Below are 57078 nucleotides of genomic sequence, written 5' to 3'. Positions count from 1 at the left end.
CGCGTCAGCGTGCACAACAAGGGCCCGGGGGACGCGGTCCTGCCCGTCCTGCGGGTGCGGCTGCCCCGCGACTTCCAGGTCGTCAACGTCGACGTCGCCGAGTGCGACCCCGGCCGCGGCTACAGCGAGATCGTGTGCCGGTCGAGGCGCGACGTCCTGCCCGGCGGCTCGGGCGGGATGACCATCACCGGCGTCGTCCGCACCGGCGCCCACGGGCCGCTGCGGGCCCAGGCGTCGCTGTCGTCCGAGGTGGTGGACGGCCACCAGGACGACAACACGGCCGACGTGGTGACTCGGGTGGACGACGGCGCCGACCTGGCCGTGCGGTTCCGCTCCTCGACCCGCTTCACCCGGCCGGGCCACTGGTTCGCCGTCCGGGCCGAGGTGCGCAACCGGGGGCCCCGGGTCGTGCGGGACGCCTTCGTGTACGTCCAGCCCCGCGAGGCCCGGCTCGTGTCGGCCTCGGGGGCGCGCTGCCGGGCGGCGCGGGCCATCGTCGGGTGTGCGATGCCGCCCATCAGGTCGGGGTCGAGCGGCCTGCTCAAGCTGGTCTTCCGGGTGCCGTCCCGCGCCTCGCACGCCGTCGCGACCATGGCCACGGTCTACTCCCGCCGCTTCGGCGACCGCCGTCCGGAGAACAACCAGGCGCGGATGCGCCTCGCCCTCCGCCGCGCCGCCGCGCCGTCCGCCGTGACCCCGCACCGGAGCTGACGGCGTCAGCGCCCGGCGTGCCCGGCCGGGCAGAACGGCGCGGCGCTGGCCGACAGGTGCTCGGGGACCGCGCGGGCGGTGCCGGGCTGGGTGGCGAACATCACCGCGGCGGCGGCCAGAGCGCTGCCCACGAGGATGACGGCGGCCAGGCCCGTCCGGGCGGCCATCGGGGGACGCGCTCTCATGACCTCACCTCATCGCCTGCCAGTGGTCGTCGGGGGGCGCGGCTCGCGGGGCCACGCCGCGTGAACCGGCTCAGCCGGTCGCGCGCCTCCGCCGACGGAACCACACGCATAGGGATGATCCCATCACAATCCGCGCTCGGATTCCGGCTTTTGGCATCCCGCCCAGGCGTCGGCCACGATCGTGTGCAGCGCCGTGTGGTCCGGCTTCCAGCCGAGCTCCCGCTTGATCTTCTCCGACGAGGCGACGAGGACGGCGGGGTCTCCGGGCCGGCGGGGGCCCACCTCCGCCGGGATGGGGTGCCCGGTGACCTCCCGGCAGACGTCGAGGACCTCCTTCACCGAGAAGCCGCTGCCGCTGCCGAGGTTGTAGATCCGGTGGACGCCCTCGGCGCACGCGTCCAGCGCGAGCAGGTGGGCCCTGGCCAGGTCGGCGACGTGGATGTAGTCGCGCACACAGGTGCCGTCCGGCGTCGGGTAGTCGGTGCCGAAAACGCTCACCGACTCCCGCTCGCCCAGGGCCACCTTGAGGACGTTCGGGATCAGGTGGGTCTCGACGGCGTGGCGCTCGCGGTAGCGGCCGTACGCGCCGGCGACGTTGAAGTAGCGCAGGCTCACGGCGGCCAGGCCGTACAGGCCGGCGAAGGCGGTCAGCGCCGTGTCGACGGCCAGTTTCGAGGCGCCGTACGGGTTGCCGGGACGGGTGGGGTCGGTCTCCTGGATCGGAGTGCGCTCAGGCTCGCCGTACGTGGCGGCGGTGGAGGAGAAGACGATCCGCCCGACGCCGGCCTGGCGCATCGACTCCAGCAGGGCGAGCGTGCCGCCGAGGTTGTGCGACCAGTAGAGCCCCGGCTTCTCGACCGACTCGCCCACCAGCGACCTGGCCGCGAAGTGCAGCACGGCGTCCACACCGTCCCGCAGCACCCCGCCGGCGTCGGTGATCGAACCCCGGACGAACCGGGCGCCCTCGGGGACCGCGTCCTCGTGCCCGGTGGACAGGTCGTCCAGCACCGTGACCTCGTGGCCCTCCTCGACGAGCTGGGCGGCGACGACACTGCCCACATAGCCGGCTCCACCAGTAACCAGCAGCTTCACTGTTCACTCCTGTTGGAATATGTTTGATATTGTCAGTATACCGCCCAGCTTACGCGCTTCCCTTGAGGAGCGGGTTAAATGCCAGCAGCATCGCAAGCTCGGCGGCCCGCGGGCGCACGCCACCGCACGCGACCGCGCCACGTGACCCGCGTACGCGGCGGTCCGGGGTTGCGACGCCCAGCCGACATGCTCCACCCACCCGGAACGGACTCGAGACGTGAGCAACGTCGCCGTGACCATCGCCCTGGTCCTGATATTCATCCTGATATGCGGCTTCTTCGCCGCCGCCGAGATGGCCATGGTGTCCCTGCGGGAGAGCCAGATCCGGCGGCTGAGCGGGGAGGGGCGCCGCGGCGCGCGGGTGCAGAAGCTCGCCCGCGACCCCAACCGGTTCCTTTCGTCCATCCAGGTCGGCGTCACCGTGGCCACCGTGCTGTCGGCCGCGCTCGGCGCGGACACGCTGGCCGGGCGGCTCGCCCCGCTCCTGCAGCGGTGGGGCCTCGACCCGGGCGCGGCCGGCGCCGTCGCGTTCGTGACCGTCACGCTGGCGATCTCGTACGTGACGCTGGTGCTCGGCGAGCTCGCGCCCAAGCGGCTCGGGCGGCAACGGGCGGAGAGCCTGTCGCTGATGGTCGCGCCGCTGCTCGACCGCATTGCGACGCTGTCACGGCCGGTGATCTGGCTGCTGTCGAAGTCGACCAACGGGATCGTGCGCCTGCTCGGCGGCAACCCGTCGGCCGACCGGGCCGCCATGACGACCGAGGAGCTGCGCGACATCGTGGTGGGGCACAAGGACCTCACCCAGGACGAGCGTGACGTGATCGCCGAGGTGTTCGCCGCCGGCAAGCGCCAGCTCAGGGAGGTGCTGCTGCCCCGGACCGAGGTCGAGTTCATGGCCGCGGACACCCCGCTCGCCGAGGCGGCCGTGCTGGCCGCGGCCATGCCGCACTCCCGCTTCCCCGTCTACCGCGACTCCTACGACGACATCATCGGCTTCGTGCACGTGCGCGACCTGCTCGACCCGGTCCTCACCGGCCGGGTGGAGCCGATCAGCGAGCTGGTCCCGATCCGGCCCGTCAAGCTCGTCCCGGCGAGCAAACGGGTGCTGGTCACGCTGGCCGAGATGCGCGACGAGGGCCACCACCTGGCGATCGTCGTCGACGAGTACGGCGGCACCTCCGGCATCGTCACCCTGGAGGACCTGGTCGAGGAGCTCATCGGCGACATCCGCGACGAGTACGACGACGACGGCGAGGCCGTCCGCCTGATCGCCGGCGAAATGGAGATCGAGGGCCTGGTGAACCTCGACGAGTTCGCCGCGCAGACCGGGGTCCGCCTGCCCGACGGGCCGTACGAGACGCTGGGCGGCTACGTAATGGCCGCTCTCGGGCACCTCCCCGAGCGGGGCGACACGGCCGAGGCGCCCGGCGTGAAGCTCACGGTGACGGAGATGGACGGCCGCCGGGTCGCCCGGGTCCGGGTCACCCGTACGGCCTCCGCTCCCGCCGAGGGCGACGCGCCGGAAGGCGGGGAGTGAGCCTGTCGCAGGCACGCGGGAACTCCTGACAGAATTACATGTCATGGATCGTCCTCGCGTTCTCTCCGGCATCCAGCCCACCGCCGACTCGTTCCACCTGGGGAACTACCTCGGCGCGGTGCGGCAGTACGTCGCGCTTCAGGAGACGCACGAGGCGTTCTACTTCATCGCCGACCTCCACGCGCTGACCGTGACCCCCAAGCCGGAGGAGCTGCGCCGGCGCACCCGCGTCGCGGCGGCCCAGCTGTTCGCCGCCGGCCTCGACCCGGAGCGGTCGGCCGTCTTCGCGCAGAGCCACGTCCGGGAGCACAGCGAGCTGGCCTGGATCCTCATCTGCCAGACCGGCATGGGCGAGGCCGGGCGGATGACGCAGTTCAAGGACAAGTCGGCCAGGTACGGCGAGAGCGCGGCGAGCGTCGGCCTGTTCACCTACCCGATCCTCCAGGCGGCCGACATCCTGATCTACCAGGCCGACCAGGTGCCGGTGGGCGTCGACCAGAAGCAGCACCTGGAGCTCAGCCGCGACCTCGCGCAGCGGTTCAACAACCGGTACGGCCAGACGTTCAAGGTGCCCAACCCGTACATCCTCAAGGAGGTCGAGAAGATCGGCGACCTCCAGGACCCGACGGCCAAGATGTCGAAGTCGTCGTCCAGCCCGCAGGGCATCATCGACGTGCTGGAGGAGCCCGGCGCGCTGCGCAAGAAGATCATGCGCGCGGTCACCGACACCGGCTCCGAGGTCGTCGCCGACGAGGAGAACAAGCCCGGCGTCACCAATCTCCTGCGCATCCACTCGGCGCTGTCGGGCGTGCCGATCCCCGAGCTCGAGGCCCGCTTCGCGGGGCAGGGCTACGGCACCTTCAAGAAGGAGGTCGCCGAGGCCGTGATCGAGACGTTCGCCCCGATCCGCGAGCGGACCGAGAAGCTGCTGGCCGACGAGGCCGAGCTCGACCGGCTGCTGGCCATGGGCGCCGACCGGGCCCGCCGGGTGGCCCGGCAGACGATGGCCCAGGTCCGCGACCGGATCGGCCTCCTCCACGGCGGCCCCGTCGGCTGACGCCCGGCACCGGGCCGTTTTCCCGCGGCTCGCGTGCGGTGGCCGGGCGGCCTCGGCGGCCTCATTCGAGATCGCCGTGTGCTCACACGGTGAACCCGCCGTCGGCGTTGACGACGGCTCCGGTGACGTACCGGCCGTCCTCGCCGGCCAGGAACGCGACCACAGCGGCGATCTCCGGCGGCGTGGCGTAGCGGCCCAGGGCGGTCAGCCCGCGGATCGCCTCGGCGCCGGGTCCGTCGGCGGGGTTGGCGTCGGTGTCGGTGGGCCCGGGATGGACCAGGTTGACCGTGATGCCGCGCGCCCCGAGCTCGCGGGCCAGTCCCTTGGTCATGCCCACCAGAGCGGTCTTGCTCAGCGCGTACAGCGTCATCCCGCCGAAGGGGACCCGCTCGGCCATGTTGCTGCCGATGCTGATGATCCGCCCGCCGTCGCCCATGTGGCGGACGGCGGCCCGCGACGCCAGGTACGGGGCGCGGACGTTGACGGCGAGGGTGCGGTCGAGCTCCGCCGCACCTAGGTCCGCCACCGGACCGACCATGAACGCGCCCGCGTTGTTGACCAGGATGTCCAGCCCGCCGAACACCTCGGCGACCTGGTCCACCACGGCCGTGACCGCCGCCGCGTCACCGCTGTCGGCGTGGACGGCCAGCGAGCGGCGCCCCATGTCCTTGATCTCGCAGGCGACCGCCGAAGCGCGGCCGGCGGCCTGCTCGTAGGTCAGCGCCACATCCGCCCCCTGCTCGGCCAGACGCCGGGCGATGGCCGCGCCGATACCCCTGCTGCCGCCTGTGACCAGTGCGACCTTGTCCTTCAGTTCGTTCATGCGTTCAGCATGGTCATTCGTGCACGCCGGGGTCTGGCGGTGGTCGGACGTGGCGCTCAGGAGGGGAGCCCCACACCGGCGGCGAGGCGGCCGAGGGTGTCGCGCAGGGCCGTCCGCTCGGATGCCGCCAGCGACGCGGTGATCTCGTCGTCGAGCTCGCCGGCGGCGGCGGCGCACCTGGCCAGGAGCGCGACGCCGTGCTCGGTCAGGGTCAGCGTCTGGCGCCGGCGGTCGCCGGGGTCGCGTACACGCTCGACGGCGCCCAGGTGCTCCAGATGATCCGCGAGGGCGACGACCAGGCTGGGTGCGACCCCGAGGCGGGCGGCCAGGTCCTGCTGGGAGGCGGCGGCCGTCCCGCCCTTGAGCGCGGCCATGAGGCCCACGTGTTTCGGCTTCAGGTCGTAGGTCTCGATTTTTGCCGCGAAGCGGTCCTGCATGACCGCGCCGAGCGTGCCCAGCCGGAAGGCGATCGTCTGCTTGACATCGTTCATGCCATGAATGATACGGTCATGATATTAATTCAGAGTATGAATGATTCGTAAGGAGAATCGATGGACACGGTACTCGTCGTCCTCAACGTCCTCGCCTCGCTCGGAGCGGCGGGGTCCAGCGTGGCGGGCGTCATCAGGCCGGGCCTCGGGCTCAGGCCCGACGAGGAGACCACGACCGGCGTGCGCTTCTACACCAGGGCGTACGCCGCGCGAGCGCTCCCGTTGGGGCTCGTCACCGCGTTCGTGCTCGTCCTGGGGCCCTCGGCCGCGGTGGTCCCCCTGCTCGTCGTCTCCGGGCTCGCCCAGGTGGGCGACTCGGCGCTCGGCGTCATGCGCCGCAACCCCGGCATGGCGCTCGGCGCGGGCGCCTTCGCCGTCATCCACCTGCTCGCCGCCGTCCTGTGGAGCTGACCATGGACCTGATCTGGTTCGCCGCGGAGATGGCCGTCTACGCCTGCGTCGGCTACTGGGGCTTCGCCCGCTCCACCTGGCCACGCCGCCTGGGTGCGGCGATCGGCGGGATCGCCCTGTTCGCCGCGGTCTGGGGCCTGTTCTGCGCACCCCTGGCCACCTATCCGCTGCACGGAGCCGCCAAGGTCGCGGTCGAGGCCGCCTGGTTCGCGGCCGGCGCGGCGGCTTTCGTCGCCGCCCGCCGTACCCGGGCAAGTGCGGCGGCGGCCGACGGTCCGGACCGCGATCGCCGAGCCCCCGGCACACGATCCGGCCGCCCGATGATCTGACTCCGGAGACCCACCACCTGCCGGTGGGCCGAGGAGCCCCGTCGCCGGACATCCTCCCTCCGATCAGGCGTTTCCGCGCGTCGATCAGCCCGTACGGGGTAGATGTGGGCAGTGGCGACGGAGTGGGTCGAGCGGGTCACGCGGCGGGTCGACGCCGTACGGGCATGGGGCCGCGTGCTGCTGGAGCGCGAGCGGATCCGCTTCCTGTGGTTCGACCACATCGTGCGGACCGTCCAGCGCTACCAGGTGCAGTCGGGCGACCGGCTGGCGGGCGCGTTCACCTACTTCGCGTTCCTGTCGTTCTTCCCCCTCGTGGCCCTGGCGTTCTGGCTGGTCATGACCGTCTACCCGGACGCGCTGAAGGTCATCACCGAGGCCGTCAACAGCCAGCTGCCCGGGCTGGCGCAGCAGCTCCACATCGACCAGCTCGCCGGCGTCCGGGTGCGGGCCGGGGTCATCGGCCTGCTGGGCCTGCTCTACGCCGGGCTCGGCGCGATGGACGCGCTGCGCGGGGCCCTGCGGACGATCTGGATGACCTGCGAGCCGCCCCTCAACTACTTCCTCGGCAAGCTGCGCGACCTCGTGGCGCTCGTCCTGATGGGCGTCACGATGCTGGCCTCGGTCGTCGTGGGCGGCTTCGCCACGGGGGCGACGAGCACGGTGGCGGAGTGGCTGGGCCTCGGGAACTCCCCGCTCGCCGGCGTCTCGGTCTGGCTCACCGGGATCGGGGCCGGCCTCGTCGCCGACCTGCTGCTGTTCCTCATCGTCCTCGGTTGGCTGGCCGAGTCCCACCAGGAGTTCCGGGTCGTGCTCAAGGGGGCCCTGCTGGGGGCGGTCGCCTTCGGCGCGCTCAAGCAGCTCGCCACGCTCATCCTCGCCGCGACCCTCCGCAACCCCGTCTACGGCACGTTCGCCGTGGTGGTCGGGCTGCTGGTGTGGATCAACCTGTCCTCCCGGGTGATCCTCTACGCCGCCGCGTGGACCGCCACCGCCACGCTCGGGCCGCCGCCCGAGCCGACGCCGGTGCCGTCCCCCGCGATCGCCGAGCCGTAGCCGCCCGCCTCCCGCCTCGGCTCAGGCGTCCGCGCGGCGCCTGCGGCGGACCACGCCGTACCCGACCACGGCGAGGCCGCCGGCCAGGCCGGCTCCCAGGACGAGGGTGGCCACGCGCGGCGCCGCGCCCTGCTTGCCGGCCGCGGCCGCTGGGGAAGGCGAGACCGAGGTCGCGGGCCGTGCGGCCAGCACGGACGACGAGGGGGTCGGCGAGGGGGCCGGGCCGACCAGCTGGCCCACGGGGGCCGCCTTCCCCCTCACGGCGAAGCCCCAGTCGAGCAGGTGCGCGACCTCCTCCCAGAAGCCGCCGGGGTGATGCATGACCACGACGATGATCGTGTGGCCGTCGCGCCTCGCCGCGCCCACGAAGCTGCCGAGGGCCTTCGACGTCCAGCCGTTCTTCACGCCGAGCATGCCCTTGTACGTGCCGAGCAGCTTGTTGTGGTTGGCCATCTCGTAGTAGGCGGGTGGCGACTTCGTCGGGGTGGGGGAGTCGCCGTCGTCGCGGCTCTGCCCGTCGTCGTCCTGCCCGTCGCGGTCGGCCTTCTTCTTTTTCTTGCCGTAGTCCTTGGGCGCGGGGAACTTCGCGACCTTGGTGCTGATGTACTCCCGGAAGGCGGGCAGCTTCAGCCCCGCCCGGGCGATCAGGGCCAGGTCGTAGGCCGAGCTGCGCTGGCCCGGTTCGTCAAGGCCGTGGGGCGTCTTGGCCACCGTGTCGTACGCCTGGAGGCTGCGGGCCTCCTCGTTCATGTCGTCGATCGTCCGGCGCATCCCGCCGTTGGCCTCCGCGAGGGCGACGGCGGCGTCGTTGCCGGAGACCATGAGCAGGGCGCGCATGAGGTCGTCGACCTTGTAGATCGGCTCGGGGACGATCCCCACCGCGCTGCCCTCGACGTTGCAGGCCTTCTCGCTCGGCTTGACCTTGAGGTCCTTGTCCAGCCTGGGGATCAGGGTCACGGCCGTGAGGGTCTTCAGGGTGCTCGCGGGGGCGTAGTGCCCGTGCGGGTCCTTGGCCGCGAGGACGGCCCCGGTGTCGGCGTCGGCGACCACGAACGCCGAGGCCTCGGTCTTGGGCGGCGCGGGCACCCCGTCCGGCGCGATGATCCCGTGCCCGCTGAGGCGGTCGCCGCCGATGGCGCCGTTGCCCTCCACCCGCCAGGGGACCGGAAGGCCGCGTGCCTGCGCGGCGGGCGGCGCGCCGAGCAGCGCGGTCGTGATGAGTCCCGATGTCATCAGAGCGGCGCCCAGGGCCCCGTGCTTCCTCCCCATAGGCCGCTCAGCCTAGCCGTGAGTCTTTACGCATGTGGTGACATTTCCCCCAAAGATCGCAGGAGCACGCGTCCCTACCTCGGCCGATACTGTGTACATGACGAGACGTGTATCAGGCTTTCTCCTGGCCCTCGCGGCTTTCATGATCTTTGAATGGATCAATCTCGGCTTCAACCTCGCCGACGGGCACCCCACGGCGTTCTACGTCGTCCACGGGGTGCTGATCGCCGTCAACATCATCCTCGCCCTGGTCCTCGCCGCCGTTGGCGTGCGCGGGTGGAAGGCGGGTAGGGCTTAGACAGGCACTGGTTTTCCGATGTGATGGAGGCACGTGGTGGCGATCGAGTTCAGGCCCTCGCGGGGCGCGACGCTGGGAGTCGAGTGGGAGCTCCAGCTGATCGACAGGCACACCCGCCTCCTCCGCCAGGACGCCAAGGACGTGCTCGCCGCGGTGCCCGATCTGAGCGAGAGCCAGCGGCCCAAGGCCATGCACGAGCTCATGCAGTCCCAGATCGAGATCGTGACCGACGTCTGCCACACCGTGGCCGAGGCCGTCCAGGACCTGAGGAAGAGCATCGGCAGGCTGCGTGAGGTCGTCGAGCCCCGCGGCATGTCCCTGGCCTGCACCGGCACGCACGCGATCAGCGACTGGCGGGACGCGGTCTACGCGCCCGTCCAGCGGTACACCGAGCTGGTCGAGGAGATGCAGTGGCTGGCGTGGCGGATCCAGACGTTCGGCGTGCACGTCCACGTCGGGGTGCGCGACCGGGACAAGGTCATCCCGATCGTGAACGCCCTCGCCGCCTACCTGCCGCACTTCCTCGCGCTGACGTCGTCGAGCCCTTACTGGGGCGGCCAGGACACCGGCCTCGCGTCGAGCCGGGCGATCGTGTTCGGCGCGCTGCCCACGGCCGGCCCACCGCACCTGCTGGCGGACTGGGGCGAGTTCGAGGAGTACATGGACACGCTGCTGCGGGCGGGCACCATCAAGAGCATCAAGGAGGTGTGGTGGGACATCCGGCCGCACCCCGACTTCGGCACGATCGAGGTCCGGATGTTCGACGGCATCCCGACGCCGCGCGAGGTCGGCATGGTCGCCGCGCTGTGCCAGAGCCTCGTCCAGCAGTTCGACCAGCAGATCGACAGAGGGTACAAGCTGCCCAATCCGGCGGCCTGGGTGGTGCGCGACAACAAGTGGCGCGCCACGCGGTACGGCCTCGACGCGGACGTCATCACCGACGACCATGGATCCACCGCGCCCGTGCGCGACGTATTGTATGAGCTTCAGCGCGAATTGGAACCCGTCGCCGAGCGGCTCGGTTGTGCCGAGGAGCTCGCCGTGGTGACCGAGGTGCTGGAGCAGGGGAGCTCATCCGAGCGCCAGCGGGCGATCCTCGCGGGCGGGGGGACTCTGCAGGACGTGGTCGACGCCACCGTGATCGAGCTCGCCGAGGACAGGTTCGTGACCTCGAACCCGAATCGAGAGGCCGGACGTTCGGGGGCCTGACCCCCCGAATTACCGTTTTGTCCGGGCATATAGGCCGACTTCTGACAACGTCCAGTCGCCGGTGTAAATACTGGGCAATCCGCCGCCTGGAAAGGTCGCGGCATGGAAAGATTGTGAACGAAGGGTCGGTGGTGGCGAGACGGCGCCCGCGCGACCCTTTTGATCTTTTGTCGTGACTGCTTTTCAGCTGACCATATTGACCATCCAGCGGACCGCGGCAGGACGGTCCGCTGGAGGAGGGAAACGACCGACCGTGGCCACCTCATCGAAGCTCGCACCGCCGGACGCGGCGTCCCCAGGGGGGAACGACCTGGCCGGGCAGCTGGCGGAATTCCTTCGCGAGCGGGGCGATGAGCTGATCGAGTTCCGGCGCGACGTGCACGCGCACCCGGAGATCGCCTTCAGCGAGCATCGAACCACCGAGAAGATCGCTGAGCGTCTGACGGACGCGGGCCTCACGCCGAGGCTGCTGTCGCGGGGCACGGGCATGTGGGTGGACCTCGGCCGGGACGACGGCCCCACGGTCGCCCTGCGGGCCGACATCGACGCGCTGCCGATGGAGGACGAGAAGGACGTCTCCTACCGGTCGACGAACCCGGGCGCCTGCCACGCCTGCGGTCACGACGTGCACACGGCCGTCGTCCTGGGGGCCGGGCTGTTCCTCGCCACCCAGGCCGACGCGGGCGCGCTGCCCGGCCGCGTCCGGCTGATCTTCCAGCCGGCCGAGGAGGTCGCCGGAGGCGCGCTGGAGGTCATGCGGGACGGCGGCCTGAACGGCGTCGACCGCATCTTCGCGCTGCACTGCGACCCGCGCATCGACGTCGGCCACGTGGGCCTGCGCACCGGCCCGATCACCGGCTCCTGCGACAGCCTGCGCATCCGGGTTGCCGGGCCCGGCGGCCACACGGCCCGCCCGCACCTCACGGTCGACCTCGTCTACGCCCTCAGCAAGATCATCACGGAGCTGCCGGCCGCCCTGTCGCGCCGCGTCGACCCCCGGTCCAGCCTGAGCCTCGTGTGGGGGCAGGTCTCCGCGGGCTCGGCGTTCAACACGATCCCCGACGTGGGCATGGCGCAGGGCACGGTCAGGTCGCTCGACGAGGAGGCCTGGCACCAGGCTCCCGACCTGGTCAAGTCGCTGCTCGACTCGGTCGCGGGCGCGTACGGCGTGGACGCCGAGCTCGACTACCGGCGCGGCACCCCGCCCACCGTGAACGAGGCCACCAGCATCCAGATGCTGCACGACGCCGTCACCCAGATCGTCGGCGAGGGGGCCGCCGTGCCCACCCCGCAGAGCCTCGGCGGCGAGGACTTCTCCTGGTACGTCGAGTCGGTCCCCGGCGCGCTCGCCCGCCTGGGCACCCGGGCGCCGGGCGCCATCGACGAGGTGGACATCCACCGGCCGGAGTTCGACGTGGACGAGCGGGCCATCGGCGTCGGCGTGAAGGTCATGGCCACCACCGCGCTCACCGCCCTCTGGGGCGGCGCGCGCTGACGCCGTCCCCGATCCCCCCGGCCGGACACGCGTGCCCCGCACCTCCCCGCTGCGCCCCGAGGACCCCGCGCGCCTCGGCGGCTACGTCCTGACCGGCCGCCTCGGGGCGGGCGGCCAGGGCGTCGTCTTCCTCGCCCACGGCCCCGGCGGGCCGCCGGTGGCGGTGAAGCTGCTGCACGCCCGGGTGGACGCCGAGGACCGGAGGTTCCACAGGGAGGTCGAGGCGGCACGGCGCGTCGCGCCGTTCTGCACCGCGAGGGTGCTCGACGCGGGCGTCCACGACGGCCGGGCGTACATCGTGAGCGAGTACGTGGACGGGGTCTCCCTGCAGGAGCACGTCGCCGAGCACGGCCCGCGCAGCGGAGGGGCCCTCGACCGGATCGCCGTCGGGACGGCGACCGCGCTGGCCGCGATCCACCGGGCCGGCGTGGTCCACCGCGACGTGAAGCCGGGCAACGTGCTGCTCGGGCCGGACGGGCCGAGGGTCGTCGACTTCGGCGTCTCCCGGCTGGCCGACGCCACGCCGACCGCCGGCGGACCGGTCGGGACGCCCGCCTACCTCGCTCCCGAGCAGCTCAGGGGGGAGCCCGCCGGGCCTCCGGCCGACGTGTTCAGCTGGGCGCTCACCGTCGCCTTCGCGGCGAGCGGACGGCACGCCTTCACCGCCGACGGCTACGCGGCCGTGCTCGCCAGGATCCTGTACGGCACGCCCGACATCGGTCCGCTCGACGGCCGGCTGCGGGAGATCGTGGTCGCGTGCCTGGCGAGGGAGCCCGGCGACCGCCCGTCGGCGGAGGGCGTGCTGAGCGACCTGCTCGACCACTCCGACCGGCCGCCGGCCCGCCCCGCCGTGAACCGGGGCGACGTCGCGACGGCGCCGACGTCGCCGGGTGACGGGGGCACGGGCGGCACGCGACTCCCCGCGTCCGGACAGGAGCGGCGCGGGACGAGGCGCCGATGGCCGGCGGCGCTCGTGGCGGGAGTCGCCGTCCTGACCGCCCTCGGAGCGGTCCTGTACGCCGTCACCCGGCCCGCGGCCTACGACGGGACGTGGAGCGGGGTGGCCCGCTACCCGTCGGCCGGCCGCGTCTTCCCGGTGGAGCTGCGCCTGTCCGAACCCCGGAGCATGAGGTGGGGCGCCGACCTGCACTGCCGCGGGCGGCTGCGGGAGATCGCGGAGACGGGCGGCCGCCTGGTGCTGGACCTCGGCCAGGTGACCGGCGCGTCCTGCTATCCCGGCCTGGTGACGCTCGTTTCGCAGGGGGATCGCCGGGCCACGATCGAGGTGTCGCGCGCGGGTGAGGACGCGGTGCGCTATTCGGGCACGATCACCCGTACGTCCTGACTGGAGCCCGCTAAATCGGTAAAACCGACAAACTTGGAAAAAGGTTGTATTCCTGACAAGTTCCGCCTTACTTGGCGTAAGTAACGTGGGGGCTCAAGCCATCTAAAGGAGTCCTCGTGCGGTCGATCGCGGTGCTGATGACGGGCGCGGTGCTGGCCGCGGCGACGGCCTGCGGAGGCGTGCACTCTCCCGGCGCCACTGTGCCGGGCGACCACCCCCGGGCGCTGCGCATCGGCCTCGCCTACGACATCGGCGGGCGGGGGGACAAGTCGTTCAACGACGCGGCGGCGGACGGGCTCGACGACGCCCGGCGCAGCCTCGGCCTCCTGCAGGTCCAGGAGGTGGCGGCGCAGCCGGGAGAGCCCGAGTCGGCCAAGGTGAACCGGCTGCGGCTGATGGCGAAGGCCGGGTACAGCCCGATCATCGCGGTCGGCTACGCCTACTCCGACGCCGTCAAGGATGTGGCGCCGAAGTTCCCCGGCACGAAGTTCGCCATCGTGGACGACAGCGTGGCCTCCGGTCCGAACGTGACCAACCTGCTGTTCGCGGAGGAGCAGGGCTCGTTCCTGGTTGGCGCGGCGGCGGCGATGAAGTCGAAGACCGGCGACGTCGGCTTCGTCGGCGGCGTGGAGTCCCCACTGATCAAGAAGTTCGAGGCGGGGTACACGCAGGGCGTGAAGTACGTGAATCCGCGGGCCAAGATCGAGATCGCCTACCTCACCAAGCCGCCGGACCTCACCGGGTTCGACAACGCGGCCAAGGCCCAGGACGCCGCACAGAAGATGTTCGCCGCGGGCGCCGACGTGGTCTACCAGGCCGCGGGCGCGTCCGGGGCCGGGGTCTTCAAGGCCGCGCAGTCGGCGAAGGGCTGGGCGATCGGCGTCGACTCCGACCAGGCCCGCACCGCGGACCCGAGCGTGCGCGGACTGATCCTCACCAGCATGGTGAAGCGGGTGGACGTGGCGGTCTACGACTACATCGCGAACCTGATGGACGGCACGGTCAAGAGCGGCCGGGCGGTGTACGACCTCAAGCTCGGCGGGGTCGACTATTCCACCACCGGCGGGCACATCGACGACATCCAGCCGAGACTCGAGCAGCTGAAGCAGGAGATCATCATCGGCAAGATCAGGGTTTCCGCAGGCTGAGTGCCTGGTCACGAGGTGGCGAGAGCTCCATAACGGACATGTTGCGGACTGGTGTGCGGGTTTGGTCTATGCAGGTCAAACAACTATCTTCCGTGCAGGGTTGCCGTGCGTTCCTGCGTGCGTGCGACGGAAGTTGGACGGCGGGGACACGGAAGGGGAGTTCACACCTTGCTCCGCAATCGAGTTAGCAAACTGGCTGCCGCCACTGCCGCGGGAGCCATGCTCATGGCCGCCGCCGCCTGTGGGGGCAGTGACTCCACGACAACGGCTTCGTCGGCCGGCGCCTCCTCGGCGCCCGCCGCAGCCAAGATCAAGGTCGGCCTGGCCTACGACATCGGCGGCCGGGGTGACGGCTCCTTCAACGACGCGGCGGCCGCCGGTCTGGACAAGGCCGTCTCGGAGCTGGGGGTGGACAAGAAGGAGCTCGAGGCCACCCAGGGCGAGACCGACGCCCAGAAGGAGGAGCGGCTCCGCCTGCTCGCGACCGGCGGGTACAACCCGGTCGTCGCGGTCGGCTTCGCCTACTCCGCCTCGGTGGCCAAGGTCGCCAAGGAGTTCCCCGACACCAAGTTCGCCATCGTCGACGACGACGCGGCCACGGGCGCGAACATCACCAACCTGCTGTTCGCCGAGGAGCAGGGATCCTTCCTGGTCGGCGTCGCGGCCGCGCTCAAGTCCACCAAGGGCAACATCGGCTTCGTCGGCGGCGTGGACGTCCCGCTGATCCACAAGTTCGAGGCCGGGTACGAGGCCGGCGCGAAGGCCGTGAAGCCGGACATCAAGATCCAGACCAAGTACCTCAGCCAGCCGCCGGACTTCAGCGGCTTCGGCGACCCGGCCAAGGGCAAGACCGCCGCCCAGGGCATGTACGACGCGGGCGCCGACGTGGTCTACCAGGCGGCGGGCGGCTCCGGCGGCGGCGTCTTCGAGGCCGCCAAGGCCGCGGGCGCCATGGCCATCGGCGTCGACTCCGACCAGGCGGCCCTCCCGGCGTACGACAAGGTCAAGGACGTCATCATCACGTCGATGCTGAAGAAGGTCGACGTCGCCGTCTTCGACTTCCTGAAGAACTACGCGTCCGGGACCGTCAAGGGCGGACCGACCCGCTACGACCTCAAGGCCGGCGGCGTGGACTACTCCACGACCGGCGGCAAGATCGACGACATCAAGTCGAAGATCGACGAGTACAAGCAGAAGATCATCAGCGGCGAGATCACCGTCCCCAGCACCTGACCTGCATCGCGTGGGGCCCGGTGGCACCGCCCCCGGGCCCCTTGGTCTACTGTCACTACCACTGTCTGTAACCAGGCACTCCGCAAGGAGGAGGCCGCCATTACCGCCGCGACCGTCACGGAACCCGCAGTAGAGCTCGACGGGATCACCAAGAGATTCCCGGGCGTCGTCGCCAATCGCGACATCCATCTCCGCGTCGCCAAGGGACAGATCCACGCCATCGTCGGCGAGAACGGCGCGGGCAAGTCCACGCTGATGAAGATCCTTTATGGGATGCAGCGCCCGGACGAGGGCGAGATCCGGATCAACGGGTCGCCCGCCGGGTTCCACACCCCCGCGGACGCCATCGCCGCCGGCATCGGCATGGTCCACCAGCACTTCATGCTGGCCGACAACCTGACCGTGCTGGAGAACGTGGTGCTCGGCAGCGAGCCCCGCCGCGGCGGGATCGCCCTCGACTTCGCCGCCGCCCGCAGCAGGATCAAGGAGATCTCGGACGCGTACGGCCTGGGCATCCAGCCCGACGTGGCTGTCGAGGACCTGGGCGTGGGCGACCGCCAGCGCGTGGAGATCCTCAAGGTCCTCTACCGCGGCGCCCGCATCCTGATCCTCGACGAGCCGACGGCCGTCCTCGTGCCCCACGAGGTCGACGAGCTGTTCGACAACCTGCGCGGCCTCGTCAGCCAGGGGCTGACGATCCTGTTCATCTCCCACAAGCTCGACGAGGTCCTCCGGGTGGCCGACGCGATCACGGTGATCCGCCGCGGCACCACCGTCGCGACGGTGGACCCGAAGGAGGTGACCGCCCGGCGGCTCGCCGAGCTCATGGTCGGCAGCGAGCTGCCCAGCCCCGAGACCCGGGAGTCGACCGTCACCGACGTGGTGGCGCTGTCGGTGCGCGACCTGACCGTGCGCACACCCGACGGCCGGGCCGTGGTCGACGGCGTGAGCTTCGACATCCACAAGGGCGAGGTGCTCGGCATCGCCGGCGTCGAGGGCAACGGCCAGGCGGAGCTGGTCGAGGCCATCATGGGCATGCGGCCCTCCACGGTCGCCTCGATGACGCTCGACGGCACGGACATCGCCTCGTGGTCCACCCTCCGGCGGCGCGCGGACGGCATCGGCTACATCCCGGAGGACCGGCACCGCCACGGGCTGCTGCTGGAGTCCCCGCTCTGGGAGAACCGGATCCTCGGCCACCAGACCCGCCGTCCGAACATCAAGGGCATCTGGATCGACCGCGCCGGCGCGCGGGCCGACACGCGGCGCATCGTCGAGGAGTACGACGTGCGCACGCCCGGCATCGACGTGGACGCCGCGGCGCTGTCCGGCGGCAACCAGCAGAAGCTGATCGTCGGCCGGGAGATGAGCGGCGACCCGGTGCTGCTGATCGCGAGCCACCCGACGCGCGGCGTCGACGTCGGCGCGCAGGCGGCCATCTGGGACCACCTGCGGACGGCGCGGGCGGCGGGCCTGGCCGTCCTGCTGATCTCCGCGGACCTCGACGAGCTGATCGGCCTGTCCGACTCGCTCAAGGTGATCCTGCGCGGCAGGATCGTGGCCGACGTGGACCCCGCGAACGTGACCCCCGAGCAGCTCGGCTCGGCCATGACGGGCGCCGGGGAGGGCGCATGACTGATCTCAGCCAACGGATGAGGGGCCGGGCCGGCTCCGGGCCGTCGGGGGAGGAGGCGGCATGAGCTCCTTCCTCGACCGCGTGCTCGGCCGGGTGAGGCTCGGCGGCTGGCTCGCCGTCGCCGCGCCGCTCATCGCCGTGGTCTTCGCGGTGCTCATCACCTCGGCCGTCCTGCTGGCCGCGGGGAAGGCGCCGGTGGAGGCGTTCACCACGCTCGCCGACTACGGCACCCAGCCGCGCACGATGGCCCTGATCCTCAACACGTCCATCGGGTACTACATCTCCGCCCTGGCCGTGGCCATCGGCTTCCGGATGAACCTGTTCAACATCGGCGTGGACGGCCAGTACCGCCTCGCGGCCGTCGTCGCGGCCGGGCTGGGCGGCGCGGCCGTGCTCCCCGGCGTGCTGAACATCATCCTCGTCGTCGTCTGCGCCATGGTCGTCGGAGCCCTGTGGGCGGCGATCGCCGGCGTGCTGAAGGTGAGGCGCGGCGTCAGCGAGGTGATCTCGACCATCATGCTGAACGCCATCGCCACCGGCATCGGCTCCTGGCTCGTGACCAACTACTTCGGCGTCCTGACCGGCAACGACCTCGGCACCCGGCCGATCCCCGACGACGCGCACGTGCCCGGGATCCCGCTCATCGCGGGGACGTCCCAGCTGGTCAACGGCTTCCTCGTGCTGGCGGTCGTCCTCGGGATCGCCTACTGGGTGGTGCTCAACCGGACGCGCTTCGGCTTCGACCTCCGGGCCACCGGCAAGTCCGAGACCGCGGCGGTGGCCAGCGGCATCAGCGTGAAGAAGATGGTCGTCGCCACGATGGTCATGTCGGGCGCGGTCGCCGGCCTGAGCGGCATGCCCGAGCTGCTCGGCCAGTCGTACAAGTACAGCAACAACTTCCCGACCGGGCTCGGCTTCACGGGCATCGCGATCGCGCTGCTCGGCCGCAACAACCCGGTCGGCATGGCCATCGGCGCGCTGCTGTGGGGCTTCCTGGACAGCTCGTCGGACGCCCTCCAGCTGCTCGACATCTCCAAGGAGATCGTCTCCATCATGCAGGGCGTGATCGTGCTCTCCGTGATCGTCGCGTACGAGTTGGTGCACCGGTACCGGGTCGTCGCCGAGCAGCGCCGGGTCAGCCGGCAGCTCGCGGCGCCCTCCGAACCCGAGGGAGCGGCGGCGTGAGCGCACGGTACGCACGGCCGGAAGGCGGGGAGCGGGCATGACGGCGACGGGCCTTTCCGTGGGCCGCCCGGTGGACGCCCCGCCGGCGCGCCGGTTCCGGCTGACGACGCCGGTGCTGCTGCTGGGGATCGCCGGGCTGGTCGTGCTGCTCTCGGTCGCCCGGGTGGTCACCGGGGCCAACGACATCACCTCGGCCGGCACGGTCAGCGCCGCGCTCGGCCTGGCCGTGCCCATCGGCCTCGCGGGCCTCGGCGGCCTGTGGTCGGAGCGGGCCGGCGTGGTCAACATCGGCCTCGAGGGCATGATGGTCCTCGGCACCTGGTTCGGGGCGTGGGGCGCCCTGCAGTTCCACAACCCGTGGGCCGGCGTGCTGGCGGGCGCGATCGGCGGGGCCCTGGGCGGCGCCGTCCACGCGGTCGCGACCGTGACGTTCGGCGTCGACCACATCATCTCCGGCGTCGCGATCAACATCGTGGGCCTCGGCTTCACCCAGTACCTGTCGAAGCTGGTCTTCGACGGCATGCCGGGCGGCGGCGCCAAGCAGTCGCCGCCGCTGCCGTCGCTGCCGACGCTGGGCATCCCGGGGATCGGCGACCCGCTGCGGTCGCTGGAGGCCCGGCACTGGTTCCTGCTGTCGGACGTGGCCGGGATCCTGCGGGGCGTCACCCAGAACGTCTCGTCGTTCACGATCCTGGCGATCTTGCTCGTGCCGCTGACGTTCTACCTGCTGTGGCGCACCGCCTTCGGGCTGCGCCTGCGGGCCTGCGGCGAGCGGCCGGTGGCCGCCGAGTCGCTGGGCGTCAACGTCTACCTGTACAAGTGGCTCGCCGTGCTCGTCTCCGGCTTCCTGGCCGGGCTCGGCGGGGCGTTCCTGTCGATCGTGGCCGCCGGGATCTACCGGGACGGGCAGACGGGCGGCCGCGGGTACATCGGCCTCGCCGCGATGATCTTCGGCAACTGGCGTCCCGGCATGCTCGCCGGCGGCGCCACCCTGTTCGGCTACACCGACGCCCTCCAACTGCGCCAGGGCGGCGCCTCGGTGCACGCGCTGCTGCTCGCCGTCGCCCTGCTGCTGGCCGCCGTCGCGGTCTACCAGCTCGTACGGCAGCGCAGGACCAGGGCGGCCCTGTTCACCGCGATCGGCGCGGTCGTCGTCTTCGTGGTGTTCGCCCTGACCCACACGGTCCCCGAGCAGTTCACCTCGTTCACCCCCCACCTGACCACGCTGCTGGTGCTGTCGCTGGCGTCCCAGCGGCTGCGCATGCCGGCGGCCGACGGCCTGCCGTACCGGAGGGGGCAGACGACATGACCGGACCCGCGAGCATCGACTGGGAGGCCCTGCGCGCCGAGGCGCGCGAGGCCATGGCCCACGCCTACGCGCCGTACTCGAAGTTCCCCGTGGGGGCCGCGGCCCTCGTGGACGACGGCCGGGTGGTCACCGGCTGCAACGTGGAGAACGCCTCGTACGGCGTGGGGCTGTGCGCCGAGTGCGGGCTGGTGTCGGCCCTGCACGCCGGCGGCGGCGGCCGCCTGGTGGCGTTCACCTGCGTGGACGGCCACGGGGAGCTGCTGATGCCGTGCGGGCGCTGCCGCCAGCTGCTCTTCGAGCACGGTGGCGGCGACCTGCTGGTGGAGACGCCCGATGGGCCGATGCGGATGGCGGACTTCCTGCCGTTCGCCTTCGGCCCGGACGACCTGTCGCGATAGGGGAGCGAGCATGGGGTTCGACGCGATCGAGATCATCAGCACCAAGCGCGACCGCGGGGAGCTGTCCACGGCCCAGATCGACTGGGTCGTGGACGCGTACACGCGGGGCGCGGTGGCCGACGAGCAGATGTCGGCGCTGCTGATGGCGATCCTGCTGAACGGCATGAACCGCCGGGAGATCGCGGACTGGACCCAGGCGATGATCCGTTCGGGCGAGCGGATGGACTGGTCGTCCCTCGACCGCCCGACCGCGGACAAGCACTCGACCGGCGGGGTCGGCGACAAGATCACGCTGCCGCTCGCCCCGCTGGTGGCGGCCTGCGGGGCGTACGTCCCGCAGCTGTCGGGCCGCGGCCTCGGCCACACCGGGGGCACGCTGGACAAGCTGGAGTCCATCCCCGGCTGGCGGGCCTCGCTGTCCAACGAGGAGATGCTCCAGGTCATCCGCGCGTCCGGGGCGGTCGTCTGCGCCGCGGGCGCCGGGCTCGCGCCGGCAGACAAGAAGCTCTACGCGCTGCGCGACGTGACCGGCACGGTCGAGTCGATCCCGCTGATCGCCTCCTCGATCATGTCCAAGAAGATCGCCGAGGGCACCGGGTCGCTCGTCCTCGACGTCAAGGTGGGCTCGGGCGCGTTCATGAAGAACGTGGCCGACGCCCGCGAGCTGGCCCGCACCATGGTCGCCCTCGGGACCGACGCCGGGGTCAGGACCGTCGCCCTGCTCACCGCCATGGACCGGCCGCTCGGGCGGGCGGTGGGCAACGGCCTGGAGGTCGAGGAGTCCGTCGAGGTCCTCGCCGGCGGCGGCCCCTCCGACGTGGTCGAGCTCACCGTAAGGCTCGCGAGGGAGATGCTGGAGGCCGCCGGGGTGGCGGGGGCGAAGGACCCCGAGGAGGCCCTGAAGGACGGCTCGGCCATGGACGCCTGGCGGCGCATGATCCGGGCCCAGGGCGGGGACCCTGACGCCCTCCTGCCGAAGGCGGCCGAGTTCGTCGAGGTCACCGCGCCGTCGTCCGGCGTGCTCGGCACGCTGGACGCCCTCAAGGTGGGCGTCGCCGCCTGGCGGCTCGGCGCCGGGCGCGCCCGCAAGGAGGACTCGGTGTCGGCGGGTGCGGGCATCACGCTGCACGCCAAGCCGGGCGACCGCGTCCGGGAGGGGCAGCCGCTGATGACGCTGCACGCCGACGAGACCGCCCGGTTCGAGCGCGCGCTCCAGGCCCTCGACGGCGCCTACGAGATCGGGGAGTCCGTCTCGGACGACCTGCTCCCGCTGGTCGTCGACCGCATCACCGCCTGACGGCCGGCCGCGTGCCTCGGTTCGTCGCCGGCGGCTCGGCCGCGTGCTCACGCGTTCATGTGACAGCAGGCCGCGCCTGAGCGTTGGGCGCCGGGCGCGTGACGGGCCGCCCAGCGGTCAGGCGGTGGCCGTGGTGCGGGAGGACTCGGCGGCGGTGGGCGCGGACTCCCCCAAGCAGGTCCCCGCGGCCGTGCCCTGCGCGGTGACCAGGTGCGGGAACAGGTGCGCGGCCAGGACGGCCCGGTGGGTCGGGGTGGCCTCGGCGTGACGCCTGCGGCCCTCGTCGGTGATGTGGACGAACACGCCGCGGCGGTCGGCCTCGCACAGCGCCCGGGCGACGAGTCCGTCGCGCTCCAGCCGCGCGATCAGCCGGGACAGGGCGCTCTGGCTGAGGTGGACCTGACCGGCGAGCTCCTGGACGCGCAGCTGGGTCCTGTCGTGGGACGAGCAGGTCGCCAGGTTCTCCGCGAGCCGCTCCAGCACCTCGAACTCGCTCACGCCGAGGCCGTGCTTGTCGCCCAGCTCCCGTTCCAGGGCGCAGGACACCTGGGCGTGGCGGGCGAGCAGCTCGCGCCAGGCCATCACCACGAAATCGGAGTCGGTCTCGTTCATGGGCACTCCCGACCGCCTTTCTTCGCGCGAGCCTACCATGCACGGTAATTATATGCAAACGCATTATTTGCTTGTGCATTGAATGCATGTGCATGTAAGTTCTCCGGCATGACCTCCTCCATACAAGACGCGCGCTGGGGGGCGCGCCTTTGGGGTGCCCTCACCGTCCTGTGCGCCGTGGTGTTCCTCGACGCCCTCGACGTGTCGATGGTCGGTGTCGCCCTTCCCTCCATCCAGGCCGACCTCGGCATGTCCACCTCGTCCCTGCAGTGGGTCGTGAGCGGCTATGTGCTCGGGTACGGCGGTCTGCTGCTGCTCGGGGGCCGGACCGCCGACCTGCTCGGCCGCCGCCGGGTGTTCCTCGCCGCGCTGGTGGTGTTCGCCGTCGCGTCGCTGCTCGGCGGCCTGATGACCGACGGCACGCTGCTGATCGCGGCCCGCTTCGTCAAGGGCATCAGCGCCGCGTTCACCGCTCCGGCGGCTCTGTCCATCATCACCACGACCTTCGCCGAGGGGCCCGCCCGCAACCGGGCCCTCAGCATCTTCACCGCCTGCGGCGCGAGCGGGTTCTCGCTCGGGCTCGTCCTGTCCGGGCTGCTGACCGAGATCGGCTGGCGCTGGACCTTCCTCATGCCGGTCCCGGTCGCCCTCATCGCGCTCGTCGCGGGCCTGCGCCTGCTGGCGCGGGGCGAGGAGCGCGGCGAGGGCGGGCACGACCTGTTCGGGGCCGTCGCCGTCACCGGCGCCATGCTGCTGCTCGTCTTCACGGTCGTCGAGGCGCCCAAGGTGAGCCCGGTGCGCACCGCGCTGTCGCTCGCCGGTTCTGCCGCCCTGCTCGGGCTGTTCGTGCTGATCGAGCGCCGGGTCCGGCACCCGCTCGTCCGCCTCGGGATCCTGCGGTCGGCGCCGCTGGCCCGGGCCAACATCGGGCTCGTCATCCTGTTCGGCTCGTACGTCGGCTTCCAGTTCGTGGCCATGCAGTACTTCCAGAACCTGCTCGGCTGGAGCGCCCTGCAGACGGCGTTAGCGTTCCTGCCGGCCGGGCTGCTGGTGGCGGTGACCTCGACGAAGATGGGCGGCCTCGCCGACCGCTTCGGCACCTCGCGGCTGATCGCCGTCGGGTCGGTCGCGCTGCTCGCGGGCTACGCCCTGTTCCTCCGGGTGGACCTCCACCCGAGCCTGCTGACGATGGTGCTGCCGGGCATGGTCCTACTGGGCATCGCGTTCGCCCTGTCGTTCCCCTCGCTGAACATCCAGGCCACGGCGGGCGTGCCCGACGAGGAGCAGGGACTCGCCTCCGGGCTGCTCAACACCTCGGGCCAGGTCGGCGGGGCCGTCGTGCTCGCGATCGTCACGGCCGTGCTGACCGCCGGCACGGGCGGGGACCCCATCGTGCGCTTCCGCGCCGCGATCATCGTGTCGGCGCTGTTCGCCCTGATCGGCCTCGGCGTCGCCCTCACCGGCGTCCGGCAGCGGCCGCGCGTGCCGGAGGCTGTCGAGGAACGGGTGCTCGAAGCGGCCTGACCACTCTCACTCCAGGGGCGTCCCGGTTCTCCGGGGCGCCCCTTCGCCGCGTTCGGGAGGGGTCAGGGCGCCGCGATCACGCCGGGGACCCAGGTGGCCGGGAGGCGGCCCGTCCCGCCCAGCGCGATCGGGCGGGCCGACCCGCTGCGCACGTCGACCGCCTGAAGGGTCATCCCGTCGTCCCCGTCCTCGCCGGCCGTCCGCGCGGCCTCCACGAGGACCTCGTGGTCGTCGGCCCAGCCGCGGACGCCGAGCAGACGCGTGCGGGACGCGAGCGCCGCCTCGACCCGGCCGCGCAGCCGTCCGGTGGCCACGTCCATGGTCACCAGCAGGCCGTGGTCGCCCTGACGCGGATGGGCGCGCTCGGACGCCAGGGCCAGCAGGCGGCCGTCGGGGGACGGCGCGGCCCCGGCGCCGAACAGGGCGGGGTCGACGCGGACGTGGCTCAGCACCCGTCCGTCCGGCCGGATCCGCACGAGCGTCGTGGTGCGGAGGCGGCCCGGCGCGTGGGGGTCGTCACGGGTGAGCGTGGCGGTGAGCGTGCCGTTCTCGGCCACGGCCAGCACCTCGACGCGCTGCGGCAGCACCCAGGTCCGGTTCCTGGTGAAGTCGTGCAGGCGGGGCTTCGGCGCGCGGGCCCCGGCGCCGAAGTCGACGGCGATCCACCGCCCCGCAGGGGAGATGACCAGGCCCGTGTCGTGCGGGATCCGCTCCATCCCGTCGGAGATCTCGCTCCACTCGGGGACCGAGTGCCGCCTGTCCATCACCACGAAGTCGGGCAGGTTCGTGCTGAAGTAGGCCATCCGGTTGCCGTCGGCGCTCACGGCGAACTGCAGCCGCCGTCCGGTCCCCTGGCCGAGGTCGACGTCGGGGACGCGCCACTGCTCGCCCCCGGTCGTGACCACGCGCCACTGCTCACAGACCGGGCCGCCGCCTGCCTCGTCGTTCGCCTCGTCGCCCTCCTCGACCTCGTCCTCGAAGCCGGTGCACGAGCCCCGGTACGCGTACCGGATCGGGTCGCGCACAACGGACGGCAGCGGGCCGGGCGTCCCGTCGGGCCCCTCGGCGGGAGACGCCTCCTTGGGCATCGTCGTCATGGGGCTGTGGACGGGGACGGCGGAGGCGTCCTGCGCCCTGCTCACCACGGCCGCCAGGCCGAACGCGAACGGCGTCACGACGAGGGCCGCCATCGTCACGACGACGCTCGTGGTGAAGGCCGTCCTGCGGGCCCGATGCCGGACCACGGAGTCGAGCACGCCGGCCACGAAGCCGTCCTCGGCGTCTCCATCCGCCGGGGTCACGGCGAGGGCGGGATCGAGGGCCGGAGCCTCGCGGGCGAGGCCGGCGTCGATCGGCGGTGCGCGGTGGGCGTCGAGCGGCGGTGCGTGGCGTGCGAAGGGTGGCGCCTCGCTGGCGAGGCCGGCCAGGGCGCGCCGCAGCCCCTCGTGCCAGGGGTCCTCCCCGGCGTCCTCCGGCCGCCACGCGTCGCCCGGGTGCCGCGGTCCGCCGTCGCCGCCGTGGCCGTCGCCGCCGTCGGGGCCGCCGTCCCGCCCGTTCCCGTACGGAGACCCGTCGGGGGACGCCCACGGGCCCAGCTCCGGCGGCGAGGAGGGGGACACCCACGGCGGCATTCCCGAACCGGACGCCGCGGCCGTCTCCCGCCGGGCGGGCTCGTCCGGGCCGGGGGTGGGCGGCGGGTCCGAGGACGCCGACGCCGTCTCCTCGTCCGCTTCGCGGGCTTCCTCCGGTTCCTCCGGGGCGTACCCGGCGAGGTGGGGGAGGCGGCGGCGCAGCTCCGCGAGGGCCGCGGCGGTCTCGGCGCCGGCGGTCGTGGGCTTCGTGCGGCACAGGTCGGCGGCCTGCCGTTCGCCGGCGCCCTCGTGGAAGCGGGCCACGACCAGCGCCCGCCCACGCGGCGGCAGCGCCGCCAGCGCGGCCACGAGACCGGCGCGATCGGCTGAGGACGAGTCAGCCGGGAACGAGCCGACCCGGGAAGAGCCGGCGGAGTCGGCCGGGGACGAGCCAGCCGGGGACGAGTCAGCCGGGAACGAGCCGACCCGGGAAGAGCCGGCCGAGTCGGCCGGGGAAGAGACGGGCTTGGAGGCGTCCGCGGACGGCATGCGCGGGGAGCGCGTCCGTCTGAGGCCGGCCGCGAAGAGCGCGGCACGGGCCTCGTGGGCGGGGAACGACCAGCGCACGGCGCTCCAGCGGTCCGCCACGGACGTCAGCGCCGCCTCCACCAGCCGACGGCTCGCGGACGCGTCGCCGGTCAGCAGGTAGGCCGTCCGCGCCAGCACCGGCGCCTGGTCCGCGGCGAAGGCGGCGAACCCCGGCAGCTTCCGCATCGCCGCGCCCCGTCCGGCCGAGGGGCGGCTCCGGCTCGGTCTGTCGATCACGGTCCACGTCCTGGTCGTCTGATCGTAAATACGCATTCGTCGCGCTCGTTGGCATTCGGGGCGCTCAGAGTAGCCGAACGTGTGAACCCACGACATGATCCCCGCATCTAACGGGCGGACAGCAACGCGAAAGAAGCCCGTCATGATCACCCGTCCCGCCCTCGCCCTCCTCCTGCTCGCCGCTCTCACCGCCTGTGGAGGCGGCGGCGCGGCGGGCTCGCCGGCGCCGTCCTCCGGGCCGGCCGTCCCGACCGCCGTGACCACCTCCACCGCTGCCGCCGCCACCGGAGGCCCGGACGCGAGCGCGCCGGCCTCTCCCGGCGGGCCGGGCGCTTCGAGCGAGCCTCCGCCGCCCACCTCGACCGAGCCGGTACGGGTCGAGCGCGGCCCCACGGACCCCCCGATCGTCACGGGCGTCCGGTACGCGGCCCACGACGGCTACGACCGGGTGGTCATCGAGCTGAAGGGGCAGATGACCGGCTACACGGCCGACTGGGTCGACAAGCTGCTGCAGGACGGGTCGGGGACGCCGGTGAGCGCCCGCGGCGGGGCCTATCTCCAGCTCACGCTGGTCCCGGCGAGCGCGCACGACCTGGAGGGGAGACGCACGTGGCCCGGCCCCCGCCAGGTGGCCGCGAACCTGCCCAACGTCACCCGCATCGTCAACAACGGCGACTTCGAGGGCGTCGTCAGCGTCGGACTCGTGCTCGACCACCGGGCGCCGTTCCGGGTGACCGAGCAGCGGGGGCCGACCCGCCTCGTGATCGACGTGGGACGCTGACAGACTGGGCGGCATGGTCAGGAGGATCGACGAGCCCACCCGCATCCCCGTGCCGGGTGGCAAGGTCATTGACGAGTTCGTCGGACGTGTGAACAGCGGGGACGACCGGATCTCCATCGCGCGGATGGTCGCGCCGCCCGGGTGGGAGGAGCCGGCGCAGACGCCGGAGTTCGCCGAGTACACGCTGGTGCTGTCGGGCTCGGTCGTGGTGGAGCACGCCGGGGGCACGACGGTCGTGGAGGCCGGGCAGGCGTTCGTGAGCGAGCCGGGAGAGAAGATCCGCTACAGCTCCGGGCCGTCCGGGGCCGAGTACGTGGCGGTGTGCCTGCCGGCGTTCTCGCCGGAGACCGCCAACAGGGACGAGTGAGAATCGGCAGGTCCGGCCCGGGGACGCCCCCGCGCCCGGCCATAGGATTGCGACATGAGCGACCGGAGCGAGGAGGGCGGATGAGCGAGCGGAGCGAGCGCATCGGCCGGCGCGGCGTCATCGGCGGACGCCGCCCCGAGCCGCGCGGGGAGGTGTCCGCATGAGCCGGCTGCCCTCTCTGGAGGAGATCCGCAAGGCTCCGAAGGTGCTGCTGCACGACCACCTGGACGGCGGGCTGCGCCCGGCGACGATCATCGATCTCGCCCGTGAGAACGGCCATGAGCTGCCGTCGTACGACCCGGACGGCCTCGGCGAGTGGTTCCGCGACGCGTCCGACTCGGGGTCGCTGGAGCGCTACCTGGAGACGTTCGCCCACACGGTCGGCGTGATGCAGACGCGCGAGGCCCTGGTGCGGGTCGCCGCCGAGTGCGCGGAGGACCTGGCGGACGACGGCGTCGTCTACGCCGAGGTCCGCTTCGCGCCGGAGCAGCACACGTCGGCCGGGCTCACCCTCGACCAGGTGGTGGAGGCCGTGCTGGAGGGCTTCCGTCAGGGCTCGGCGGGCCCGGACGGGGAGCCGAGGATCCGCGTCGGCACGCTGCTCACCGCCATGCGCCACCAGGCGCGGTCGATGGAGATCGCCGAGCTCTCCGTGCGCTACCGCGACCTCGGCGTGGTCGGCTTCGACATCGCCGGCGCGGAGGCGGGCTACCCGCCCACCCGGCACCTCGACGCGTTCGAGTACCTGCAGCGGGAGAACGCCCACTTCACGATCCACGCGGGCGAGGGATTCGGGCTGCCCTCGATCTGGCAGGCCATCCAATGGTGCGGGGCCGACCGGCTCGGCCACGGCGTGCGGATCATCGACGACATCGCGGTGTCCGGGGACGGGGAGGCCAAGCTCGGACGGCTGGCCGCCTACGTCCGCGACAAGCGGATCCCGCTGGAGATGTGCCCGACCTCCAACGTGCAGACGGGGGCGGCGCCGTCGATCGCCGGGCACCCGATCGGCCTGCTCCGCCGGCTCTACTTCCGGGTGACGGTCAACACCGACAACCGGCTCATGAGCAGGACGAGCCTGTCGGGGGAGTTCGCCGCGCTGGTGGAGGCGTTCGGCTACGACTGGGACGACCTGCAGTGGTTCACGGTCAACGCCATGAAGTCCGCGTTCATCCCGTTCGACGAGCGGCTGTCGCTGATCAACGGCCTGATCAAGCCCGGCTTCGCCCAGCTGAAGTGGCACGCGTGAGCAGGCAGACGTACCGGTCGAGGCTGGCCTGGCTCTTCGGCTGGGCCTGGCTGGTGTTCACCGCCTGGAATGTCTGGGACCTGGTCGCGCACGGCTCGATGCCGTCGGCGCTGATCGCGGGCTGCGTGCTCGGCGTGCTCACGGCGCTGGTGTTCCTCATGGCGCTGCGCCCGGCGATCGTGGCTGAGGACGGCGGGGTACGGGTGCGCAACGTGCTGCGCGACGCCTACATCCCCTGGAACGCCGTGGACGACGTGATCGTGGCGAGCACGATCGTCATCGAGTCGGGGCCCCTGGCCGTCCGCTGCTGGACCCCGCAGGCCACGGCCAGGGAACGGGCCAAGGCCGCGAGCCGGGCGAGCAGGGCCCTCTCCTCGTCCCGTACGTCGAAGGCGGAGCGGGCGGCGGCCGAGGCCGTCGGCGGGCGCACCCACGCCGACTGGGTGGCCCAGCAGCTCACGGAGATGAGCAGGACCCGGCGGGAGACCGCGGCGGGCGAGACGCGCGTCACCTGGTCGCCGTGGGCGGTGGCGGCCGTCGCCGCCGCAGTCGCGCTGGTCGTCGTGACGATCGTCCTCGCCTGATCCGCTCCACCTCGTGACGTCCCGGCCGGGGCGGCCGGGACGTGTGGCCTGATCGCCGGGACCCCGGGGGGTCCCGGCGCCGGGCTCACAGGCCGAGGGCGACGGCCAGGTCCTTCCTCAGGGCCTCCAGGTCCCGCGCGCCCTTCGCGCGGGCAGCGGCCACGTCGCCGCCGTCCACCGGGACGACGACCTCCAGGTAGCACTTGAGCTTGGGCTCGGTGCCGCTGGGCCGTACGACGATCCGGGCGTCTGCGGCGAGGCGGTAGCGCAGGCCCTCGGTGGGCGGGAGCCCGCCGGCGCCCTCCGACAGGTCCTCCACCGACTCCACGGCCCTGCCGGCCAGCTCGACCGGCGGGTGGGCGCGCAGGCGCTCCATCGCCTCGGCGATCAGCGACAGGTCCTCCACCCGGAACGAGAGCTGGCCGGTCGCGTGCAGGCCGTACCGGCGGGCCTGCTCGTCGAGCAGGTCGAGCAGTGTCAGGCCGTCCCGCTTGGCGGCGGCGGCCAGCCCGGCCACGGCCAGCGCGGCGCCGATGCCGTCCTTGTCGTGCACCGGCAGGCCGGCGTCCGAGCCGACGCTGTAGCCGAGCGCCTCCTCGTAGCCGAACACCAGGCCCGGCCCCGACTTCATGATCCACTTGAAGCCGGTGAGGGTCTCGGCGTGCCGCACGCCGTACGCCTCGGCGATCCTGCCGAGCAGCGACGACGACACGATCGAGGTGGCCACCAGCCGGTCGTCCCCGGTGGTGTGCCGCAGCACGTGCTCGGCCAGCAGGCCGCCCACCTCGTCGCCGGTCAGCATGCGGTAGCCCCCGCCCGGCAGCTGCGTGCCGGCCGCGCACCGGTCGGCGTCGGGGTCGTTGGCGACGACCAGGTCCGCGCCGATCGAGGCGGCGAGGTCGAGCGCGAGGTCCATGGCGCCCGGCTCCTCCGGGTTGGGGAACGCCACGGTCGGGAAGTCGGGATCGGGCTTCGTCTGCGCCCCGACCATGGCCGGAGCGGCGAAGCCGGCCCTGAGGAACGCCTGCGACAGCGTCGAGCCGCCGACGCCGTGCATGGGCGTGTAGGCGACCGACAGGTCCCGGGCGTCGCCGATCGGCAGGGACGTCACGGCCTCCAGGTACGGCTCGACGATGTCGCCGTGCCCGAGCGTCGTCCATCCCTCGCCGAGCGGGAGCTCGTCCACCCGGCCTACGGCGTCGATGGCGTGGGAGATCTCCTGGTCGAGCGGCGGCACGATCTGCGCGCCGTCGCCCCAGTAGACCTTGTAGCCGTTGTCCCTGGGCGGGTTGTGCGACGCGGTGACCATCACGCCCGCGTCGGCGCCGAGGTGCCGGACGGCGAAGGCCAGGACCGGGGTGGGCCATCTGGCGCCCATGACCGAGGCCCGCAGCCCCGCACCCGTGAGCACGGCGGCCGTGTCGGCGGCGAACACGTCCGAGTTGTGCCGGCCGTCGTAGCCGATCACGACGTGCTTCCCGGGACCGAGGACCCGGGCCAGCCCCGCGGCGGCCCGCATGACCGTGACGCGGTTCATCCGGTTGGGTCCGGCGCCCAGCTCGCCGCGCAGGCCCGCCGTGCCGAACTCGAGCTTGACCCCGAACCGGTCACCCAGCGCGGCCAGGTCCTCCCGCTCCAAGAGGTCGTCCAGCTCGGCCCGCGTCCGCGGGTCGGGATCCTGGTCCCGCCACTCACGGGCGAGCCGTACGAGGTCGGTGGGGGTCACGCGTTCTCCTTGCCGTTCTTCCTGGAGCCTGCCGGCTCTTCCCTAGAGCTTGTCGACGACCTTGGCGAGGAGCCCTCCCATGCGGGCGGCCGTCGCGCGGCCGACCTCCAGGACCTCCTCGTGGTTGAGCGGCTCGCCGACCAGGCCCGCGCCCGGGTTGGTCACCAGGGAGACGCCGAGGACCTCGGCGCCCGCCTCCCGGGCGGCGATCGCCTCCAGCACGGTCGACATGCCGACGAGGTCGCCGCCGAGCGTGCGCAGCATCCGGATCTCCGCCGGGGTCTCGTACGTCGGGCCGCGGAAGGCCACGTAGACGCCCTCGGCGAGGGACGGGTCGACCTCGCGGGCCAGCTCCCGCAGCCGGCGGCTGTAGACCTCGGTGAGGTCGACGAACGTCGCGCCGGTGATCGGGTTGCTCCCGGTCAGGTTGATGTGGTCGCTGATCAGGACGGGGTCGCCGACGTTCTGGGTCTCGGGGCGCAGCCCGCCCGCGGCGTTGGTGAGCACGACGGTGCGGGCGCCGGCCGCGACGGCCGTGCGGACCCCGTGCACCACCGGCTCGACCCCGCGGCCCTCGTAGAGGTGCGTGCGGCCGAGGAAGATCAGCGCGTTGAGCCCGGCGCCCGTCCGGACGGCGCGAATCGTGCCCGCGTGGCCCGCGACGGCGGGAGGGGAGAAGCCGGGCAGCTTGGTCACCGGGAACTCGGCGACCGTCTCGCCGATCGCGTCGGCGGCCGGCACCCAGCCGGAGCCCATGACGAGGGCGACGTCGAACGAGGCGGTGCCGGTGAGGTTCCTCAGCGTGGTCGCGGCCTCCGCCGCCAGCAGATACGGGTCGTTGGTCACTTCACGTAGCGTACAGAAGGGTACGAACCACGCCCGCCACACCGCCCGCGTGAATCGGCGGCGGAGACCCTCGGATGGAGGATCCCCGCCGCCGGGGGGCCGTTACGGCAGGGGCGCCGACGTGGCCGGCACGTTGTAGCCCCGCACCCGCAGGTACGGCGCCTGGCCGTGGAGGTCGGCGGTCAGGTAGGACGCGGTGATCCTCGTCGACTCGCCGGGCCACAGCGAGAGGTAGTTGCCGGAGTAGGTGACGGGCGCGACCTCGCCGCCGCCGTTCCCGGCCGTGACCTCCGGGCGCAGGAAGAACGCCAGGGTCGTCGCGCTCGTGTTGGTCAGCGTGATCGTGACGGTCTCCCGCCCCCCGCTCGCGGTACGGGCGGCCGCGGCGGTCACGCCGGAGTTGGACGGCAGGCTGTTCAGCCCGGTGAGGTTGGCGTAGGTCTTGGGCGTCGTCCGGTACCAGTTGCTCTTGTTGCCCAGCACGTCGGCCTGGGTGGAGTACCAGTACAGGTTGTCGCTCACGACCGCGCCCCCGGCGTCCTTCAGCTGGAGACGCAGGAAGTAGGTGGTCGACAGCCCCGTGAGCGCCGGGATGGTCAGGACCTGAGTGGAGGCGTTGGCGGGGGCGGTGACGGCCGCCTGCGTCGTGTACTTCTGCGCGAGGTCAGGGATGCTGTAGACCGACGCCGTCGCGGTCAGTCCGCCGCGGGCCGCGAGGCCGGAATTGACCACGAACACCTTCCTGGTGGCGTAGTCGTAGGCGATGTGCACCGGCTCGTTGGCCTTCTTGGCCCCGAAGTAGCCGCCGCCCGGCTTGAAGTAGTAGTCGTACAGGTTCCAGTGGACGGACGGCCAGGCGCTGTCGAGCATCCAGAAGATCGTGCCGAACGACTGGGTGTACTCGTGCGCGTTCCAGGCCTCGAAGAACGACCGCGTGTTCTCGTAGTTCTGCACCTCGGACTTCTTCGAGTACTCCGCGGCGCTCGCGACCGAGCCGTACCGGCTGGTCAGTCCTGTGGTGTACGGGGTGGTGTTGTCGAAGACGCTGCCCGGCGCGCCGGAGTGGTAGTTCCACGCGGTCCCGATCGGCCACTGGTCGGCCGGGGCGAGGAACTTCTGTAGGCTCTCCAGCGGCGGCGGCGCCTCGGTGCCCTCCTCGCCGGTGGTCCCGAACGCGCTGCCCGCCTTCGTGGTGTCCCACCACAGCACGGGCGGCTCCCAGACGTAGGGGCCGTCCATCTTCATGCCGGCGTTCGCGTTGGACCAGGTGGCGACGTTGTCGAGGGTCGGGTTCTGCCAGTGCAGCGCGGCGGCGACGTTCTTGTAGGCCGTGAGGTGCGCGGCGGTGGGCGGCTGGTCGCTGCCGTAGGTCCACAGGAAGGCGCTCGCGTGGGCGCGCATCGCCCGCATCTGGCTGTCGAGGGAGGCGGTGGCCACCTGCGCCTGCTCGGCGGACCAGCCGCTGTCGTCCTCCCAGGCGCTGCAGCAGACGAAGCCGGGCATGACCATGATGCCCGCCTTATCAGCCATGTCGTAGAGCTCCTCGTTGCCGAGGGTCCCCTCGAAGCGGATGGTGTTGAGGCCCATGTCCTTGACGTACTGGATGTGCGCCGCGTTGGTCGCGGTGTCCCAGCGCTGGAGCAGGTCCCACATGTAGCCGCCGCCGCGGAACAGGATGTTCTGGCCGTTGACCTTGTATCCGGCGAAGGACGTCCCGTTGACGGTCGTCCGGTAGTCGGTGAACTGGCGGACGCCGAAGTCGATCGACCTGGTGTCGGAGGTCGCGCCGCCGGTCGCCGCCGACATCGAGAGCCGGTACAGGTCCGGCGTGCCGAACTGGTACGGCCACCACAGGGCGGGGTTGGCGAGGTGGAGCTGCGGATACGCCGCCGGCGTGAAGACGATCTCCCGCCGCTCGCCGGCGTTGAGCGTGACGTCCTGGCTGAACGACACGGTCGGATAGCCGGCCTTGGTGATCGTGCCGCTGACGGTCGTGGTGACCGGGGCGTTCGTCGCGTTCACGGCGTCGGCGTAGACGGTCAGGTCGGCGGCGTTCGTCGCGGGCAGCGGCAGGACGGTCCTGACGTACGGGTCGCGCAGGGCGACCGGGCCCGTGGTGTCGAGCAGCGTCCGCCCCCACAGTCCGGCGTTCATGTCGGGCGCCTCGGGGTTCCAGTCGACCGTGCAGAAGGACAGGTCCTTGCAGCCGTGGGCCGGCGGCGTCACCAGTATGGCGAGGGCGTTGGCCGCTCCGGGTCTGATCAGGCTCGTGACGTCGTACTCGTGGGCCACCATGGTGCCGACCGCGTTGGCGTCGATCCGGGTCCCGTTCAGCCAGATCTGCGCGCGGTAGCTGATTCCCTTGAAACGGAGCCAGTACACCTGGCCCGGGGTGAGCGCGGACGCGGTGAACTCGCCGCGGAACCACCAGTTCTGCCCCGTCAGGTCGGGGACGGACTTGAGGTTCTGGCCGAAGTAGATGTTCTGGTAGACGCCGGCGGCGGTCAGCCCGGCGAGGACGGTCGAGGGCAGCGTCACCGGGGTCCAGCCCGCGGTGCCGTAGCCGACCTGGGAGATGGCGGCGCCGGTGTCGGCGAGGCCGGTCGCCGACCTCAGCGCGAATCCGGTGGTCAGCTCCGTCGAGCTGACCGTGGCCGCGGTCGCGCCGCGGGCGTCGACGACACCGGCGGCGAGGACGACGAGCAGGAGCGCGAGCAGACGGGACAGGATCGGGCGGGAACGCCTGCGGACAACGGGCATGGAACGGACTCCTCACTGCGGGCGCCGGCCTGGTGGGGTGGTTCAGGCGGGCGGGGGAGCGGCGGCCGCCGGCGGCACGGTGGTGTCAGGAGCCGGCGGGCCAGGTCAGCTGGGTGGAGTGGTAGTAGTTGACGCCCATGACGTGCCAGCGGGGCCCCTGGGCGGCGAGCCGCTGCTTGAACGCCGTCCAGTCGTGGCTGGCGGCGGACGACCAGCCCAGCTCCATCAGCGCGGGCAGCCGGGGGAAGGCCATGTACTCGATGTCCGGCAGGCTCGTGATGGTCTCGGTCCACAGGGGCGCCTCGACCCCGAGGACCGAGGAGGCGCCGACGCCGCTGAGGTAGGCCCCCGGATCCCAGCCGTAGGCGGTCTTGACGTCGATGTATCCGGCCCAGTTCTGGCCGAGGGTCGTCCGGGAGTTGTATTTCATGTCCAGGTAGGCGCGGTTGGCGGGGGACATCAGGACCTTCGTGCCGCGCTGCGCCGCGCCCGCCACGGCCGAGTTCCGCGTGGTGGTGCCCCAGAACTGCGCCACCGTCGAGGGCAGCGGAGTCGCGTTGACGACGTCGTGCCAGCCGATGACGGTCTTGCCGTGCGCCGCCACGATCTGCTGGACCCGGTTGACGAACGCCGCGTAGTCCGCCGGCTGGGTCGACTGGGCCTCGTCGCCGCCGATGTGCAGGTAGGGCCCCGGCGTCAGCGCGGCGATCTCGCCCAGCACCTCGTCGATGAAGGTGTAGGTGGTCTCCTTCGAGGTGCACAGGGTGCTGAAGCCGACGTCCGTGCCCGTGTAGAGCGGCGGGGCGACCCCGTCGCAGGTCAGCTCGGCGTACGAGGCGAGGGCGGCGTTGGTGTGGCCCGGCATGTCGATCTCGGGCACGACCGTGATGTAGCGCGACGCGGCGTAGGCCACGATCTCCCGGTAGTCGTCCTGCGTGTAGTAGCCGCCGGGGCCGCCGCCGACCGCGGTGCTCCCGCCATACGTCGCGAGCCTGGGCCGGCTGGTGATGGCGATGCGCCACCCCTGGTCGTCGGACAGGTGCAGGTGGAGGTAGTTGGCCTTGTACAGGGCGATCTCGTCGATGTAGCGCTTGACGGTCGCCACCGGGAAGAAGTGCCGGGCGACGTCGAGCATGGCCCCCCGGTAGCCGAACCTGGGCTGGTCGACGATGTGCCCGCCCGCGACCGGCCACGGCCCCGGCTGCGCCGTGCCGCTCTCGGCGGCGGCCGGCAGCAACTGGCGCAGCGTCTGGACCGCGGCGAACAGGCCGGCGGGCCGGGCGGCCCGCACCACGATCGACCCGGCCGTCACGTCCAATTGGTAGCCCTGGTCGCCGACGCCGCCGGGAGCCCCGGACAGCAGCAGTGAGATCCCGTCCGTGGGGGTGGTGCTGGTCGCGGCGCCGACCGGCAGGGGGAACCCGGTCGAGGGGCGCAGGAGTCCGGCCAGGTACGCGCCGACGGACGCGGCGGCGGCGGAGCCGGGCTCGGTGTGGATGGCCGTGGCGGAGGTGATCTGGTAGGCGACGCCCGACGCGGGCACCGCGGTGGCCGGTGCCGGGACGACCGCGCTGTAGGGGACCGGTGTGACGGCGGCCTCGGCCGGTCGCGGCGCCGCCACGCCGGTGGTGAGGACCGCCAGGCCGGTGGTCAGGGCGAGCACGAGGGCGGGGAGTCCGCGCCGCCTTCCAGGGACCTTCATCGACGCCTCCGGAGACGCTGGCGCCGCGGGCACGCCCGCCGCGCAGATCTTCGCCCCCGTCCTGTCCGTGACGATAAGTCGGCGTCAGACGTTAGTAAAGGTCCTTATTTTATTAACCGCGCGCCTGTACGCGGCCCGTGCCGGGGAGGGCCGTCAGTCGCCGAGCGACTTGCAGGGACGGGTGCGCAGGCCGGTGACGTAGTCGTCGGGCGCGCCCGCCTTCTCCGCGGCGTCGGCCAGGATGCCGAGATAGCGTGCCGAGGGGAGGCCGCCCTCGTAGGAGTCGAGGACGTAGGTCCAGGCCAGGACGTCCCCCTCCAGCGTGGCCACCCGCAGCCGTACCTTGCGGTAGATGCCGAGGTCGCTGCCCTGCCACCGGTCGAGGGAGGTCTCGTCCCATTCGGGCACGTCGTAGAGCACGACGAACACCTGCTCGGCGGAGTCCTCGACGATGGTCGCGAGGGCGCCCTCCCAGCCGACGTCCTCGCCGCCGAAGGTCAGCCGCCAGCCCTGGATCCAGCCGGTGCCCCGCATCGGGGAGTGGGGAGCCCACTCCGCCATCTGCTTGGGGTCCATGTTGCTGCCGTACGCCGCGTATACAGGCACGGCAACCAAGCCTAAACCAAGATCCCCCCACTTGGACGGCGCCGCGAGCCCGCCTCGCCGGAGGCGAGCCAGACAAAGGAGGGGATTCCGCGTAGTCGGGCGGTTACCGTCACCCTCATCGGAACGTGCGGTCAGTATGCGAGACAATGGGGCATGTGACGAGGATTGTGATCATCGGTGGCGGCCCCGGCGGATACGAGGCGGCGCTCGTCGCCGCGCAACTGGGGGCGCAGGTGACCGTGGTCGAGGAGGAGGGCCCGGGCGGCGCCTGTGTGCTCACCGACTGCGTGCCGTCCAAGACCTTGATCGCCACCTCCGTCCGTAAGCAGGCGCTGCTCGACGCGTCGTCGCTGGGCGTCCACTTCAGCGGCGGCCCCGATGGTGACGTGGGCGGGGTCACGGCCGAGATGCCCCTGGTGAACAAGCGCGTGAAGGAGCTGGCGCAGGCCCAGTCGGGGGACATCGCGGCCCGCCTGGCGGCCGAGGGCGTGGAGGTGATCCGGGCGACCGGGCGGCTGGTCGACCCGCAGGTCGTCCGTGCCGGCGACCGCACGATCCGCGCCGACGTCGTGATCGTCGCCACGGGCGCGCACCCGCGGGTGCTGCCCGGCGCCGAGCCGGACGGCGAGCGGATCCTGAGCTGGCGTCAGCTGTACGACCTGCAGGAGCTGCCCGAGCACCTGATCGTGGTGGGCTCCGGCGTCACGGGCGCCGAGTTCGCCGGGGCGTACCAGTCGCTGGGCTCCCAGGTGACCCTCGTCTCGTCGCGGGACCGGATGATGCCGAACGAGGACGCCGACGCCGCGGAGGTGCTGGAGGAGGTCTACCGGCGCCGCGGCATGAACGTCATGGGCCGCTCCCGGGCGGCGTCGGTCAAGCGGACCGAGGACGGCGTGGTCGTCACGCTGGAGGACGGCCGCACGGCCGAGGGCACCCACTGCCTCATGACGGTCGGCATGGTGCCGAACACCTCCGGGATGGGGCTGGAGGACAACGGCGTGCGGCTCGACCGCAACGGGTTCATCGAGGTCGACAAGGTGTCGCGGACCTCCGCGCCCGGCGTGTACGCCGCCGGCGACTGCACCGGGGTGCTGATGCTCGCGTCGGTCGCGGCCATGCAGGGCCGGATCGCGGTGTGGCACGCCCTCGGCGAGGCCGTCCAGCCGATCCGCCTGGCCACCGTCGCGTCGAACATCTTCACCGACCCCGAGATCGCGGCCGTCGGCGTGTCGCAGAAGCAGATCGAGGCCGGCGAGATCGAGGCCAACGTCGTCAAGCTGCCGCTGGCCACCAACGCCCGGGCCAAGATGCAGGGCTTCAACGACGGTTTCGTGAAGCTGTTCTGCCGTCCCAACACGGGCATTGTGCTCGGCGGCGTGGTGGTGGCCCCCCGGGCGTCGGAGCTGATCCTCGCCGTGTCGGTGGCCGTCCAGCACCGGCTGACGGTCGACCAGCTCGCGCACACGTTCGCCGTCTACCCGTCGCTGTCGGGCTCGATCACCGAGGCGGCCCGCCGCCTGATGTCACCGCTTACCGCCGGTATCTGACAGCCGCGCCCGGACGTGCTCCAGGGCCCTGCGGCCCTGCGCCACGGCCGTCGCCGCGCCCTGCAGCTCGTACGGCGTCTGGGCCACGTCGAGGACCCGCCGCGCGGCCTCGTAGGCGTCGAGGGCCGCCTGCCACTCGCTGACCGGGCCGCTCACCTGGTTGATCTTCATGTCGAAGTCGAGGGACTCGATCTCCTCGCCGAAGCGGATCACGTCCTCCTCGGCGGCGTGCCGGGCGACCGCCATGGCCGCGACGAACCGCTCCTTGCGCCGGTGGGACACGCCCCACACCAGCAGCGTGAGGCTGAGCCCGAGCCCGCTGAGGATCACCAGGACCAGCGCGGCCGGGAACGGCCGAGAGGGGGCGTCCCCGGAGGCCGTCGCCCCGCCGTCGTCGTCGCCGGTGGCGGGGCCGGTGATCGCGGTCTCGGGGATGTCCTTGCCCTCGCCCCGGGTGCCGGTGAGGTTGAGGTGCTGCGCCTGGGTGAAGTCCGCCCGGTCGACCGTGGCCCCGTGGAGGTCGGCCCCGTCGAGATCGGCCTGCGTCAGCTCGGCGTCGGACAGGTCCACGTCCTTCAGCACGGCGTTCTCGAGCTCCGCCTGGCCGAGCTTGGCGTCGCTCATCTTGGCCCGGGTGAAGTCGGCTGTACGGCCCTTGATCTGGCCCAGGGTCGCCTTCCGGAGGTCGGCGTCGATGAGCTTGGCGTCGACGAAGTTCGCCTGGGTCAGCACGGCCCGGGTGAGCACGGCCTCGGTGAGGTCGGCGTGCGGGAACTGCGCCTGGCTGGCCTGGGCGTCCGTGAGGACGGCCCCGCGCAGGTCCGCGTGCTTGGCCTCCATCTGGCCGAGGTCGGCGTCGGACAGGTCGGCGCCCCTCAGGTCGGCGTAGTCGAGGTGCGCCTGCGAGAGGTCGGCCTCCTTGAGCGAGGCGTCGCGCAGGATGGCGCCGGTGAGGTCCTTCTGGATGAGGTCGACCTCGTCGAACTTCGCCCCGGTGAGGTCGGCGCACCGCAGGTCGGTGGGGAGCGTGGCGCCGCCGGTGAAGTCCTTGCCGCGCAGCCGTGGTCCGCTGCCGGGCTTGCACGGGCCGGTCGCCGCGCTCGACGCGACGGCGACCGCGCCCGTAGGGGCGGCGGTGCTCGCGTGGGCGGCGCCCGCGGGGACGAGCGTGAAAAGGGCAGCGGCGATTAGGGGGGCGATACGACGCACGGGGGGCCTCCTGAGGGAACGCCCCGAGTTTCTCACGGGATCTTGAATCCCACTTGCAAGCCGCCAACGTGCCCCGGGCCGTGACACTCGCCCCGAAACGCCGACGACCCCGCGCCGATTGCGCGCGGGGTCGTCCAGGCCGTCGTCAGGTCACCGGCAGGCGGTCACCTCGGTGCGGGGCGCGTCACCAGTCGCCGCCACCGAAGTCGCCGCCACCGAAGTCGCCTCCGCCCCAGTCACCGCCGCCACCCCAGTCGCCGCCTCCGCCGCCGAAGTCGCCACCGCCGCCGAAGTCGCCTCCACCGCCGAAGTCGCCTCCGCCGTCCTGCAGGCCCTCCTGGTAGCCGGACTCGTACCCGGCGCCGTAGCCGCCCCAGCCGCCGCCCCAGCCACCGCCGAAGGCGCCGCCGAGCATGGTGCCGACCAGCATGCCGGTCAGCAGGTCGCCCCCGAAGCCGCCGTAGTAGCCGTACGCGTAGGGCTGGTACATCGGGCCGGCGTCCCAGTAGGGCCGGCGGTGGCCGTTGACCACGACCTCGCGCATCTGCGGGTCGAAGCCGCGCTCGACGGCCTCGGCGTCCGCGGCGCAGGCCGGCACGTCGCGGACCGCGCCGCCGGGCGGAGCCCAGCGCACGGTGCGGACGGACGGGCCGTGCTGCGGGTTGAAGAAGCACGGCGGGAGCCGTTCGGGCAGCGGCTGGTTGTTCACGCGCGCCTTGACGCAGGCGAGCGCGTAGCGGCCGTCCTCCAGCGTGGCGGTCACCGTGCGGAGCTCATCGGGCCGCTTCACGGCGGCGAGCTCGTTCTTGGCCCGCTCGTAGGAGTCGAGCGCGCGCTGCCAGTCGCTGGTCGTGCCGTCCGACTGCGGCAGCATCTTGACGTCCGTGTCCAGCGCGGTGATCTCCTCGCCGAACTTGGTGACGTCCTCCTCGACCGTCTGCTTGACGGCGGCCAGCTCGGCCGCCTCCCGCTCCTCACGCTTCCGCCTGCTGCGGCGGGAGAAAATCCACAAACCGGCACCTCCGACGACAGCGATGCCCAGGATCCCGACGAGCACACCGGCTCCGCCGTTGGACTCCTTCTGGCTCCCGGTGGCGAGGGCGCCCTTGCGGTCCCCGGCCGCGTACTTGTCGACCCGGCTGACGAAGTCCTGCATGCCGCCGACAACGTCACGCGGGTTGTTCCCCACGGACAGCTCGGCCAGCCGCCCGGCGACGTTCTTCGGCAGTGCGCTCGATCCGGCGAACAGGTTCGTGCCGTCCAGCACGGCGACGGTCGCGGACGACCGCCCGGCCCGCGCGAGCGACTGGCCCAGGCTGGTGATGTAGCCGCCCGCCTGCTGGTTCGAGGTGATCGTCCCGTCCGGGAGCGCCACCGCGTAGATCTTGGTGTCGCCTCCCTTGATCGCCTCGCGGATGTCGTTCTGCTGCGAAGACGACAGGGGAGCGCCGCTCTGGACGAAGAGCGGGTCGCCGCTCCTCCAGGACGCCAGGACCGTGGCCGGGTCCGGAGGGGCGGCCGCGAGTGCGGCGGGCGACAGCGAGATCAGCGCGACAAGGCCGACGAGCAGCGCCGCCACGGCGGCCCCCACGCGGCCCAGCGGTTTCTTCATGGTCACGGCTTCAAGCCTCCTTCGCCCTACAGGACGAACGGCAGGGCGTGATGGTTCCTCAAGGAAAACCTATCCGTTCGGCTCCGCCGGGGCCGTGGGCCCGGCCTCGCCCGCGGCGGCCCTGATCTCGTCCAACAGGACGGCGAGGTCGTCCGTCGTGGTCTCCCGGTTGAGGAAGCACGCCCGGAGGGCCTCCACGCCGCCGATCCGGGTGCCCGTGAGGAAGGCCCGGCCGCGACGCCGTACCAGCCCGGGGAGGGCCCGGTTGAGGACGTCCAGGCCGTCGTCCCGACCGGAGGCGGGACGGTACCGGAAGGCGGTGACGGACGTGGTGACGGGGGCGAGCCGCTCGAAGTCGCCGGCGGCGTCGACCATGGCCGCGAGCGTCCGGGCGAGCCGCGAGCAGTGCTCGACGAGATCGGCGATCCCCTCCCGGCCGAGGTGGGAGATCGTCGCCCAGGCGCGCAGCGCGCGGAAGGGCCGGGTCTGCTCGGGGCCGTACTCGGCCAGCCATCCCAGGCCGTCGGCGTCGTCGTCGCGCAGGTAGGCCGGGACGAGGCTGAACGCGTCGCGGGCCGGGCCGGGATCGCGGAACAGGACGCAGCCGCAGTCGACCGGCACTCCGAGCCACTTGTGCGGGTCGAGGGCCAGGGAGTCGGCCCGCTCCATCCCCGCGTAGCGGGATGCGGCGCCGGGGGCGAGGACGCCGAGGGCGCCGTACGCGCCGTCCACGTGGAACCACATGCCGTGCTCGGCCGCCACGTCGGCGACGTCGCCGAGCGGGTCGACCGCGCCGGTGTTGACGGTGCCCGCGCTCGCGGCGACGCACAGCGGCAGCGCGCCCGCCTCGATGTCCCGCGCGACGGCCTCCCGGAGGGCGGCGACGTCCATCCGGAACCCGGCGTCCACTGGGACCACCCGCAGGCTCCGCCTGCCCAAACCGAGCAGTTCGACGGCCTTGCGCAGGCAGCCGTGGCCCTCGGCGGACATGTAGACGGTCATCGGGCGCCGCCCGTACAGCCCGTCCTCCCGCACGTCCCACCCGTCCAGGCGGGCCGCGCGCTGCCGGGCCGCGGCGAGGGCCACGATGGTCGCCATGGACGCGCCGCTGGTGAGCAGCCCGCCGCCGGGCGGGTGCGGGTAGCCGGTCAGGGCGGCCAGCCAGCGGACCACGGTGCGTTCCAGCAGGACGCCGGCGTGCTCCCCGCCGGCGCAGCTCGGGTTGAGCGCGGCGGCCGGCGCGGCCACGACGACGCCCGCCGGCGACGGTGCGGAGTTCACCCAGCCGAAGAACCGCGGGTGCCCGTTGCCCATCGGGTACGGCAGGACGCGGGTGCGCACGTCGTCGAGGATCGCGTCGAGCGGGCGCCCGGCCGCGGGAAGCTCCTGGCCGACCAGCCACTCCCGGTCGGCGTCCGCCACCGGCCGCCACACGGGCCCGTCCCTGACGTCCGCCAGATGGCCGGTCGCGAGGTCGGCGGCCGCCCGCCCCGCCGGACCGAGGTCGCCCTGCGCCGCCGTACCGGCCGTGCTCGGGTCGCCGTGGGAGGACGGGCCGCCAGGGCCCGGCGCGGAGCGGGCCACCCCGGCGTCCCTAGGCGTCCTTGATCTCGCAGATCACGGCCCCTGCCGTCACCGTCTGGCCGACGGAGGCCGCCAGGCCCGTCACCGTCCCGGCCTTGTGGGCGGTGAGCGGCTGCTCCATCTTCATGGCCTCAAGGACGACGATCGTGTCCCCGGCCGCCACCGCGTCGCCGTCGGACGCCACGACCTTCACGATCGTGCCCTGCATCGGGCTGACCAGCGAGTCGCCGCCGGCGGCCGCCTTCTTGGCGCCGTTCGCGCCGCTGCGGCGGGGCGCCTTCCTGGCGGTCTCGGCACGTCCGCCGCCGCCACCGCCGAACCCGGAGGGCAGCACGACCTCCAGCCGCTTGCCGCCGACCTCGACCGTGATCCGCTCGCGCTCGGCGGGCTCGGCCGCCTCCACCGCCGCGTCGTACGGCGGGATGTCGTTGACGAACTCGGTCTCGATCCAACGGGTGTGCACGGAGAACGGCTCGCCCGTGAAGGCCGGGTCGCGCACGACGGCCCGATGGAACGGCAGGACGGTCGGCATGCCGCCGATCTCGAACTCGGCGAGCGCCCGCCGCGACCGCTCCAGCGCCTGCCGGCGGGTGGCGCCCGTGACGATCAGCTTGGCCACGAGCGAGTCGAACGCCTGCGGGACGCTCATCCCGGCCTCGTAGCCCGAGTCGAGGCGGACGCCGGGGCCGGAGGGGGTGCGCAGCGAGGTGAGCGTGCCGGGGGCGGGCAGGAAGTTGCGTCCCGCGTCCTCGGCGTTGATGCGGAACTCGATGGAGTGGCCGCGCAGCACCGGGTCGTCATACCCGAGCGGCTCGCCGTCGGCGACCCGGAACATCTCGCGGACGAGGTCGACGCCGGCCACCTCCTCGGTGACCGGGTGCTCCACCTGGAGCCGGGTGTTGACCTCCAGGAAGGAGATCGTGCCGTCCTGGCCGACGAGGAACTCGCACGTGCCGGCCCCGACGTACCCGGCCTCGCGCAGGATCGCCTTCGACGAGGAGTAGAGCAGGTCGCGCTGCTCCTCGGTGAGGAACGGCGCGGGGGCCTCCTCGACGAGCTTCTGGTGCCGCCGCTGGAGGGAGCAGTCGCGGGTGCTGACCACGACGACGTTGCCGTGCCGGTCGGCCAGGCACTGGGTCTCGACGTGGCGGGGACGGTCGAGGTACCGCTCGACGAAGCACTCGCCGCGCCCGAAGGCGGTCACCGCCTCGCGCACCGCCGACTCGTAGAGGTCGGGGATCTCCTCGCGGGTGCGGGCGACCTTGAGGCCGCGGCCGCCGCCGCCGAACGCCGCCTTGATCGCGATCGGCAGGCCGTGCTCGTCGGCGAAGGCGACGACCTCGTCCACCCCGGAGACCGGGTCTGGCGTGCCGGCCACCAGCGGGGCGCCCACACGCTGGGCGATGTGCCGCGCCTGGACCTTGTCGCCGAGCGCGGTGATGGCCGACGGGGGCGGGCCGATCCAGGTCAGCCCGGCGTCCTCGACGGCCTGGGCGAAGTCGGCGTTCTCGGCCAGGAAGCCGTACCCCGGGTGGACCGCGTCCGCCCCGGTCTCGCGGGCGATCGCGATCAGCTTCTCGACGTTGAGGTAGGTGTCGGCCGGGCTCTGGCCGCCGAGGGCGTGCGCCTCGTCGGCCACCCGCACGTGCAGGGCGTCCAGATCCTGGTCCGCGTACACCGCGACGCTGGTCAGCCCCGCGTCCGTGCAGGCGCGCGCGATCCGTACGGCGATCTCGCCGCGGTTGGCGATCAGGACCTTCTGCACCGGCGTGGTTCCTTCCTCTGGCCTTTCCCTGGCGCTCGCGAGCCTTCCTGGAGTGTAAGCGGGATCGACTCCCAGGAGATGACCACCCCCGGCATTGGGCAACTTCGGAGATTTCCGGAAAAGCCGCGCATAAGGATCTACGTCGATATTGTGAGCATGGTTGACCCTGAGACAAGAGGGACGAAAGGGGAATAGGATGGGTGACAAGGTCGGCGGAATCCTGCCCGACATGGACAAGATGGCCCAGACCTTTCGCACGCAGTCCGACGCGGTGATCTCGGTCCAGAAGGCTCTGGACGCCGAGGCCAAGAAGATCCCGGCCTCCTGGTCCGGCCCCAACGCTCAGAAGTTCCTCGACGCGTGGGAGGGCTACAAGAAGACCTTCGAGAACGTCCAGCAGACGCTCATCGAGGCTCAGGACGGGATCAAGAAGAACCGCGAGGCGATCGCCGCCGCGACCGGTTCCTGATCCGTGGCACGACGAGGGGGCCCGGCCGGTGCGGCCGCGGCCCCCTTCTGATTCCCCGCCGGCGTCCCCGCCCCCCGAGCGCCCCGCATCGCCCACGCCGGGGACAGCCCGCGTCCGGGCCCCGGCGCGTTCTCGAGGGTCAGCCTTCGGGGCGGGCGACCTGGACCTGTTCCCAGGCGCCGCCGATCACGAGCAGGCCGCGCCCGGCCGGGCCCGTCCCGCTCGCCAGGCTGCGCGGCAGCCGCACGCCCAGCAGGTCGCCCTGGCCGGGAGAGCTGGGCCGCAGCAGCAGGCCGTTGCGTGACTTCTTCATCGCCACGACCGGCCCCCGGTACATCGAGTCGAGGTCGTCGGCGCTGCCCGCGCCGATGACCAGCGACCCCGTGTCGCGCAGCTCGCCGACGTAGTCGGTGATCCACTCCGCCAGCTCGCTGTCGCCGCCGAGCAGCTCCAGGTCGTCGATCATCAGCACGTGCCGGCCGCCGGCTCTCGCGGCCTCCTTGACCTCGTCGACCGGGGAGTCCGCGGTGAACGAGCCGCGCACCCCCGGCCGTCCGGCGAAGTCCCGCAGCGGGCTGCGCCGGGGCGTGATGAGCACGGCCTCGTACGACCGGTCGAGCAGCGAGGCCAGCATCGTGCACAGGGCCGTGCTGCGCCCGGTCTTCGGCGGCCCGGCCACCACGATGCCCGGCCCGTGCTCCTCGGCCCGGAAGTACCGGACGCCGAGCGTGTCGCCGCCCACCCCGAACACCACGGCGTCGGCGGGCAGCGGGTCCTCCACCAGGGCCAGGGTCTCGGCCAGGCCGACCACCGGCGGCAGCGCGTCCACCCGGAACGGCCGCGCGGCGCGCGGGAGGTCGCCCGCGCGGGCCCGTGCCGTACGGGCGATCTCGTGCAGGGCGGCGACCTGGGCGGTGCCGGCCGGGTCGGCGGCGAGCAGGGCGACCTGCACCTCGCGGATCCCGGTGGACGCGCGGAAGCCGCGCCCCGGCGGGAAGTGCTCCGGCACGTCCTTGGCCTTGATCCCCACGTAGGAGTAGTCGATGGGGTCGGTGAGCTTGAGCACGAGCCGGTCGTCGAACTGGGTGGAGATCCGGCCGACCAGCGTCGACCGGTCGCCGGTCATGACGACCTTGACCCCGGCGCCCGCGCCCTCCTGGAGGATCTGCAGCCACTTGTCGATCAGCGTGCCGTTGTCGTACGACTCGAAGGCGGCCATGAAGCCCTCCCACCGGTCGAACAGCACCAGCACGTACGGCAGGGGATCGCCTGCGGCCGCCCGCTGCTCGGAGACGTCCGCGAAGCCCTGGGCGGCGAGCAGCTGCTGCCTGCGGGCGATCTCCTCCAGCAGGCGGTCGGTGAGGCGGGCCAGCCGGTCGGGCGAGTCGCGGCCGACGACCGCGCCCGTGTGCGGCAGCCCGACGAGCGGGAGCAGCGCGTTGTTGCCGCAGTCGACGGCGTACAGGTGCACGTCGCGCGGGTCGGTGTGGCGGCCGACGGCGCCCGCCACGGCACGCAGCACGGTGGACCGGCCGGTGCGGCTCGCGCCGCTGACCACGAGATGGCCTCCGGCGGCCAGGTCGTAGCACTCGGCGGCCCGCCGCTGGAGCGAGGGGATGTCGGCCAGGCCGAACGGCAGCCGGGTCCAGTCCTCGGGCTCCAGCTGGTCGAGCGTCAGCGCGTCCGGCAGCGGCGGCAGCCACGGGCTGCGCTGCTGCGCCACGCCCTCGGCCCGCGCGGCGTCGGCGACGGCCTCCACGAGAACGGCGAGGTCGGTGACCATCGTGGACTCCTCGCCGTCCTCGTCGCCGCGAGCCGGCAGGGGGAGGCCGAGCCGCGGCCAGGCCAGCGGCACGACCTCGACGGGCTCGGCGCGGGCGGGACCGGTGCCGGGCCGCCTGCCCCCGATGCGCGCCGACTGGACGGCGTGCAGCGACGACGCCCCCGACCTGACGTAGCAGCGGCCGGGCGTCGACTTGGAGATCGACGCGGCGCCGGGGGAGTTGATCACGTCGCTCGACTCGCCGCCGCTGGTCACCCGGAGCGCGATGCGCAGGTTGGTGTTGGCCGCGATGTCGGGGGTGACCACGCCGGCCGGACGCTGGGTGGCGAGGATGAGGTGCACGCCGAGGGACCGGCCGCGCCGCGCGATGTCCACCAGGCCCACGACGAAGTCGGGAAGCTCCTGGACCATCGCCGCGAACTCGTCGATCACCAGCACGAGCCGCGGCATCGGCTCCAGGTCGAGACCGCTGTCACGCAGGTCGTTGTAGTCCTCGACGTCCTTGGCGTCGGCGCGCAGCAGCAGGTGCTCGCGCCGCTTCAGCTCGGCCGCCAGGGACTCCAGCGCCCGCTCGGTGAGGTGGCCGTCCAGGTCGCTGACCATGCCGACCGTGTGGGGCAGCTTCGCGCAGTCCTTGAACGCGCTGCCGCCCTTGTAGTCGATCAGCACGAACGTCATCTCGTCCGGCCGGTTGGCCACCGCGAGCGAGGCGATCAGCGTCTGGAGCAGCTCGGACTTGCCCGCGCCGGTGGTGCCCGCCACGAGCCCGTGCGGGCCGTCGAGCCGCAGGTCGACGAGGTACGGCCCGTCGGCGCCGATCCCGATGGGCACGCGGGTCGTGCGCCCCCGCCGCCAGAACGCCCGGATCTGGTCGGGCCGGGGGTCCGGCATGCCGAGCAGGTCGAGCAGCCGGGCCGACGAGGGGATGGCGGAGTCGGCGTCCTCCCTGCTCACGTCTCTGACGGCGGCCATCGCGCGGGCCGTCCTGTCGCACCAGCCGAGCGTCACCTGGTCGCCGATGACGTCGCCGAGAGGGTCGAGCCCGGCGCCCCGGAGCCGCACCACCCAGGGCCGCTCGTAGTCGCAGACCGCGACCGCCGCGCACTCCTCGGGGAGCAGGCGCTGGTCGTCGTCCACGCAGATCGCGTACACCCCGGCGGTCGGGCCGAGCTGGAGCACCTGCGGCATGCCGGCCAGGCCGCGCAGCACCCGCGCGCCGTCGAGGACGACCAGGACGTTGTACGGCAGGTCGCTCGCGTACCCCTGCGGCGCGTCGCCGAAGGAGGAGTCGCGGCGGACGGCCCGGCGCTCGTTGATCCTGTTGACCAGCTCGGTCACCCGGCGGGCGGCCGACTCGGGGTCGGCGCCGACGAGGGCGACGCAGTCCTCGCCGTCGTGCGGCGCGCAGTGCGGGAGCCAGCGGACCCAGCTCCAGCTGCTCGCGGCCTCCGGGTCGGCCGACAGCACGACGATCGCGAGGTCTCGCGGGCTGTGCAGGGCCGCCGCCTGCGCCACCAGCCAGCGGGCCAGCGCCCGGGAGGCGGGGCGCGCGCCGGTCACGCCCATCACGCCGAGGCGGGGCAGCGGCACGGTCACGGGCACGGCGTGGGAGACGGGGATCGCGGGCAGCTCGCCCGGCGAGCCGCCGAGGCCGCGTTCGGGGACCAGTTCGATGTTGGCGGGCTGGTCTGCCAGGCCGATCCGCAGGTGGAGGGTGTCGGCGTCGTGGATGCGGCGCTCCCACAGCCGGCGGCGCGGGCCGGTCGCGGTGAGCAGCACGTCGGCCGGGTCGGGGAACTCGGCCCGCCGCTCGTCCTGGTCGACCCGGGTCAGCCGGTCGAGCTCGGCGGAGAACGCCGCCTTGCGCTCCCGGTACTCCTTGAGCGCCTGCCGGTGCCGTTTCTTGCCGTACCGGCGGTCGCTGTACCACTGCCCGACCATCGACAGCGGCGTGAGCAGGGCCATCAGGAGGAAGAGCGCCTGCTTGAACACGATGGCCATGACGACGCCGCCCACCGCGAAGATCATGGTGGACAGCAGCTGAAGCCGGTGGTGGTCGGGGCGCGCGGGCTCGGCCGGCACCTCGACCGTCCGCGTGCGGGCCGGGCCCACCAGCCGGGGCGGCCGGTTGTAGGCCAGCCCGCCGTCGGGCATGGGCGTCAGATGGGCGTCCGGGCTCTCCGGCACCCGCAGCGTGAGCACCGACGCCCCGGCCACCAGCACTCCGCCGTCCGGCCACGGACGCGCCTCGGTCAGCGGGCGTCCGTCGAGCGTGACCGCGGCCCCGGCGACCGGCTCGACGACGGTCTCGTGGGCCGACACGTGGACGTGCGCCGCGACCGGCGGCAGCAGCGGGTCCTCCACGGCCGCCGTCCCGGACCGGCCGAGGGTCGCCGTGCCGAACCCGAGCCGGTGGACCGACCCGGCGGCCGGACCCCCCGACACGCGGAGCTCCACGATGCCCGTCGGCTCGCTGCGCCAGGTCGCGGCCGCCGCGGCGGCCTCCAGCGTCACCAGGTCGCCGTCGCGCAGGGCATTGCCGACCGGCGCGGACGGGTCGAGCCGCCGCCCGTTGGCCCACAGGTCGGTCCGCGCGGGGATCCGCTCGTCGCCCCACCGGGGGTGCGGCACGACCTCGGCCAGCCGCTGCCCGGGTATGGACAGCGTCCTCGCGAGGGCCTCGGCCAGCGCGCCCACCGTCGTTCCGTCGTCGCCGCTGGCGATCACGTCGGCCGGGCCGTCGCCCGTCAGCGCGGTCAGGGAGATGCGCACGTCGTCTTCCTCGGGGGTGGGGGGCGGGGCAGGCGCGTCAGGGGGTCCGGCGTACGGGCGGCTCGTCCTCGTTCAGCAGGTCGGCGAGCTCGGCCGCCGCGGACGGCGACAGGTCGTCGGGCACGAGCGGGATCAGTGCCTCGGTGGCCGCGGGCTCGGCCGACGGGCCGGGCGCGGGCCCGGCCTCGATGAGGACCCACACCACGTCGTCGAGCGGATCGACGGCCTCCGCCTCGCCGGCCCGATCCGCGCCGCGCGCGCCGGCCTCCCCGGCGGCGCGGGCCGCCTCAGAGGTGGCGGAGCCGGCGGCGTCCTCGTGGGCGTGCGCCGCCTCGTGCGTGCGGGAGTCCCACACGGCGTCGGCGGCGTCCTCGTCGCCGCTGTGGTGCCAGCCGGTGAAGGGCAGCCGGCCGGCCAGCGCGGCGACCACGGCGCGGGCGTCGTCGCCGGGGAACTCGCCGAGCACCGCGGCGTTGAGCCAGCAGCCCGGCATCTTCCACTCGTACGGCTCGGGCTCTCCCCGGTCGGCGGGGGAGACGCCGAGCGCCTCCAGGACCCGGTCGAACGCCGCGGCCGTCCCGGCCGGGCCGTCCGTCCTGGCCACGACCGTGACGCCGGCTCGCCTGCTCATCCGTGTGTGACCCTTCCCGTTCCCCACTCGACGTTCAGGTGGCTGCCGTCCCCGGTCAGGACGGAGATGCCGCCCTGGCCCCTGACCTGCACGTCCCACTCGTACGGCTGGCCGCCCCTGCCGGGACCCTTGTGCCAGACGTTCCCGTAGGCGTCGACGAAGCCCTCGCGGCCGTTGAGCACGTCCTTCTGCGGGTTCCTGACGTCCCAGTTCTTGGGCGGGACGAACGGCACCGGACCGTCGGTCGGGAGGTTGAGCTTCTCGGCCTTCTCGGCCCACCGCGGGTAGCGCGCGTAGATCTTCTCGGCGTCGGTGTGCAGCCGGTTGACCACGCCGAGGGCGTCGAGGAGCCGCGTCGGGCTGTGCTTCAGGACGACCTTGAGCGTGTTCTTCAGCTCATCGAAGCCCTTCGTGATCGCCTCGACGTACTGCTCCAGTTTGCCGAGGTCGCCGATGGCGTCCTCGGGAACCTTGAAGAAGACCTTCAGCGCGGGGAACGCCTTGATCAGCTTCAGGAACGTCTTGACGGGTTTGGCCGCGGCGTCCCCGAAGTAGGGGATCATCGCCGCCATCGACAGCAGCGCGCCCTTCCAGTCGCCCTGGCCGAGCGACATCAGGCCGGACACGCCGTCCGAGATGGGCGTCGGGTCGAAGATCCCGGCGAGGTCGGCGCAGAGCTGGACCGCGTCGTACCAGCCGAGGCCGCCCTCGGGCAGCAGGTTCTCCGTGTAGGTGCCCTTGAAGAACGTCTGGACGATGTCGACGAAGGCGTTCTCGACGCCGGGGAAGGCGAAGCGTTCGTCGGGATGGGTGCCCACGGTCTGGAACAGCCGCATGGCGAGCTGGTCGGCGGGGTTGACCCACGTCTGGTCGCCCGGCGGGCGGCCGCGCTCGAACACCTCGGCCGCGTCGACCGTGGCCGCCTTCATGAACCGGCCCAGCGGGTCGCCGAGCTTGGGGTCCTTCGTGTTGACCCAGCCGGGGAGCATCCCGTACGCCATCGAGTTGATCAGGTCGAAGTTGTCGCTGTAGAGCTGGTGGGCCGCGAGGGGGTTGCGGGAGATCCCGTCGAGGATCTGGGCGGTCAGGTAGTTCCCCCCGCCGAGCTGGCCGAGCTTCAGCGCCCGGTCGCCGATCGCGACGAGCGTCTTGGTGTCCCAGACGCCGTGCTGGATCACCGCGGCGAGCGTGTAGAGGTCGGGCCCCTGCCCGTCGGTCCCGAACTTGTCGATCCAGGCGGCGTCGATGACGCCCCGGTGGCTCGCCACGCCCATGAGGGTGGCGAACGCCTCGAGGCGCTCCTCGTGCTTCGGCTCGTCCCAGGTGCGCAGGCGGCCGGCGATCCAGGCGGCCTCCTCCGGCCCGAGGGCCTTGAGGAACGCCTCCGCGAAGTCGGGGTCGTTCTGATATTTGATGATCTGGTCCCAGACGTCGTCCGGGAATCCGCCGGGCTTCTCGTACTTCCCGGCCAGCTCCTTCGCCTTGGCCTGGGCCTCGGCCGTGCTGGAGAACAGGCCGCCCCACTCGGTCTGCACCATGGGCGAGGTGAAGCCGTACTGGCTGTTCTCCTTGAGCAGTTGCTCGGCCATCGCCTGGCGGCGGTTCAGCATCGGCAGCTCGCCGCCCACCCACGAGGCCACCCCGGTCAGCGTCGTCACCGGCTTGGTCGACAGGCCCACCCGCTCGAACTCGGACTTCAGCCCGGGTATGCGGCTGTCGATCAGGTTCTTCGCGCTCTCCAGGTCCTTGATCATCGCGCGCATCAGCGCCGGGTCGATCCCGGCGAACTGCTGGCCGTCGTCGTCACGCGGTGCCACCGCTGCGCACCCCCAGTCGCTCGCGTTCCGGCCTTGACGAAACCCCCGACTCCCCGTGCCGTGTGCGGAGAAGCATAGCCATCCGGCCATGTACGGACCCGGTCATGCCGGGGCCTTCTTCGCGTCCTCCCTGAGCCTGGCGGCCGAGCCGCGCAGGTTCGCGGCGGCCGTCCGGCAGTCTCCGGCGAGCGCGGCCGTCTCGGCCCGGCGCTCCCGCATCCCGCCGCTGAACCGGTCGGCGGCCGGGCCGGTCCACACGTCCCTGCCCCCGGACGTCACGGTCACCGGCGCGAGCAGCCCGTCGAGGTCCTTGGCCCAGCCGTCGAAGCGCGTCGCGAGCCGCTCCTTGTCCTCGGCCTGCCGCAGCAGCGCGGCCCGGCTCGGGCCCTGGTCGTCGTGGGGGAGGGCCACGGGTCACCCGCCTCTCTTCTTCAGCGCGTCCAGCACGGGCTCGAAGTAGAAGCCCTGGATGGCGTTGAGCAGCAGGACCTCGTCGGCGGCGCTGAGCGGCGGCTTCCCCGCGTCGGCGAGGCGCTGCTTGTACCGGGCGAGCTGCTCGTCCGCGAGCGCCTTCGCGAGGTCGCTCGCCTCGCCGTTCTCGTTGCCGTGCCTGAACAGGCCGCCGACGAGCGGCAGGCTGGCGAAGAAGCCGTCGTCGCTGTCGAGGTCCTTGGCCAGCCGTCCGGTGACCGGCCACTTCAGCGCGTCCTCGAGGAGGTTCTTCCACATCGTGCTGGTGACCTCGCCCGGCACGAGCTTGCCCAGCCTGCCGATGGTCAGGTCGATCGGGAGGATCATCATCTCGACCGTCAGCCTGCGCTGCGCCTCGGCGTTCATGTCGAGCTCGTGCACGGCGCTGACCATGAGACCGCCCAACCCGGAGGCCTGCGCCATGGCCAGCGTGAACTTCTCCCGGTCCTTCGGGTCGTCGAGGTTCCCGCCGCCGACGTCCACGGTGGACAGGTATCCGCGGAAGGCGTCCATCACGGCGTCGACGCTCTCCCGGCGCTGGAACACCCCGGCGAACAGGTTCGCCAGGTCGTCCTCGCTCAGCGCGGCGTCCCAGCCCGCACCCGGGTCCATGCCGGACAGCTTCGGGTCGTGCCGCCACGCCTGCAGCCGCGAGATCTCCGGCAGGTACGCCTTGAGGTGGTCGGTGAAGATGTGGTTGACCTGCTCGTCCTTGAGGATGGAGGGCGGCTTCCCGCTGTGGGAGAAGATCTTCGCCACCTCCTGGAAGGAGGTCTTCCCCGTCGCCGGATCGTCGAGCTCCCGCTGCAGGGCGGTCACGAAGACGGCCTTGAGCTCCGGGTCGTCGCCGAGCATCCCCCAGCCCGCCCGGTCGGCGTACACCTTGGTGACGTTGTAGAACGCGGCGCGGCGGCGCGCGTCGGGCCCCGCGCCGGGGGCGAGCGCGTTCTCCAGCGCCTTCACGAGCAGCGCGTGCACCTCCGGCGTCACGTGGTCGCCGCTGACGTCGGGGCGCAGGAGCAGCTCGGCGTTCTGCGGGTCCTTCGCCAGCAGTTGCTGGAGGGCGTCCGGGTTCTCCGCGACGCCCTGCAGGAACCAGCGCAGCCGCCAGTTGCCGCCGGGGCGCCCCCCGGTGGTCGTGGCGGCCCACAGCAGGTACTGCCCCGCGTCCACGACGAACGACGTCGACTGCGGCGCGGCGGCGAGCAGCGCCGAGATCAGGTCGGGGGAGCCGTGCTCGACGAGGAACTTGTGCGTCGCCGTGGCGAGGCCGGCCGCGTCCGCCGAGGCGAACGCCTGGATCAGCGGCCCCATCTCCGTCTTGAAGCGCTCGAGGTCGTCCGGCTTCAGCCCGAGGGACTGGGGGTCGGTGTTGCCGTCGATCCAGGCGAAGAAGACGCCCCGGACGGCCGCCGGGGTCGCCCCGTTGAGGAACCCGGCGGCGTACTCCGGGTCGCCCGTCGCGGTGGCCGCCTCCAGGGCCGCCATGACCGTCTCCCAGTTCTGCCGGGTGCCGTCCTTCTGGTAGGCCTCGTACGCCTCCTTGAGCCGCCGGCCCGCCTCCGCGCCGGCGTCCCGGGCCTGGTCGGGACCCTCGAAGACGAAGGTGGCGGTCCGGAAGTCCTCACCCACCCGGGTGTTGCCCGGCACCGAGGTGATGGTCTGGATCCGCCAGGTGAGGTCGCGCCGGGAGTCGGTCAGGAACGAGCCGGACCTGTCGAGCACCTCGGCGCCCCGGGCCGTGGACGGGTAGTCGGTCCCTGCCTCGCCGATGCCCTCGGCGAGGGCCTTCTTCAGCCCGGGCACCCGGCCCAGCACGTCGCCCATCGTGGCGCACAGACGGCGGGCGCCATCGGGGTTGAGGCCGACGAACTCACCCATGCGGGCTCACCGGCCCAGCTCCATGTGCCAGAGCTTGGCCTCCTCGGGCGAGCACTTCTGCGGCGTACGGGCGAGCATCGCCACCAGCTCGTCGTCGAGGCTGTTCACGGCGCTGTTGTACGCGCCGCACTGCCCGGTCAGCCGGCCACCCCATTCCGTGGCCGCGGTGCTCGTCCACACCTTGCCACCGGCCATGTTCTGGGTGGGATTGTCCATCTTCGCCTTGAGTTCATCCTGAATTCGCTGAACTCGGGTCAGAAGCTGGGTCAGGTGGGTGTGCAGGGGATTCGTCACTTCCGCCACAGGCGCAGCATAGCCACCTTCACTATCGCTTAGACAGCAAGTTGCGCAGTTTGTCTGATTTGTCAGGATGGCGGCCTATAAAGGGTGAAATTTCAATTATCGAGTCATATGGCGTTCGACGTGCGAAGACGGCGCGAAACCCGTGTTGCTCTGGAGTTTGATGTGACCGGCGTTGTCCAGTCTCGCTATTGTCGTGATTTGTCACCAGCGTCCCCCACTCTGGAGTCCCGCTGATGAGGGTCACCGATCAACCGCCTTTTCGCAGCCCGGAGGCGCAGCGGCTGGCCGATCAGACGCCGCAGAAGCCGGCCGGTCCGGCACGGCGGCTCCCCGTCTCCCCGAGGGAGCGCAAGCCGGCGCTCGCGGCGCTCGCCGTGCTGCTCATCGTCGGCGGCGCGCTGCTGACCGTGACGCTGGTCCTGCGCAGCGGCGACCGCGTCTCGGCCATCGAGATCAAGGAGCGCGTGGGCGCCGGCCAGCCCATCCCGCTGTCCGCGCTCAAGGAAGTCCAGATCGCCCAGGACGGGCCGGGCTTCGTCTACTGGTCGGCGGCGCAGGAGATGACCCGCTACTACGCGGCCGTCGACCTGGTGCCGGGAACGCTGCTGAACCAGAACATGATCAGCAGCAGCTCGGCGGAGCTGGTGCCCGGCCGGGCCGTCGTCGGCCTGTCGCTCAAGTCGGGCCAGGTCCCGCCCGGCCTGGAGGCGGGCCAGCGGGTGCAGGTCATCTATGTGCCCGGAGAGAACGGCGAGGGCCAGCCCAAGGTGCTGGCGCACAGCGCGCTGGTGAACTCCGTCAGCGGGGCCGACCCCACGACGGGCGGCGGCAACGTGAGCGTCTCCGTCGTGGTCAGCGACACCGCGTCGCCCATCATCGCGGCCTGGGCCTCGTCGGGCCGGATCGCGCTGGCCTACCTGCCGGGGGCCGGGCCGTCCACGCAGGCGGACGTGTCGCCGTCGCCGGAGGCGTCGGCGAGCCCGGGCGCCCAGCCGACGGCGACCGCCAAGCGGCGCAAGGAGACGGCCCCGCCTACACCGCCCCCGGTGGTGAACCAGCCGACCGGCCAGCCCACGCAGCCCACGTCGCGGGCGACCACCGCCAAGCCCACTTCGAAGGCGAGCGCCACCCCCGGCGGCCTCGTGGACGGGCAGGGCTGACATGGCGCTGATCGCGCTGGCCGCCGACAAGGGGGCGCCCGGCGTCACCACCGCGGCCGTCGCGCTGGGCGCCGTGTGGCCGCGCGCCGTGATGGTGGCCGAGTGCGACACGGCGGGCGGCGACCTCGCGTACCGCCTGCCGGGGGAGGGCGGGGCGCCGCTCAACCCGGCGCGCGGCCTGCTCAGCCTGGGCGCGACCGCCCGCCGCGGCCTGCGGCCCGAGCAGATCAGGGAGCACACCCAGGAGCTCGTCGGCGGGCTGGAGGTGCTCGTCGGCATCAACGGCGCGGAGCAGGCGGCCGGCCTGACCTGGCTGTGGGAGCCGCTCGGGCAGGCGCTCAAGGGCATGCCGGCCGACGTGCTGGCCGACTGCGGCCGCATGGGCTCCAACCCCGAGATCGTCGACCTGCTGGCCCAGGCGGACGTCGTCGTGCTGTTCGCCCGGCCGACCCTGGAGCAGGTCGCCCACCTTCGGGAGCGGGTGGTCACGCTCGGCCGCGCGCTGGGCGAGCGCAGCCGCAGGCCCCCGGAGATCGGGATCGTGGTGATCGCCGAGCAGCGCGAGTACGGCAGGTCGCTCGCCGAGGTGCGGCGGGTCATGCAGGGCGCGGGGCTGCCGGACGTGGTGCTCGGCGGGCTCGCGTACGACGTCAAGGGCGCCGACCTGCTGCGCGGCGAATGGGGCGGGCGGCTCGACCGCACGCTGCTGATCCGCTCGGCCCGCGAGGTCGCGGCCACGCTGCTGTCGCGCGTCCCCCGGCCCGCCCCCGCCCCGGAGGCCGTCCGATGAGCCGGGACGGGCGCGTGAAGATCGACCACGGGCTGGTGAAGCGGTTCCGGCAGGAGGTCGGCGACCGGCTCGCCCATCAGCGGCGGCTGGACCAGGCGAGCGGGCTGCCCCCGATGACGGGGGAGGACGAGCGGCAGTTCGCCCGCGCGCTGATCGCCCAGGTGCTGGAGGAGCACGCCCGGGGCGAGATCGGCGTCGGGCGCACCCCGCCGACGGCCGAGGAGGAGGAGGCCCTGGCCGGCGGCATCCACGCCGCCCTGTTCGGCGTCGGCCGCCTCCAGCCCCTCCTGGACGACACCGAGATCGAGAACATCGACGTCAACGGCTACGACCGGGTCTTCGTCAGCTACGCCGACGGGCGAGAGGTGCTGGCCGATCCGGTGGCCGAGTCGGACGAGGAGCTGATCGAGCTCATCCAGATCCTCGCGGCGTACTCGGGGTTGTCGTCGCGGCCGTTCGACACGGCCAACCCGCAGCTGGACCTGCGCCTGCCGGACGGCTCCCGGCTGTCGGCGGTCATGGACGTCACGGTGCGCCCGGCGCTGTCGATCCGCCGCGCCCGCCTCGGCAAGGTCTTCCTGAGCGATCTGGTGGGCAACGGGACCCTCAGCCGGGAGATC

The 57078-nt window shown here is 72.5% G+C and carries 48 protein-coding genes and 1 pseudogene (1 of these 49 running past the window's edge); 27 read left to right on the top strand and 22 right to left on the bottom strand.

Annotation, left to right across the window (positions count from 1 at the left end; translation table 11 throughout):
• Positions 1 to 711, top strand: partial view of a DUF11 domain-containing protein gene (locus MPTA5024_RS24375; protein ID WP_036328318.1) — the 3' portion only. 54 nt of this gene lie to the left of the window's left edge; 711 of the gene's 765 nt are visible here — the last part of the coding sequence; the start codon falls outside the window, past its left edge; it ends in the stop codon at positions 709 to 711.
• A gap of 5 nt (positions 712 to 716) precedes the next feature.
• Here the strand turns inward: MPTA5024_RS24375 and MPTA5024_RS41265 are convergent, their stop codons facing one another.
• Both MPTA5024_RS41265 and galE read right to left on the bottom strand, forming a co-directional pair.
• Positions 717 to 896, bottom strand: coding sequence for a hypothetical protein (locus MPTA5024_RS41265; RefSeq protein ID WP_157099689.1), 180 nt, complete (start codon positions 894 to 896; stop codon positions 717 to 719).
• A 123-nt stretch (positions 897 to 1019) separates the two neighbouring features.
• Positions 1020 to 1988 carry a UDP-glucose 4-epimerase GalE gene (gene galE / locus MPTA5024_RS24370; protein ID WP_036328317.1) on the bottom strand — a complete coding sequence of 323 codons (969 nt, stop codon included), beginning with the start codon at positions 1986 to 1988 and terminating at the stop codon, positions 1020 to 1022.
• A gap of 217 nt (positions 1989 to 2205) precedes the next feature.
• Between galE and MPTA5024_RS24365 the strand changes: the two genes are divergently transcribed.
• The gene (locus MPTA5024_RS24365) at positions 2206 to 3525 is read left to right on the top strand and encodes a hemolysin family protein (protein ID WP_036328316.1); all 1320 of its coding nucleotides are present in this window, start codon (positions 2206 to 2208) and stop codon (positions 3523 to 3525) included.
• A 43-nt stretch (positions 3526 to 3568) separates the two neighbouring features.
• Entirely contained in the window at positions 3569 to 4582 is a 1014-nt protein-coding gene (trpS, locus tag MPTA5024_RS24360; protein ID WP_036328314.1) for a tryptophan--tRNA ligase, read from the top strand.
• A gap of 82 nt (positions 4583 to 4664) precedes the next feature.
• Here the strand turns inward: trpS and MPTA5024_RS24355 are convergent, their stop codons facing one another.
• Both MPTA5024_RS24355 and MPTA5024_RS24350 read right to left on the bottom strand, forming a co-directional pair.
• Positions 4665 to 5405, bottom strand: coding sequence for an SDR family NAD(P)-dependent oxidoreductase (locus tag MPTA5024_RS24355; RefSeq protein WP_036328311.1), 741 nt, complete (start codon positions 5403 to 5405; stop codon positions 4665 to 4667).
• A 56-nt stretch (positions 5406 to 5461) separates the two neighbouring features.
• The gene (locus tag MPTA5024_RS24350) at positions 5462 to 5896 is read right to left on the bottom strand and encodes a MarR family winged helix-turn-helix transcriptional regulator (protein WP_036328306.1); all 435 of its coding nucleotides are present in this window, start codon (positions 5894 to 5896) and stop codon (positions 5462 to 5464) included.
• A gap of 60 nt (positions 5897 to 5956) precedes the next feature.
• Between MPTA5024_RS24350 and MPTA5024_RS24345 the strand changes: the two genes are divergently transcribed.
• The 3 genes from MPTA5024_RS24345 to MPTA5024_RS24335 all read left to right on the top strand — a co-directional run bounded on the left by MPTA5024_RS24345 (position 5957) and on the right by MPTA5024_RS24335 (position 7689).
• Positions 5957 to 6307 carry a hypothetical protein gene (locus MPTA5024_RS24345; RefSeq protein WP_036328302.1) on the top strand — a complete coding sequence of 117 codons (351 nt, stop codon included), beginning with the start codon at positions 5957 to 5959 and terminating at the stop codon, positions 6305 to 6307.
• A 2-nt stretch (positions 6308 to 6309) separates the two neighbouring features.
• Positions 6310 to 6636, top strand: a complete 327-nt coding sequence (locus MPTA5024_RS24340) for a YrdB family protein (protein ID WP_051458596.1) — start codon at positions 6310 to 6312, stop codon at positions 6634 to 6636.
• A 111-nt stretch (positions 6637 to 6747) separates the two neighbouring features.
• Positions 6748 to 7689 (top strand): YihY/virulence factor BrkB family protein, encoded by a 942-nt coding sequence (locus tag MPTA5024_RS24335; protein WP_232326621.1) that lies wholly within the window; start codon positions 6748 to 6750, stop codon positions 7687 to 7689.
• Between the two features lie 21 nt (positions 7690 to 7710).
• On the opposite strand, the gene MPTA5024_RS39985 is transcribed toward MPTA5024_RS24335, so the two are convergent.
• Positions 7711 to 8922 carry a D-alanyl-D-alanine carboxypeptidase family protein gene (locus MPTA5024_RS39985; RefSeq protein WP_036328300.1) on the bottom strand — a complete coding sequence of 404 codons (1212 nt, stop codon included), beginning with the start codon at positions 8920 to 8922 and terminating at the stop codon, positions 7711 to 7713.
• Between the two features lie 133 nt (positions 8923 to 9055).
• On the opposite strand from MPTA5024_RS39985, the gene MPTA5024_RS24325 reads away from it, so the two are divergent.
• The 11 genes from MPTA5024_RS24325 (at position 9056) to MPTA5024_RS24275 (ending at position 21511) form a co-directional block, all read left to right on the top strand.
• The gene (locus MPTA5024_RS24325; protein ID WP_442922086.1) at positions 9056 to 9256 is read left to right on the top strand and encodes an SCO4848 family membrane protein; all 201 of its coding nucleotides are present in this window, start codon (positions 9056 to 9058) and stop codon (positions 9254 to 9256) included.
• Between the two features lie 36 nt (positions 9257 to 9292).
• On the top strand, positions 9293 to 10465 hold the full coding sequence (locus MPTA5024_RS24320) for a glutamate--cysteine ligase (RefSeq protein WP_036329339.1): 1173 nt from the start codon (positions 9293 to 9295) through the stop codon (positions 10463 to 10465).
• A gap of 253 nt (positions 10466 to 10718) precedes the next feature.
• On the top strand, positions 10719 to 11960 hold the full coding sequence (locus tag MPTA5024_RS24315) for an amidohydrolase (protein ID WP_051458595.1): 1242 nt from the start codon (positions 10719 to 10721) through the stop codon (positions 11958 to 11960).
• A gap of 31 nt (positions 11961 to 11991) precedes the next feature.
• Entirely contained in the window at positions 11992 to 13305 is a 1314-nt protein-coding gene (locus tag MPTA5024_RS42545) for a serine/threonine-protein kinase (RefSeq protein WP_051458594.1), read from the top strand.
• Positions 13306 to 13421: 116 nt separating this feature from the next.
• Positions 13422 to 14453, top strand: a complete 1032-nt coding sequence (locus MPTA5024_RS24305; protein WP_232326619.1) for a BMP family lipoprotein — start codon at positions 13422 to 13424, stop codon at positions 14451 to 14453.
• Between the two features lie 225 nt (positions 14454 to 14678).
• On the top strand, positions 14679 to 15686 hold the full coding sequence (locus tag MPTA5024_RS24300) for a BMP family lipoprotein (RefSeq protein WP_051458674.1): 1008 nt from the start codon (positions 14679 to 14681) through the stop codon (positions 15684 to 15686).
• 99 nt (positions 15687 to 15785) lie between these two features.
• Positions 15786 to 17321, top strand: coding sequence for an ABC transporter ATP-binding protein (locus MPTA5024_RS24295; RefSeq protein ID WP_084369958.1), 1536 nt, complete (start codon positions 15786 to 15788; stop codon positions 17319 to 17321).
• Positions 17322 to 17382: 61 nt separating this feature from the next.
• Complete coding sequence (locus MPTA5024_RS24290; RefSeq protein WP_036328297.1) at positions 17383 to 18507, top strand: ABC transporter permease; 1125 nt, start codon at positions 17383 to 17385, stop codon at positions 18505 to 18507.
• Between the two features lie 37 nt (positions 18508 to 18544).
• A complete protein-coding gene (locus MPTA5024_RS24285) occupies positions 18545 to 19816 on the top strand; it encodes an ABC transporter permease (RefSeq protein ID WP_051458592.1) in 1272 nt (423 codons plus the stop codon).
• On the top strand, positions 19813 to 20214 hold the full coding sequence (locus MPTA5024_RS24280) for a cytidine deaminase (protein ID WP_036328290.1): 402 nt from the start codon (positions 19813 to 19815) through the stop codon (positions 20212 to 20214). Before MPTA5024_RS24285 ends, MPTA5024_RS24280 begins: the two co-directional genes overlap by 4 nt.
• 10 nt (positions 20215 to 20224) lie before the next feature.
• A complete protein-coding gene (locus tag MPTA5024_RS24275; RefSeq protein WP_036328283.1) occupies positions 20225 to 21511 on the top strand; it encodes a thymidine phosphorylase in 1287 nt (428 codons plus the stop codon).
• A 117-nt stretch (positions 21512 to 21628) separates the two neighbouring features.
• On the opposite strand, the gene MPTA5024_RS24270 is transcribed toward MPTA5024_RS24275, so the two are convergent.
• Positions 21629 to 22123, bottom strand: a complete 495-nt coding sequence (locus MPTA5024_RS24270; protein WP_063794756.1) for a MarR family winged helix-turn-helix transcriptional regulator — start codon at positions 22121 to 22123, stop codon at positions 21629 to 21631.
• Between the two features lie 108 nt (positions 22124 to 22231).
• Between MPTA5024_RS24270 and MPTA5024_RS24265 the strand changes: the two genes are divergently transcribed.
• Positions 22232 to 23647, top strand: coding sequence for an MFS transporter (locus tag MPTA5024_RS24265; RefSeq protein ID WP_036328280.1), 1416 nt, complete (start codon positions 22232 to 22234; stop codon positions 23645 to 23647).
• Between the two features lie 62 nt (positions 23648 to 23709).
• Here the strand turns inward: MPTA5024_RS24265 and MPTA5024_RS24260 are convergent, their stop codons facing one another.
• Positions 23710 to 26043, bottom strand: coding sequence for a hypothetical protein (locus MPTA5024_RS24260; protein WP_051458591.1), 2334 nt, complete (start codon positions 26041 to 26043; stop codon positions 23710 to 23712).
• A gap of 142 nt (positions 26044 to 26185) precedes the next feature.
• Here MPTA5024_RS24260 and MPTA5024_RS24255 point away from each other — a divergent pair, with 142 nt between their 5' ends.
• From MPTA5024_RS24255 to MPTA5024_RS24240, 4 genes are all read left to right on the top strand, one after another.
• On the top strand, positions 26186 to 26824 hold the full coding sequence (locus tag MPTA5024_RS24255) for an AMIN-like domain-containing (lipo)protein (RefSeq protein WP_036328277.1): 639 nt from the start codon (positions 26186 to 26188) through the stop codon (positions 26822 to 26824).
• Between the two features lie 13 nt (positions 26825 to 26837).
• On the top strand, positions 26838 to 27191 hold the full coding sequence (locus MPTA5024_RS24250; protein ID WP_036328274.1) for a cupin domain-containing protein: 354 nt from the start codon (positions 26838 to 26840) through the stop codon (positions 27189 to 27191).
• A gap of 160 nt (positions 27192 to 27351) precedes the next feature.
• The gene (locus MPTA5024_RS24245) at positions 27352 to 28440 is read left to right on the top strand and encodes an adenosine deaminase (RefSeq protein ID WP_036328272.1); all 1089 of its coding nucleotides are present in this window, start codon (positions 27352 to 27354) and stop codon (positions 28438 to 28440) included.
• Positions 28437 to 29024, top strand: coding sequence for a PH domain-containing protein (locus MPTA5024_RS24240; protein ID WP_036328271.1), 588 nt, complete (start codon positions 28437 to 28439; stop codon positions 29022 to 29024). The genes MPTA5024_RS24245 and MPTA5024_RS24240 overlap by 4 nt, the downstream gene beginning before the upstream one ends.
• 85 nt (positions 29025 to 29109) lie before the next feature.
• On the opposite strand, the gene MPTA5024_RS24235 is transcribed toward MPTA5024_RS24240, so the two are convergent.
• The 5 genes from MPTA5024_RS24235 to MPTA5024_RS24215 all read right to left on the bottom strand — a co-directional run bounded on the left by MPTA5024_RS24235 (position 29110) and on the right by MPTA5024_RS24215 (position 36664).
• On the bottom strand, positions 29110 to 30750 hold the full coding sequence (locus tag MPTA5024_RS24235; protein ID WP_036328270.1) for a phospho-sugar mutase: 1641 nt from the start codon (positions 30748 to 30750) through the stop codon (positions 29110 to 29112).
• Positions 30751 to 30792: 42 nt separating this feature from the next.
• Positions 30793 to 31596, bottom strand: coding sequence for a purine-nucleoside phosphorylase (locus MPTA5024_RS24230; RefSeq protein WP_036328269.1), 804 nt, complete (start codon positions 31594 to 31596; stop codon positions 30793 to 30795).
• A gap of 102 nt (positions 31597 to 31698) precedes the next feature.
• On the bottom strand, positions 31699 to 34356 hold the full coding sequence (locus MPTA5024_RS24225; protein WP_036328268.1) for a glycoside hydrolase family 2 protein: 2658 nt from the start codon (positions 34354 to 34356) through the stop codon (positions 31699 to 31701).
• Between the two features lie 85 nt (positions 34357 to 34441).
• The gene (locus MPTA5024_RS24220; protein ID WP_084369956.1) at positions 34442 to 36058 is read right to left on the bottom strand and encodes a family 20 glycosylhydrolase; all 1617 of its coding nucleotides are present in this window, start codon (positions 36056 to 36058) and stop codon (positions 34442 to 34444) included.
• A 153-nt stretch (positions 36059 to 36211) separates the two neighbouring features.
• Positions 36212 to 36664 (bottom strand): gamma-glutamylcyclotransferase, encoded by a 453-nt coding sequence (locus MPTA5024_RS24215; RefSeq protein ID WP_036328263.1) that lies wholly within the window; start codon positions 36662 to 36664, stop codon positions 36212 to 36214.
• Positions 36665 to 36819: 155 nt separating this feature from the next.
• Between MPTA5024_RS24215 and MPTA5024_RS24210 the strand changes: the two genes are divergently transcribed.
• Positions 36820 to 38211 (top strand): NAD(P)H-quinone dehydrogenase, encoded by a 1392-nt coding sequence (locus MPTA5024_RS24210; protein WP_036328262.1) that lies wholly within the window; start codon positions 36820 to 36822, stop codon positions 38209 to 38211.
• On the opposite strand, the gene MPTA5024_RS24205 is transcribed toward MPTA5024_RS24210, so the two are convergent.
• From MPTA5024_RS24205 to MPTA5024_RS24190, 4 genes are all read right to left on the bottom strand, one after another.
• Positions 38188 to 39420, bottom strand: coding sequence for a pentapeptide repeat-containing protein (locus MPTA5024_RS24205; RefSeq protein ID WP_051458590.1), 1233 nt, complete (start codon positions 39418 to 39420; stop codon positions 38188 to 38190). The two genes, MPTA5024_RS24210 and MPTA5024_RS24205, sit on opposite strands and share 24 nt — an antisense overlap.
• A 184-nt stretch (positions 39421 to 39604) precedes the next feature.
• Positions 39605 to 41032: a hypothetical protein gene (locus MPTA5024_RS41255; protein WP_036329315.1), complete on the bottom strand. Its 1428-nt coding sequence runs from the start codon at positions 41030 to 41032 to the stop codon at positions 39605 to 39607.
• Positions 41033 to 41101: 69 nt separating this feature from the next.
• Positions 41102 to 42616 carry a pyridoxal phosphate-dependent decarboxylase family protein gene (locus MPTA5024_RS24195; RefSeq protein WP_084369953.1) on the bottom strand — a complete coding sequence of 505 codons (1515 nt, stop codon included), beginning with the start codon at positions 42614 to 42616 and terminating at the stop codon, positions 41102 to 41104.
• A 10-nt stretch (positions 42617 to 42626) separates the two neighbouring features.
• Entirely contained in the window at positions 42627 to 44381 is a 1755-nt protein-coding gene (locus MPTA5024_RS24190) for an acetyl/propionyl/methylcrotonyl-CoA carboxylase subunit alpha (protein WP_036328261.1), read from the bottom strand.
• A 196-nt stretch (positions 44382 to 44577) separates the two neighbouring features.
• Here MPTA5024_RS24190 and MPTA5024_RS24185 point away from each other — a divergent pair, with 196 nt between their 5' ends.
• Positions 44578 to 44850 carry a WXG100 family type VII secretion target gene (locus MPTA5024_RS24185; RefSeq protein WP_036328258.1) on the top strand — a complete coding sequence of 91 codons (273 nt, stop codon included), beginning with the start codon at positions 44578 to 44580 and terminating at the stop codon, positions 44848 to 44850.
• A 139-nt stretch (positions 44851 to 44989) separates the two neighbouring features.
• Here the strand turns inward: MPTA5024_RS24185 and MPTA5024_RS24180 are convergent, their stop codons facing one another.
• The 6 genes from MPTA5024_RS24180 to MPTA5024_RS24155 all read right to left on the bottom strand — a co-directional run bounded on the left by MPTA5024_RS24180 (position 44990) and on the right by MPTA5024_RS24155 (position 54508).
• Positions 44990 to 49405, bottom strand: a complete 4416-nt coding sequence (locus MPTA5024_RS24180; protein ID WP_036328255.1) for an FtsK/SpoIIIE domain-containing protein — start codon at positions 49403 to 49405, stop codon at positions 44990 to 44992.
• Positions 49406 to 49442: 37 nt separating this feature from the next.
• Positions 49443 to 50036 (bottom strand): hypothetical protein, encoded by a 594-nt coding sequence (locus tag MPTA5024_RS24175; protein WP_036328252.1) that lies wholly within the window; start codon positions 50034 to 50036, stop codon positions 49443 to 49445.
• Positions 50033 to 51853, bottom strand: coding sequence for a polymorphic toxin type 17 domain-containing protein (locus MPTA5024_RS24170; RefSeq protein WP_036328249.1), 1821 nt, complete (start codon positions 51851 to 51853; stop codon positions 50033 to 50035). The genes MPTA5024_RS24175 and MPTA5024_RS24170 overlap by 4 nt, the downstream gene beginning before the upstream one ends.
• Positions 51854 to 51955: 102 nt before the next feature.
• Positions 51956 to 52264, bottom strand: coding sequence for a hypothetical protein (locus MPTA5024_RS24165; RefSeq protein WP_036328246.1), 309 nt, complete (start codon positions 52262 to 52264; stop codon positions 51956 to 51958).
• 3 nt (positions 52265 to 52267) lie between these two features.
• Complete coding sequence (locus tag MPTA5024_RS24160) at positions 52268 to 54205, bottom strand: hypothetical protein (RefSeq protein ID WP_036328243.1); 1938 nt, start codon at positions 54203 to 54205, stop codon at positions 52268 to 52270.
• A gap of 6 nt (positions 54206 to 54211) precedes the next feature.
• Positions 54212 to 54508 (bottom strand): hypothetical protein, encoded by a 297-nt coding sequence (locus tag MPTA5024_RS24155; protein ID WP_157099686.1) that lies wholly within the window; start codon positions 54506 to 54508, stop codon positions 54212 to 54214.
• Between the two features lie 233 nt (positions 54509 to 54741).
• Between MPTA5024_RS24155 and MPTA5024_RS24150 the strand changes: the two genes are divergently transcribed.
• The 3 genes and pseudogenes from MPTA5024_RS24150 to MPTA5024_RS24140 form a co-directional block, all read left to right on the top strand.
• Complete coding sequence (locus MPTA5024_RS24150; protein ID WP_063794755.1) at positions 54742 to 55668, top strand: hypothetical protein; 927 nt, start codon at positions 54742 to 54744, stop codon at positions 55666 to 55668.
• Position 55669: 1 nt separating this feature from the next.
• Entirely contained in the window at positions 55670 to 56458 is a 789-nt protein-coding gene (locus MPTA5024_RS24145) for a hypothetical protein (RefSeq protein WP_036328239.1), read from the top strand.
• Positions 56459 to 56472: 14 nt separating this feature from the next.
• Positions 56473 to 57078 (top strand): annotated as a pseudogene (locus tag MPTA5024_RS24140) (CpaF family protein); the annotation flags it as partial.

It is taken from the genome of Microbispora sp. ATCC PTA-5024 (assembly GCF_000511135.2).
Lineage (GTDB): Bacteria > Actinomycetota > Actinomycetes > Streptosporangiales > Streptosporangiaceae > Microbispora > Microbispora corallina.
The sequence above is the reverse complement of the archived record's forward strand: the minus strand, read 5'-3'. Positions and strand labels throughout refer to the sequence as shown.

What these genes read in the sequence shown, in the direction of transcription:
- MPTA5024_RS41265 (WP_157099689.1), bottom strand. Translation starts at nt 896, where the DNA reads ATGAGAGCGCGTCCCCCGATGGCCGCCCGGACGGGCCTGGCCGCCGTC.
- trpS (WP_036328314.1), top strand. Translation starts at nt 3,569, where the DNA reads ATGGATCGTCCTCGCGTTCTCTCCGGCATCCAGCCCACCGCCGACTCG.
- MPTA5024_RS24355 (WP_036328311.1), bottom strand. Translation starts at nt 5,405, where the DNA reads ATGAACGAACTGAAGGACAAGGTCGCACTGGTCACAGGCGGCAGCAGG.
- MPTA5024_RS24350 (WP_036328306.1), bottom strand. Translation starts at nt 5,896, where the DNA reads ATGAACGATGTCAAGCAGACGATCGCCTTCCGGCTGGGCACGCTCGGC.
- MPTA5024_RS24345 (WP_036328302.1), top strand. Translation starts at nt 5,957, where the DNA reads ATGGACACGGTACTCGTCGTCCTCAACGTCCTCGCCTCGCTCGGAGCG.
- MPTA5024_RS24340 (WP_051458596.1), top strand. Translation starts at nt 6,310, where the DNA reads ATGGACCTGATCTGGTTCGCCGCGGAGATGGCCGTCTACGCCTGCGTC.
- MPTA5024_RS39985 (WP_036328300.1), bottom strand. Translation starts at nt 8,922, where the DNA reads ATGACATCGGGACTCATCACGACCGCGCTGCTCGGCGCGCCGCCCGCC.
- MPTA5024_RS24325 (WP_442922086.1), top strand. Translation starts at nt 9,056, where the DNA reads ATGACGAGACGTGTATCAGGCTTTCTCCTGGCCCTCGCGGCTTTCATG.
- MPTA5024_RS24300 (WP_051458674.1), top strand. Translation starts at nt 14,679, where the DNA reads ATGGCCGCCGCCGCCTGTGGGGGCAGTGACTCCACGACAACGGCTTCG.
- MPTA5024_RS24290 (WP_036328297.1), top strand. Translation starts at nt 17,383, where the DNA reads ATGAGCTCCTTCCTCGACCGCGTGCTCGGCCGGGTGAGGCTCGGCGGC.
- MPTA5024_RS24285 (WP_051458592.1), top strand. Translation starts at nt 18,545, where the DNA reads ATGACGGCGACGGGCCTTTCCGTGGGCCGCCCGGTGGACGCCCCGCCG.
- MPTA5024_RS24280 (WP_036328290.1), top strand. Translation starts at nt 19,813, where the DNA reads ATGACCGGACCCGCGAGCATCGACTGGGAGGCCCTGCGCGCCGAGGCG.
- MPTA5024_RS24275 (WP_036328283.1), top strand. Translation starts at nt 20,225, where the DNA reads ATGGGGTTCGACGCGATCGAGATCATCAGCACCAAGCGCGACCGCGGG.
- MPTA5024_RS24270 (WP_063794756.1), bottom strand. Translation starts at nt 22,123, where the DNA reads ATGAACGAGACCGACTCCGATTTCGTGGTGATGGCCTGGCGCGAGCTG.
- MPTA5024_RS24265 (WP_036328280.1), top strand. Translation starts at nt 22,232, where the DNA reads ATGACCTCCTCCATACAAGACGCGCGCTGGGGGGCGCGCCTTTGGGGT.
- MPTA5024_RS24255 (WP_036328277.1), top strand. Translation starts at nt 26,186, where the DNA reads ATGATCACCCGTCCCGCCCTCGCCCTCCTCCTGCTCGCCGCTCTCACC.
- MPTA5024_RS24250 (WP_036328274.1), top strand. Translation starts at nt 26,838, where the DNA reads ATGGTCAGGAGGATCGACGAGCCCACCCGCATCCCCGTGCCGGGTGGC.
- MPTA5024_RS24245 (WP_036328272.1), top strand. Translation starts at nt 27,352, where the DNA reads ATGAGCCGGCTGCCCTCTCTGGAGGAGATCCGCAAGGCTCCGAAGGTG.
- MPTA5024_RS24225 (WP_036328268.1), bottom strand. Translation starts at nt 34,356, where the DNA reads ATGCCCGTTGTCCGCAGGCGTTCCCGCCCGATCCTGTCCCGTCTGCTC.
- MPTA5024_RS24220 (WP_084369956.1), bottom strand. Translation starts at nt 36,058, where the DNA reads ATGAAGGTCCCTGGAAGGCGGCGCGGACTCCCCGCCCTCGTGCTCGCC.
- MPTA5024_RS41255 (WP_036329315.1), bottom strand. Translation starts at nt 41,032, where the DNA reads ATGAAGAAACCGCTGGGCCGCGTGGGGGCCGCCGTGGCGGCGCTGCTC.
- MPTA5024_RS24185 (WP_036328258.1), top strand. Translation starts at nt 44,578, where the DNA reads ATGGGTGACAAGGTCGGCGGAATCCTGCCCGACATGGACAAGATGGCC.
- MPTA5024_RS24175 (WP_036328252.1), bottom strand. Translation starts at nt 50,036, where the DNA reads ATGAGCAGGCGAGCCGGCGTCACGGTCGTGGCCAGGACGGACGGCCCG.
- MPTA5024_RS24160 (WP_036328243.1), bottom strand. Translation starts at nt 54,205, where the DNA reads ATGGGTGAGTTCGTCGGCCTCAACCCCGATGGCGCCCGCCGTCTGTGC.
- MPTA5024_RS24150 (WP_063794755.1), top strand. Translation starts at nt 54,742, where the DNA reads ATGAGGGTCACCGATCAACCGCCTTTTCGCAGCCCGGAGGCGCAGCGG.
- MPTA5024_RS24145 (WP_036328239.1), top strand. Translation starts at nt 55,670, where the DNA reads ATGGCGCTGATCGCGCTGGCCGCCGACAAGGGGGCGCCCGGCGTCACC.